36 protein-coding genes and 1 pseudogene are annotated in these 42,360 nt (G+C 51.2%); 28 read left to right on the forward strand and 9 right to left on the reverse strand.

Annotated features, from left to right (window positions below):
- Window positions 1-81: 81 nt before the first annotated feature.
- The 4 genes from ACQ4M4_RS25485 to ACQ4M4_RS25500 all read right to left on the reverse strand — a co-directional run bounded on the left by ACQ4M4_RS25485 (window position 82) and on the right by ACQ4M4_RS25500 (window position 2,303).
- Window positions 82-618, reverse strand: coding sequence for a hypothetical protein (locus ACQ4M4_RS25485; RefSeq protein ID WP_430687290.1), 537 nt, complete (start codon window positions 616-618; stop codon window positions 82-84).
- Window positions 608-1,117, reverse strand: coding sequence for a hypothetical protein (locus ACQ4M4_RS25490; RefSeq protein ID WP_430687291.1), 510 nt, complete (start codon window positions 1,115-1,117; stop codon window positions 608-610). The genes ACQ4M4_RS25485 and ACQ4M4_RS25490 overlap by 11 nt, the downstream gene beginning before the upstream one ends.
- Before the next feature lie 105 nt (window positions 1,118-1,222).
- Window positions 1,223-1,564 carry a hypothetical protein gene (locus ACQ4M4_RS25495; RefSeq protein ID WP_430687292.1) on the reverse strand — a complete coding sequence of 114 codons (342 nt, stop codon included), beginning with the start codon at window positions 1,562-1,564 and terminating at the stop codon, window positions 1,223-1,225.
- Window positions 1,565-2,111: 547 nt separating this feature from the next.
- Window positions 2,112-2,303 carry a hypothetical protein gene (locus ACQ4M4_RS25500; RefSeq protein WP_430687293.1) on the reverse strand — a complete coding sequence of 64 codons (192 nt, stop codon included), beginning with the start codon at window positions 2,301-2,303 and terminating at the stop codon, window positions 2,112-2,114.
- Window positions 2,304-2,469: 166 nt separating this feature from the next.
- On the opposite strand from ACQ4M4_RS25500, the gene ACQ4M4_RS25505 reads away from it, so the two are divergent.
- From ACQ4M4_RS25505 to ACQ4M4_RS25545, 9 genes and pseudogenes are all read left to right on the forward strand, one after another.
- The gene (locus ACQ4M4_RS25505; RefSeq protein WP_430687294.1) at window positions 2,470-3,237 is read left to right on the forward strand and encodes a hypothetical protein; all 768 of its coding nucleotides are present in this window, start codon (window positions 2,470-2,472) and stop codon (window positions 3,235-3,237) included.
- Window positions 3,238-3,465: 228 nt separating this feature from the next.
- Complete coding sequence (locus ACQ4M4_RS25510; RefSeq protein ID WP_430687295.1) at window positions 3,466-4,269, forward strand: hypothetical protein; 804 nt, start codon at window positions 3,466-3,468, stop codon at window positions 4,267-4,269.
- A complete protein-coding gene (locus ACQ4M4_RS25515) occupies window positions 4,266-4,745 on the forward strand; it encodes a hypothetical protein (protein WP_430687296.1) in 480 nt (159 codons plus the stop codon). The genes ACQ4M4_RS25510 and ACQ4M4_RS25515 overlap by 4 nt, the downstream gene beginning before the upstream one ends.
- A 190-nt stretch (window positions 4,746-4,935) precedes the next feature.
- Window positions 4,936-5,178: a hypothetical protein gene (locus tag ACQ4M4_RS25520; protein WP_430687297.1), complete on the forward strand. Its 243-nt coding sequence runs from the start codon at window positions 4,936-4,938 to the stop codon at window positions 5,176-5,178.
- 12 nt (window positions 5,179-5,190) lie between these two features.
- Window positions 5,191-7,404, forward strand: coding sequence for a hypothetical protein (locus ACQ4M4_RS25525; RefSeq protein ID WP_430687298.1), 2,214 nt, complete (start codon window positions 5,191-5,193; stop codon window positions 7,402-7,404).
- A 294-nt stretch (window positions 7,405-7,698) separates the two neighbouring features.
- Window positions 7,699-7,815: pseudogene (locus ACQ4M4_RS25530) on the forward strand (DUF4236 domain-containing protein); the annotation flags it as partial.
- Between the two features lie 345 nt (window positions 7,816-8,160).
- Window positions 8,161-8,937, forward strand: a complete 777-nt coding sequence (locus ACQ4M4_RS25535) for a hypothetical protein (protein ID WP_430687325.1) — start codon at window positions 8,161-8,163, stop codon at window positions 8,935-8,937.
- The gene (locus ACQ4M4_RS25540) at window positions 8,934-9,098 is read left to right on the forward strand and encodes a hypothetical protein (RefSeq protein ID WP_430687299.1); all 165 of its coding nucleotides are present in this window, start codon (window positions 8,934-8,936) and stop codon (window positions 9,096-9,098) included. Before ACQ4M4_RS25535 ends, ACQ4M4_RS25540 begins: the two co-directional genes overlap by 4 nt.
- A gap of 156 nt (window positions 9,099-9,254) precedes the next feature.
- On the forward strand, window positions 9,255-9,413 hold the full coding sequence (locus tag ACQ4M4_RS25545) for a hypothetical protein (RefSeq protein WP_430687300.1): 159 nt from the start codon (window positions 9,255-9,257) through the stop codon (window positions 9,411-9,413).
- Window positions 9,414-9,844: 431 nt separating this feature from the next.
- On the opposite strand, the gene ACQ4M4_RS25550 is transcribed toward ACQ4M4_RS25545, so the two are convergent.
- The 3 genes from ACQ4M4_RS25550 to ACQ4M4_RS25560 form a co-directional block, all read right to left on the reverse strand.
- The gene (locus tag ACQ4M4_RS25550) at window positions 9,845-10,498 is read right to left on the reverse strand and encodes a thermonuclease family protein (protein ID WP_430687301.1); all 654 of its coding nucleotides are present in this window, start codon (window positions 10,496-10,498) and stop codon (window positions 9,845-9,847) included.
- A 204-nt stretch (window positions 10,499-10,702) separates the two neighbouring features.
- Window positions 10,703-13,645, reverse strand: coding sequence for a CHAT domain-containing protein (locus ACQ4M4_RS25555; protein WP_430687302.1), 2,943 nt, complete (start codon window positions 13,643-13,645; stop codon window positions 10,703-10,705).
- A gap of 68 nt (window positions 13,646-13,713) precedes the next feature.
- A complete protein-coding gene (locus ACQ4M4_RS25560) occupies window positions 13,714-14,607 on the reverse strand; it encodes a hypothetical protein (RefSeq protein ID WP_430687303.1) in 894 nt (297 codons plus the stop codon).
- Between the two features lie 465 nt (window positions 14,608-15,072).
- Between ACQ4M4_RS25560 and ACQ4M4_RS25565 the strand changes: the two genes are divergently transcribed.
- The 15 genes from ACQ4M4_RS25565 to ACQ4M4_RS25635 all read left to right on the forward strand — a co-directional run bounded on the left by ACQ4M4_RS25565 (window position 15,073) and on the right by ACQ4M4_RS25635 (window position 36,670).
- Entirely contained in the window at window positions 15,073-15,636 is a 564-nt protein-coding gene (locus ACQ4M4_RS25565; RefSeq protein ID WP_430687304.1) for a hypothetical protein, read from the forward strand.
- Between the two features lie 376 nt (window positions 15,637-16,012).
- Complete coding sequence (locus tag ACQ4M4_RS25570) at window positions 16,013-18,874, forward strand: hypothetical protein (RefSeq protein ID WP_430687305.1); 2,862 nt, start codon at window positions 16,013-16,015, stop codon at window positions 18,872-18,874.
- Window positions 18,804-19,910: a hypothetical protein gene (locus ACQ4M4_RS25575; protein WP_430687306.1), complete on the forward strand. Its 1,107-nt coding sequence runs from the start codon at window positions 18,804-18,806 to the stop codon at window positions 19,908-19,910. The genes ACQ4M4_RS25570 and ACQ4M4_RS25575 overlap by 71 nt, the downstream gene beginning before the upstream one ends.
- A gap of 40 nt (window positions 19,911-19,950) precedes the next feature.
- Entirely contained in the window at window positions 19,951-20,988 is a 1,038-nt protein-coding gene (locus ACQ4M4_RS25580) for a hypothetical protein (RefSeq protein WP_430687307.1), read from the forward strand.
- 11 nt (window positions 20,989-20,999) lie between these two features.
- Complete coding sequence (locus ACQ4M4_RS25585) at window positions 21,000-21,782, forward strand: hypothetical protein (RefSeq protein WP_430687308.1); 783 nt, start codon at window positions 21,000-21,002, stop codon at window positions 21,780-21,782.
- On the forward strand, window positions 21,779-23,395 hold the full coding sequence (locus ACQ4M4_RS25590) for a hypothetical protein (protein ID WP_430687309.1): 1,617 nt from the start codon (window positions 21,779-21,781) through the stop codon (window positions 23,393-23,395). Before ACQ4M4_RS25585 ends, ACQ4M4_RS25590 begins: the two co-directional genes overlap by 4 nt.
- A complete protein-coding gene (locus ACQ4M4_RS25595) occupies window positions 23,392-24,141 on the forward strand; it encodes a hypothetical protein (RefSeq protein WP_430687310.1) in 750 nt (249 codons plus the stop codon). Before ACQ4M4_RS25590 ends, ACQ4M4_RS25595 begins: the two co-directional genes overlap by 4 nt.
- A 31-nt stretch (window positions 24,142-24,172) precedes the next feature.
- Complete coding sequence (locus tag ACQ4M4_RS25600) at window positions 24,173-26,095, forward strand: M23 family metallopeptidase (protein WP_430687311.1); 1,923 nt, start codon at window positions 24,173-24,175, stop codon at window positions 26,093-26,095.
- 10 nt (window positions 26,096-26,105) lie between these two features.
- Entirely contained in the window at window positions 26,106-26,744 is a 639-nt protein-coding gene (locus ACQ4M4_RS25605; RefSeq protein WP_430687312.1) for a hypothetical protein, read from the forward strand.
- Window positions 26,745-26,791: 47 nt separating this feature from the next.
- Window positions 26,792-26,953 (forward strand): hypothetical protein, encoded by a 162-nt coding sequence (locus ACQ4M4_RS25610; protein WP_430687313.1) that lies wholly within the window; start codon window positions 26,792-26,794, stop codon window positions 26,951-26,953.
- Window positions 26,954-26,984: 31 nt separating this feature from the next.
- The gene (locus tag ACQ4M4_RS25615) at window positions 26,985-28,895 is read left to right on the forward strand and encodes a type IV secretory system conjugative DNA transfer family protein (RefSeq protein ID WP_430687314.1); all 1,911 of its coding nucleotides are present in this window, start codon (window positions 26,985-26,987) and stop codon (window positions 28,893-28,895) included.
- Entirely contained in the window at window positions 28,895-30,268 is a 1,374-nt protein-coding gene (locus ACQ4M4_RS25620; RefSeq protein WP_430687315.1) for a hypothetical protein, read from the forward strand. The genes ACQ4M4_RS25615 and ACQ4M4_RS25620 overlap by 1 nt, the downstream gene beginning before the upstream one ends.
- Window positions 30,269-30,290: 22 nt before the next feature.
- Entirely contained in the window at window positions 30,291-30,881 is a 591-nt protein-coding gene (locus tag ACQ4M4_RS25625) for a hypothetical protein (RefSeq protein WP_430687316.1), read from the forward strand.
- Between the two features lie 70 nt (window positions 30,882-30,951).
- Complete coding sequence (locus ACQ4M4_RS25630) at window positions 30,952-31,311, forward strand: hypothetical protein (RefSeq protein WP_430687317.1); 360 nt, start codon at window positions 30,952-30,954, stop codon at window positions 31,309-31,311.
- The gene (locus ACQ4M4_RS25635) at window positions 31,283-36,670 is read left to right on the forward strand and encodes a DEAD/DEAH box helicase family protein (protein ID WP_430687318.1); all 5,388 of its coding nucleotides are present in this window, start codon (window positions 31,283-31,285) and stop codon (window positions 36,668-36,670) included. The genes ACQ4M4_RS25630 and ACQ4M4_RS25635 overlap by 29 nt, the downstream gene beginning before the upstream one ends.
- Window positions 36,671-36,746: 76 nt before the next feature.
- Here the strand turns inward: ACQ4M4_RS25635 and rnc are convergent, their stop codons facing one another.
- Complete coding sequence (gene rnc, locus ACQ4M4_RS25640) at window positions 36,747-37,943, reverse strand: ribonuclease III (protein ID WP_430687319.1); 1,197 nt, start codon at window positions 37,941-37,943, stop codon at window positions 36,747-36,749.
- 294 nt (window positions 37,944-38,237) lie between these two features.
- On the opposite strand from rnc, the gene ACQ4M4_RS25645 reads away from it, so the two are divergent.
- From ACQ4M4_RS25645 to recD2, 4 genes are all read left to right on the forward strand, one after another.
- On the forward strand, window positions 38,238-39,035 hold the full coding sequence (locus ACQ4M4_RS25645) for a DUF4058 family protein (RefSeq protein ID WP_430687320.1): 798 nt from the start codon (window positions 38,238-38,240) through the stop codon (window positions 39,033-39,035).
- A 111-nt stretch (window positions 39,036-39,146) separates the two neighbouring features.
- Complete coding sequence (locus ACQ4M4_RS25650; protein WP_430687321.1) at window positions 39,147-39,683, forward strand: 3'-5' exonuclease; 537 nt, start codon at window positions 39,147-39,149, stop codon at window positions 39,681-39,683.
- A 79-nt stretch (window positions 39,684-39,762) separates the two neighbouring features.
- Window positions 39,763-39,999 (forward strand): YrrC family ATP-dependent DNA helicase, encoded by a 237-nt coding sequence (locus ACQ4M4_RS25655; RefSeq protein WP_430687322.1) that lies wholly within the window; start codon window positions 39,763-39,765, stop codon window positions 39,997-39,999.
- The gene (recD2, locus tag ACQ4M4_RS25660; protein ID WP_430687323.1) at window positions 39,923-41,959 is read left to right on the forward strand and encodes an SF1B family DNA helicase RecD2; all 2,037 of its coding nucleotides are present in this window, start codon (window positions 39,923-39,925) and stop codon (window positions 41,957-41,959) included. Before ACQ4M4_RS25655 ends, recD2 begins: the two co-directional genes overlap by 77 nt.
- A 68-nt stretch (window positions 41,960-42,027) precedes the next feature.
- On the opposite strand, the gene ACQ4M4_RS25665 is transcribed toward recD2, so the two are convergent.
- On the reverse strand, window positions 42,028-42,360 hold a 333-nt coding region (locus ACQ4M4_RS25665; RefSeq protein ID WP_430687324.1), incomplete at its 5' end, for a hypothetical protein.

The following is a 42,360-nucleotide window of genomic DNA, read 5'->3' on the forward strand; positions in this document are numbered from 1 at the left end:
CAGCAACTGCTTAAGTTTAGTCGGTTTGAGCTATCCTCCGTTTGCCCCAACTTCATCTTGCAGGTGAGGCAATCTACCATGTCACCCAATCGAGCAGTCCGAGAACCAACTTAGTCCAAACTCGAGTGAAACAACACCCGTTTGTTGTTCTGGATCAGAAGTGTCTGAAGAAATCTCTGAATATGACGTGTGATGTGAGCCCACCTCGACGTGATCACTGTTCACACATCGAGATGCGAACTGATCGCACACGTCTCCCAGAAATATTTTCAACTGCTCATAGTCAATCCGGTAGAACATGACTCGTCTGTAGGAGGTGAGCCAATGCTGAGCCGTTTGAATCAACCCCAGCTTCTTGAGATTGGCGATCGCTTTTCTTAGCCCATACTCACTCATCCAGGGAAACTGGGCTTGCCAGGACTTGAGCGAGTTGTAGACCCACTTCACCCCATCAACGATCCATCCGGCTGTTTGTGAGTTGAGTGTCCAGTAGTGTAGTTGTTGCAAGAACGCTCCCTCATCAAACCCGGTACCAGAGCGACCCAGCCGTTGCTTCAGCAAGCCTGCCAGTTGTGGCGGGATGGGGATGGAGTTGACTTCTAAAGTTTTAGAACTCATGACTGCCTCCACCATTGCGTTGCAATCGTCGATCAGGTATTTGGGCTAAACGCTTGAGTCTAGATAGCTGAAGCTCTACCTGCTGCCGCTGCTGCTCTAGCACTTTCACCTGCTGCCCTCGTGCGATCGCTCCCCGCACTTCTCCGACTGCACGACGCGAGAGGTGCCTGGTCTTCACTTTGGGCTGGCCTGATGGTTTCCGCTCTCCTGTCAGCCACCGCAGTTGGTGATACTCGTACTGTTTTCCATTCTTCGTTTTGATATAGGTTTCAATCCAGCCATCTCGGTAGATGTCTCCTTCTGCCAGTAGCGCGTTGATAGATGTGGTTAGGCGATCGCACTCTTGAGTGAGAGCATGGAGCTGCATGAGGTAGGTGGAAATCCAAGCGAGTTCTGGGAACTCAGCGAGATCAATCATCAGCGATGTTCCCAGAACTAGAGGCGTGTGAGGTGGCTGCTCATCTGTGCATGTAGCCACCTCTAGAGTTGAAATTTGCATGAGAAATTGACCCACAACTGCGGTGGGCTCTAAGGGGAGGCAGCAAGCGCATGAGCCCCAAAGCTCAATGCGCTTGCGCTTAGCTACTAATGTTTGAAAGCAGTATTAAAAGGGCAGTGCTGCATCATGCAGGTCTTTCGATACCAGCACAATCCACTGAGCCTCGGCGTAACTCAACGAGACCGTGCCAAAACCGAAGCGTGTTTGATCCTGCTCCCAACAGTGAAGCGATTGGAGTGCAGTGTCCAAACTCTCGCTTTTACTAAACGCAATCAGGGTGGGTTCATCTGGTAGAGAACGACACCCTTCCGCGTACCCCTTGAGATAATGATGATTGTTCTGAAACTGAGGATGCGGTGCGCGACGATGCATGCCATCGCGATATCCGGCACTGAACAGCTGATCGGGCGCAAGATGGAACTTGCGTCGAGAATGTTTTGGTATCATGGTGAGTAACCTTCAAAAAGGGTTTACTTGAAAGCGATCGCTGACTTTCCACGGCAAGCGATCGCTTTTTCACGTACTATCCCTCTGCATTTTCCAACCTGGCTTGGGACAGGCTTAGGCTGCATTACGCTAGCGTCATTTTGGGATTACTAGAACACACAGAAGTCTCCCCAAAAGTTGATTGGGCCTGCTGGGGGCGTGCTGAATCATTTGAGAACACCAATTGGTATCCTAAAGTGCTTGTTTCAGTGCTTTGCAGAAAGCATGACTATACTTGCCGTTCCTATTTCCTCACAGCGACGGCAACTCTATGGCTTGGGGTACTCCAGAATCCGCTATCTGCAACAGTCGGATAATGTGAGGCGAAACTGGGCAAGAAATTGTAGCCGGATAAGAATTGGTTGATTTATCAAATACATCCGCTCGACCTCAGTTGTCACTTTGGAGAGCCTGTAACACTACAAACCCACTTCGGATGTATTTGGGCCAAACCTGTTATTTAGGGCTTGGTAGTTGGGCTTTGACTGCCATCTAGCAGTTCTGAAGACTAGCTGTCCTCTGGAGGCGCATAACCAGCCTGCTTTGCCAGGTCTTCCAAAATTTTCTCAATCAGGTTTGAGAGCGATCGCTTTTCAGAGTTCGCTTGCTTCTCCAGAAATTCCTTCAATTCAAGATCACAAACGAAGGTGATCCGCTCTCGTTTCGTAGGCACGTCTTGAAAAAATATTGAGCTGTCCATGCTTATGGTATCTCCTACGCTGATCTTCAATGCTCTTATTCAAAAAGGTTCAGAACCTTGCTGACTAAGTTCTGAACCTAAACTAGCATACTTCGTAAGAACTGGATACCAACTTCTTGCCACTTCGCCAGTTCTAGCTAAAACCCTTAAATACAGGCTTACGAACATGAGCGAATACCTTGATGTATCGGCATCTCAGCCGATGACAGACACGCTTACCCATTCGCAGGGAACCGGGGTGCAACCCCCATCAGATGCTCCCAGCGAACTCTCTGCCACTTCCCAAGAAGGTAGTACGAATGTCCACCCCACCCTTTGGTGCCCGACCGACCCCCAGTTCACCAAAGCGATCGCTCAGCACTATGGCGTCTCCCGTAAATCGGTGCAGCAGTGGTTCCAAAAGGTGAAAGATGCCTGCCCCTGGTTCACTGAGCGCGATCTCAAGCTCCCTGATGAGCGTTATACCTCGCTCTGCATCGAACTCATGGGCTCCTATCGCACCTCTGGCCTTCCCTTTGACGCCTGGAAAGCCCAACTCTGGGAGCAAAACCCGGATCTGGTCGCTGCTTACCAGACCGCGCAATCCCAACCTCCCGCTGCTGCTGTCACATCGGGTGCAATTACCCTTCAGCCCTCCAAAGTGCCCCTTCCAGTCCACGACATTGCTCCACTCAACCTCACGGTCCTGGACTCCACAGAGCGCTTAACCGAAGCCATTACCAGCCTCAATAGCACGCTGCAACAGTTTGTCAGCAATGATGAGACGCTTCAGGATGCCCTCAAGCAGCACGCGGCTCAAAAGGGTACTCGCCTGGGCACCGAGCTTGCCATTACTGAGATAGGCAGCATGGTACAGGCTACCGACTCCGCCCGAGTGGAACTGGCAAAAAAGCTGGGCCTCCTCAGCGACCCACCCCAGCCGCAATCGGCCTAATCATCGGGGCAATTACGGTACTGACCCTGGGAGTCCTGCTGTATCCCCACCTGCCCACTTCGCTACCGCTTAAAGCTCCAACCGACGAGCCTTTTAGCCCCTCTCCCCCAAAAACTTTGAGAATGACCGCGCTAATGGCTCTTCATGCCTGAACTGACGCGGCTTTAAGGCCCCTTTACCCACGCGATCGCGTCGTTGTTCTATCACCCGCTCAACGGGTTAAAACCGATGTCTAACCATCCCTATCTCCCTCACCTCATTTCAGATCCCACCTACGGCTACCTTTTCCCCCACCGACTGACCCTGGCGGCCTTTGGCGTCCCTAACGACTACCACCTGCGCAAGCATTACCCTCGCCTGGTAGAAGGCCAGCACTATCTCAAAATCCGTGGCTCAGACCATGTCGAGCGCATCTTCTACACTCTCATTGGCCTCTTAACCCTGGCCGATCTCGTCAATACGCCCGAGGCTAAAACCTTTCAGCAAGCGCTTATCGCCCATACCCAACCGGGAGGCGCACTGGTGCCGGTACACCCCGCACCCCTCTCTCCTCCACCTGCGCACGCCACTACTCTCGACTGGGTCACCCCTGCCGCATTCCCCATCCACGCCCCTATCCCCCAAAGCACTCCGGCTCGTTGGGTAGCTCAATCCCTTCCACCTGAGATTGACCGCGCCATTCAGCCTGCGCCTGCCTCCCCTCCTATCTCCCTGCCCACCCCCCAGGACACCGCCGCCCTCATCTTTGAAGCCCAACGCGTTGCTGCCCAGCACGCCCAACAAACCGCCCAAACCCTGCTCAACGCCCAACGCCTCATCCACGACCATCCCCCCTCTAACCTCCACCTTCACCTCAATATCTTCAAGCGTTGGGACACCTGGTTGGCTCAGCAAGACACCTGGGCCATGACGCTCGTCGCCACCGCCATCTTTGTCTTAGCCGGAACCAGCGCCTACCTCCTGGTCGGTGCCCTCCTGCCCCCTGCCCCACCCCCTCACCCGTCCACTTACCTCACGGAGATTGCCCCATGAGACGCGCGATTCGATACTCTCCCTCCCCAGACGAACTGCGGCCTTCAATCGCCCCCCACCTGATTACGCCCAAAACCCGAGAACTCAATGAAGTCGAATTTGCTGCCGCAACCGAGCGCATCAAACGCCAGCAGCGCGGCATTAAGCTTGCGATCGCAGAATCAGAACTCGAAAAAGAGCGCATCACCCTGACTCAAAAGCGCGTTGAGATCGGCATTGCCAAACTCAACCTCGACGCCACCAAATGTGACTTTCTGGCTGCGGCCCATAAGCTTGTGGAAAAACGGGCTCGTACCGCAATCGCGCACGACAATGCTCAATCCGCTATTAGCGAATGGAGCCTCAATCAAGACGCCATTCGAGAGAAGGTGCAAAGCATTCACCTCTCGGTGCAAGAGGCGTCCCATAAGAATCAGGACAAAGAAAATGACCTGCGCCTGCGCGGCATGGCTCCTCGTTTCTCCCTGCGCTGCTAACCCCCAACCCCTGAAAGCCCTCACCTCTAGCCTTTTAAGCCCTCCTCCCAGGAGCGATCGTATGGGGTTGCTCGCCCAGTCATTCAAGGCCAGCTGGCTTCCCCTTCAATCGCCTCCCCTCCCTACTCACTCCCTCTCTATGGGCCTTAAACCCGCTTCAGCCTGTAACCTGCACCCTCCTTAAAAAACAATGAACCGACTCGCGATTGCCCTTTCAACTCTGCTCTCCCTCAATCTCCTGACGCTGGCCCTCCGCTGGCTCATTGCCCAACAGCTGGTATCCCCTGCAACCCTATGGACTCTCATTCTGATTGGCGCAGGCATCGGCGTGCTGCTCTATCTCTCGACCCCACAGGCGATCGCATTCGATGAACGCCAGTGGCGTATCTACAGCGCTTGCGGCATCACAGGAGTGCTCCTTGGACTGTTGTAGGAGGCAATTGCTGTGCAGATTCGTACCCTCCAAACTAACCACCGCCTCACCCTCATTGCCCTCTTCTCGCTCTTCTCCTTTTTAGGCATCGGTGACCACGAGCACCAATGGCTCTGGCTCTCCTGCCGCATCCTCGGCTGCACCGCTGCCCTCTCAGCGGCCTATGGCTACTCCAAAGCCCACCGTCTCCCTCCCCAGGACCTCCAACCGCCCGACCCCGCTCACCTTGAGCAGATGCACACCCAACTGGCCGCCCACCTGGAGGAACTGGAAACTGAGCGCGATCGCTTGGCATTAGAAGGCGATCGCATCCGCCAGGTCCAGGAGTGCATAGCCCAAGAGCACGCCCTTCTTGAGGCCCACTACGACCGCCAGCAGCAGGCGCTTGAAGCGAGGGAACAGGCCCTCATCGAGCGAGAAGAGCAGTTCACTACTGAGCTGCAGGCGCAGATCGACGCTGAACGCACGCGCTTGCAGGAGCAAGAAGATGCCCTGATGGAGCGAGAACGCCTGATGCTCCAACGCTTTGAAACCGAATGGGCGGAGCGCGAGGAATTCTACGGGGCGATCGCCGATGCAGCGATTCGCGAATCCTATCACCTGAAAACCCCAGATCTGCCCCAGGGCACCAGCCATGAAGAGCTCCTATCGCGAGAAGCGATTCGCTGTCTCTATGAGCATGGCATTGTCGTCAAAAAGCCCTTTGTGCGCCCCCTGCCTGCCAGCCGATTTGAGCTGCACTTTGAAGTCTTGCCGGTGCTGGTCGACGGCAAACTCAGCACCCCCATCCGCTCCAGCGGGGAAGCACTGAAAAAAATCGATAAAGACCTCCTTAAACCATTACGCATTGCCGTTCCCGGCTGCTGCGCAGATCCCATCATTGAACCGGTTGATGGTGGCTTAAAGCTCATCTTTGATATCTCAGGCACTGATTGGGATGCTCTGGATCGAGAACGCAAAGCAAAAGCGGACACAATCCACGACCCCGATCCCAGTCATCTTGCAACCTTCATCCAGCAAAACCCTCAGATCTGCTTGATGGGGGACTCTGGTGAAGGAAAGACGACGTTGATCAACAATCTGATTGCCTTAATGGAGCAAGAGTTAGGCGAGGACGTCGGCTTAATCCTGACTAATCCCAAACCTAATGAAGAAACGGATTTAAGCAAGCTCAAGTATGCCGATTTTGATTCAAGCATCTTTGGCCTCCTGGAAGCCGCAACCGAGATTCTCTATCGGCTCGATCTCAATACCACGGCCCTGCTAGAGCGGCGATCCATTCCCGACAATCCCCTCCCGGTCTTTCCCCCCGTGATCTACTTCTTTGACGAATTCTCAGAAATTGCTGGAGTTTGGAACCGCTGCAAGCCAGAAGTCATGGAAGAGGTTCTCGATGAATTCACTGAACGCCTGCCCGCTGACAAGCTGCATGTAATGGACTTTATCCGCAAGCGCGTCTCCCCCAACTCCTTTGCAGGAGATCTACTCAAGTTCTGCTGGCGGGTAGGCCGCAGTGAAAAAGTGAAGCTTCTCATTGCAGGTCAAAACCTTAAAGCTTCAAGCCTGGGCGTTCTAATTACAGACCTCCACCAAACCGCCATCTTGTACCTGGGAGAAGCAATTCGAGAAGGCATTGATAAACGCGTTTCCTCCTGGCAAAAAGACGCACTCAATCAAGAATATGCTCACCGCAGCCAGAAGGTGGCCGAGAAAAAAGCTAGCCGCTTCTACGGTCTGTTTGTGCCCAAAGGTAGCAAAGCCTATTTCTCAACCTTGCCCCCGGAAACTGCCTTCCATTCCATTCATACCGCACCAGACCCGGTGCAGCCCCAAAACGATCCTGCACCACCTGCACCGCCCGCACCGGATCTGGTGCAAGAGTTAGAACGCTTGTGGCACTTACCCTTGAATCCACAAGACCCCGATGGCACCGGTGCAGACGGCACCCGCACCAACGCGGTGCAAGGGCCCTTTGACCCCCTTAGCCCAGAAATCACGCCTGAACTCACCGAAGCCGTGCTCAAAACGTTTGATGCCTACAAATCTCAAACCAAAGTCATCGAGCTGATCTGGCATGTCAGTAAATCTGGAACGAGCAACAAATATCGCGCGGCAAAGTGGATGCTGCGACGAATTCTAAAAAAACACAACCATCCCCTGCCCGGTAAACCCTGGGGAGATGATCCAGATGACGGAAAACCATTTCATGAAATTATTCGACCCTAAATCGAAGAATCCTCGGCCTCGAAGCTTGAGGTGACCTTCGGATGGGTTGCTACAGCCCCTCTAGACACTCCACTCAAATCAACATTGAGCCATCGTGCTTATCGTTCTCATGATGTTGTAGGCTCGCTTTGGGCTGGCCATCGACTTAGGCGCAGAAAAATTGTTGACTGCTGAATGAGAGGGAGTCAGGTCACAGTTGGAAATTAAAAGCTTCGTTGGTCCATTTATCGCGATCTCGGGAACTCTTGAAACAAGCTTTAATGCTGCAGCAGAATTAACCTGTGGAGGCTAAGGATGGGATGGAAGTTTGGCAAAAGTAGACGCAGCATCAAAGTTCTCCCAGGGGTAAGGCTCAACGTCGGTAAAAAAGGAATTAACAGCGTTTCAATCGGTGGCAGAGGAAAGGTTTTTGGTGCCACAACCAACATCAACCTCAAGACTGGTAAAACCAAGCATACCTACAGCATCAAAGGTGTTGGGTCTATCTCACATACACCCGACACACCCAAGAAAGCCGCCACTACGAAGCGATCGCCAAGCGTTTCAAAAGCACCATCTCCTCAGACTCAACAGTTAAGCCCAAAATTAAACAGTGTCACTTCTACGGCTAAGAAATGGCACCAGAAGAATTGGGTAATTATTTTATTTCTGGTCTTTTTCCCGATTGTCGGAGTTCCTTTGGCTTGGCTCAGCGGGTGGTCTAAGCGGCAAAAGTGGATAGCGACTGGGCTCTCAGTTGTCTGGTTTATCTATACCATGGCAACTAACCCGGAGCCACAGCCTACTCCTCAAAATGCTCCAGTTGCTGAAGCACCTTTAATTGAGCCTTCTCCTACTTCAACACCGCCGATTCCTACAGAGCAATCGATAGAACCTGTTGTGCAGCAGACGGCTTACCAAGAAGCATTCGATCTGACGACATCGGCACAAACCTTTGCAGAAAACGCAGTCTCTGCGGATGACTGGAATGTTGTTACGACTCAGTTTGAACAGGCCATCAAGCTGCTTGAAGGCGTTCCTGCTCAAGATGTAAACTATGCGGCAGCTCAAGACAGCCTTAAGCGATCGTCCTATGCTCTATCATTTGCACAGAAGCAAGAACTACCTCCATCTGACCCCTTTCCTGAAGCCATTAAGGCAGCGATGAATGCTGCGAACCTCACCCAAACGGCAAGCTTTACGTCCGAGTGGAGGCAGATAGTCGAGCAGTGGGAAGCTGCCATTCAGCACTTGGCCAATGTTCCTAAATCAAGTCCCAACTACGAGACAGCCCAAGCGAAGATTGCAGAGTACTCTAAAAATCAAACCTATGCTCAAGAACGGATCAAGGCTTTGACCGCTTCATCGACCACCACGACATCAACAGGTCAAAGCAAAGGCTCAATTGCTCCAGCGAGAAGCCCTCGATCTGGAAGCTGCCAGTGCCCGTATGACTATGATTCCAGGGGTAGAAGCTGTGGTGAGAGGTCTGCTTACTCGCGGCCTGGGGGCGATGCTCCAATGTGCTACATCAGAGTCGGAGTGAGCCAATGAGAGAGGTGTTGTTTGGTTTCGATATTAGGAAAGTGCTGCTGACGGTGCTGCCTATTGCCTTGCTGCTAGTGGGAGTCCCGTATGTGGGGAATCTGATTCTGGATTGGCTGGAGTTGCGGCTCGTGATTGAGTATCAGCAGAACCAACCTGAACAGCACTAGTCAGTCAAAATATTTTGACGGAATTGGGGGGACTGTCAGATGTCCCTGCTTGATGCCAGTGAGTGGCTTCAAATTAAGGATTACGGCGCTTTGATTTTTATTTAATGGTGGTTCAGCGCAAGTATTGCGGTCAATTGGTTAGATGGGTTCAGTGTGATGAGTGAATCCTTTCAGAAGTATCCAGAGTGCGATCGCTGTCTATTCTTCACTCGTAATCCTCATCTCTACTGTGCGGTTCATCCCCACGGTGGAGAGGGCAGTTGCTCCAGTTTTGTGTATGACCCAGCAGCAGCGCAGCAGCAACAGGCATTTTAGGAATGGGAGCAAGAATTGTGGGAGCCGTTGGGAGTCAGTTACTACAACGGCGAATTGGTGTTACAGCCGAGGGCAACGCTAACGCCTGATGAGCAGGTCGAGTTGCTGGATTGGCATCCACTTTTTACGGGTCGCTGTCCAGAATGCGAGATGCCGATTCCCACGCAGAATCCGCCACAGGTGCATTGGGACTGTGGGCAGTGTGGATGGAAAGATGACACAGTTTGAGTGGAATCGCCCCCAAACATTACTGCTGTTGTCGCCAGTTTGAGGAGCAACACGAGCATCCAGTTCAGCTTCAGCAGTGATCTGTTGACTGCTGAACTTTGGGTAGTTGAAAAGACATATGTGGTCAACGATGGGATTATGCTCCCTCCCAAACGGAGCGATCGCTAAAATTGGTTTTGATTGATATTGCCAACTTCAACGAGTTAGCGTTCACACCCGATGCCATCGCGGTTACCATCAAAGCGATGCGGGTCAGGTTGCCTGACGGTGAAGCGACGATGAGGAATGTCACCACAATCGAGGTCAGGGGGTGCAGGAGGAATGCAAACCGTGGGATAAGAGGGCTCGCAATTACGGGTTGCGCGGGGAGATGGCGTGACCGAAGCCGTAGGGCGAGGTGCTGTCGGGGATGAAGCGGGTCGTGGCGGTGTGCTGGATTGGGGAGATGGACGAGTTCCTTGCCTCCAGTCCCAGGGCATGACGGGATTGGGTTGTGCCCAAAACCCACGACGAGCAGCACGAGCCTCTGCTTCAGCGGCTAATAGGTCGTTGCTGGAGTTTGGGCAGTTGGAAAGGTACTGGTGATAAACGACAGCATGCCCCTCTCTCACCATTTGCAAATTGATTGAGCGGCTATTGGCAAAGGCGACCCCGACCGTACGACCATAGCGATCGGTATCGACTGGAATTAGCTGAATGGCTTGGCCGCGAGGCAGGAGCTGACGCAAACGCTCAGATGCAGCTGATCCTCCGGGTTGGTCGGATTCAGGGCTATCGATACAGGCCAAACGAACCGTAACGGTCTGCCCATTTTGATTGACGCGCAGGGTGTCTCCGTCGCCTTGTTGAAACGACACTGACTGAGGAGAGTTGAGCGGCAACGGGAATGGGGAGCAGGGCAATGAGCAAGGCCAAGGCAAGATTTTGAGGCATAGTAATATCAAACACGACTCCTGCTATATTTCCCAGCATAGAATCGCGATCACATGGCTAACTCACCATACTGCAACTTGGAGATGCTCAAGATGCGATCGCCGAGGAATGGGAGGGTTGGGTTAATGTCAGAATCCATTGCCAATCAGGATAAAAGGCGCCCAGTAGTAAGGGTGAACTAGGTCACTACTATCGGATTGCGATTGTCCCGTGTGTAAATCGGCGATGTCTACGATGGTGCTCTGTGCTCCTCCTAAAACTGTTTCATCATTGGTAATGAGAGAAACCTGTGCCCGCCGTAGGGCTTCCGATGGGCTGTAACCATTGCTCAAAGACGCATAAAAGGCATCCATCAAGACCTGCGTGCCGCCATCATTGACGTACCAGAGGGAGGCGATTGCCCCCCGTGCTCCGGTTCGCTGCACCTGATATCCAAACCCTAGAATCTCTTCCCCAGTTCCCAACTCCTCGCTACTCACTCCAGTACGGCAGGCACTCAGAACAACCAGATCCATATTCGGCAAGTTCCACTGATCGAGGTCGAATAGTGTGATGCGATCTCCATCTCCTAAGAGGATGAAGGAATCAATCGGATGACCGGATTTAAATTCTGCATGAGTTGCTAAATGCAGAATCCGATGGGTATTCAACTCAGGTTCGAGGGCATTCCGGTTAAAGTTTTCACTGAAAAAGGCGGTAGTCTGAGGCAACAGATTGATAAGATTTTGTACCTCCACGTGGGCAAAGGGAAGGCCATTAAACCAGACCCGCTGTTGCCCCAACTCAATCTCCATTCCTTGCGCCGGGAATGCTCCTGCCAGAATGCTAATTTCTGCTTGTTCTCTTCGGGAGAAGTCCAACAGGGAAGCAGCCGTGATGTGGTTGATAGTGTAGCGTTGAGTCAACCACTGCTTGCCATCGTGCAGAGCCGCCAGGGGAATATAGCGCAACTGCCCATCAGCCGCGTAGAGGATAGTCGTTGTATCTGCGGCTTCAAGATCGGCTACCAGAGGGGTAATCAACCATCGGTAAAGTTCCTGAGCCTGGGGTTGAGGACTGCGGCGGCGATCGGTGATGGCGCGCCGGAAGTTGGCGATTGCTGCTTCTAAAGTGGGGCGATCCACTGGAACGGTATGACGGGTGAGTCCGGTAGCGGTAACAAGAACCAATTCGAGGCGATCGTCGAGGATTAAGGGATACAGGAGGGCAGCATTGCCAGCCTGTTGCAGGTTGCGCTGCAATCGCACGAGTTGTTCAGGGTTCAGGTTTTGCCCCCGTGCATCGCGGCGGAGTTGAGTGATGCGACCGCCAATATCCGGCTGAACGATAAAGTCGTTGATATTCGAATCGGGTTGAAGGATGAATTGGTCATAGCGTTCTAAAATCTCCCGCTCGGCTTGCCAGAACGAAAGTCCCTGCCGGGTTTCAGGGGTTCCTTCTACACCTTGAAGCTGAAATTCGTCCAATTCTTGTAGTTTCAGCAGGTCAATGACTTCCTGGGCTTCGAGGATGCGATCGGCAGAAAGCAAGAGATCGGCAAGATTACGATACGTTTGAGCTACCGTATCAGCATAGGATTGCTGTAATTCCTTAGGCAACTCTCGAACTCCATCCCGAATGGATTCCCGCACATTGACTGATTTCTTTAGAAACGTGATGGCAAGTTCTGGTTGTTCCTGATTGTAAAGTAAGAGTCCAATGTTACTTAACCATAATCCTTCTCTTTCTCGATCGCCGATCTCCTGAGCAATCGCTAACGCTTGCTGATATCTCTTAAATGCCTGCTGATGCTGACCTAGTTTGGCGTAAGCATTACCCAAATTCCCTAAGGCAATTCCTTCTCCAGCCCGCTCACCAATCTCACGAGTAATCTCAAGACGTTGCTCATAGAAATGAATCGCTTGCTGATGGTGTCCTACATAAAAATAAGCGCTACCTAAATTGCTAAGTACGATTCCTTCTTCAGCCCGATCACCAATCTCACGAGCAATGGCAAGGCTTTGCTCATAAAAGTCAATCGCTTGCTGATACTGATTCAGACCGCTATAAGCATTACCCAAATTGCCTAAAGCAGTTCCTTCTCCAGCCCGATCACCAATTTCACGGGCAATGGCGAGGTCTTGCTCATAAAAGTTAATTGCTTGCTGATATTGAGCTAAATAAAAGTAAGCATTCCCTAAATTACCGAAAGCTTTTCCTATCCCAGTACGATTACCAATCTCACGGGATATTGTCAGGGATTGTTCAAAAAGGTCAATGGCTTTTTGGTATTGGGCTAAGCTGATATAAACAGTTCCTAAGTTACCAAGAGCATTTCCTTCTCCTAAGCGATCGCCAATTTCGCGAGCAACGGCTAAACTCTGCTGATAGAAGCTAATCGCTTGTTGATATTGGCCTAAACTCGTATGAACATTGCCCAAGTTGCCCAAGGCTTTCCCTTCACCCCGACGATCACCAATTTCGCGGCTAACAATTAGACTTTGCTCATAGAAATTTATCGCTTGTTGATATTGGCCTAAATTGGCATAAGCAATACCCAGATTGTTCAGAACAGCATTTTCTGACTGGCGATCCCCTATTTCCCGAATCATGGCGAGGCTTTGCTCGTAGAAGTGAATCACTTGCTGATATTGTCCTAGGTTTTCATAAATACTCCCCAGATTACCTAATACACCTGCTCTCAATTGGCGATCGCCAGTTTCATGAGCGATTGAAAGGCTTTGTTCATAAAAATCAATGGCTTGTTGATATTGCCCTAAATCTGCGTAAACGTTGCCTAAATTATTCAGAGTACGGCCTTCTCCCATCCGACTCTGCGGAAAGATAGCTTGTACCGCTGGGTTGCGATAGATTTCCAGGGCTTGTTCCCAAGACTGTAAGGCTTCTTGAAACTGACTAACCTGGTATTGCTGAGTCGCTCGTTGATAGAGGTGATTGCCCTCCGCCCATAGTGCTGCTGCATCCATATTCATGGCTTGAGCAACCACCCTTTCCGGCACCGTCACAGCAGCAGACCCCACAAATAGAAATAAAAACGGAGTGAGGGCTTTCAGGAGGAAGAGAAGCTTCATGAGATTTTGAGCCTACCTAAGGAATACAAAGATGCTTCTAGCATTCGCCGTAGGAGAGCGATCACTCCCTACTCTCCAGTCACCACAGGATGTTTACCCCTGGCAATCAGCGCAATCCGATGCGTTTCGAGATGCAGTAGACAAATTTGATCCTGCCCCAGTTGAAACACCAGCACATCTCCAGCCAAGTGCGCAGCATGGCTAATTGCCCAAACAGCGAAGGGGGTTTCCAGAGAGACCTGGATGCGTTCCTGGGTGGTGCGGTTGTATCCAGAAAGGCCACCCCCGGCGAACACATTGGTATAGAAATCCCATTCTGTTGCCTCAGTCAGCTTGGGGACAGGACCAAAGCTCGATTTCAGCTCACTGGCTAGTGCATTAAATTCTTCCCGATTCATGGCCTCAGGGTTTGCTCCGCCCAAGTCTGAGCGAAATGCCTGGGTTTCGTCAAGGGAGAGATAGTGCAGAGTATAGTCGCGACTGAGTTGCAACTGGTCACCAGGAACTTGGGTGAGTTGCGTGAGCAGGCTGGTCTGACTATTGAGGCCGTACCAGCCAAACAGCAAGAGATAGCTAATCCCGTGGATTAAGAGTGTCGCTTTAAGAGCGGTTAGAATTGCCTGTTTACGTTGCCGCAGCAAAATCCAAAAGAAGGGGTACTCGATTAGCAGGGTGAGTACAAAGGCCAGGATGACAAAAATACCTAACCAAAGCTGCACATTTTCAAGCGTGATGCCAGAGTAATGAGATAAGCGATTGACCAGCAACAAGGCACCTGCCCAGGCAGAGGCGTAATTCGCCAGAATCAGCACAACGAGCGATCGCCCTCTAGAAACTCCAAACAGCCGCGATAGCAATCCCGCTTCGACATACCCCAGAATCAAGTTCCCAAGAAACAAATGAAGTAGACCCGTCCACAGCAGGGGAGTGCCAGCGTTAGCGAGGGATGGAGAAGGCCACATCGCCAGGGCGAATCCGACGCTTATCCAAAGGAACCACCTAAATTTGGTCATGGACGCGATCGCCACGTTCAACGGTTTCAAGGCCCAAGGCATAGCATGGTTGGGGTGTCATAGGGATACAAGGAAATACATTTCAGACGGTGCGATCGCGATGAGATGAAACTCTTCATCCACTAAGTGTTGCACCTTGATGCAATCTGAAGGGTGCCATCATCGGCTATCTTACATTTTTTGGCATAAGGATTAAATATTTTTTGACTGTAATCTTAAATAAAAATAAAAAGAAACCTTGGATATCTCATCTTCTTTTTCTCAACTTTAATGATGGAAAAAATGGAAGAGTCTAGTTATCAAAATCTTGGACTTCCTCATCATTAAAGTTGGGAAAACATCTGATTTTAGGGACGTTGTATTACTTATCTCAGTTCTGTTTCAACTGAGTTTATCCCTACTTCAGAGGTTTCTATGGCAATCTCCCATTACTACAGCCGTCCCACCTGGCTTGATTCCGTCTTGAGCCGTTCGGCTGCTGCGAGCTATTTAGTGGGCGGAATCCTATGCCTGTTCATGCATCAAGCGTTTGTTGGCTTTTCCCTCTGCCTTGCAGCAGGTTATGCCCATCCCAAAGGCTACCTAAAGCTCCAGTCACTCTGGTCAGGAATGTTTCGGCAGATGGGGCTGAATCCGGCTCATGCGACAGGCTTAGTGTTTGGAATTTTGGCCGGAGGATTCATTACGCTTGCCTGGGTTGAACCTGCTCATGCCCAGTTCTTCGGCAATGCTGAAACCTTCTTCACCGATATGCTGGCGGGTTCTGCGATGGGCGCGGGTGGTACTGCCATTGTAGGCATTGTGATGAATACGATTCGAGCCTTGTTCATCATCTACTTAATTTTTGGATTGGTCTCCGTCATTAACGCTGCACGACAGGGTGAGGAATGGAAGGATCTGGCAAAGACCCCATTTATGGTTCTGGTTTGTGGTGTCGTTGGCGATGTTTTAGTCGGCGCAATTTCGGGAACAGCCTGATCATCCGTCCCATTCAACAATCGTTGTCAAAAACGTGACCTACTGAATCCACAATGTCCACCGAAAAGCGTGATCCTGGTTTTCGCACCGTCAATCCTCTGCTGGGAGTTCGGCCCAGTTTCGGGCCAATCCCAGCAGATTTATTAATCCCTTGGGGTGTGATTTCGATGTCCTTGTTTGTGTTCTCTCACTCCGTGTTGGGGCTTGAGTGGCATTGGACGATCGCGCTGATGGTTTGGGGGGACATGACGTATTGGATGCTGGCAGGTTCAAAACCCTATCGTTTCCTCTCAAGATTTATGCCCCCTCCAAAAACGTGGACGAAAGGGTATGTTCGCTACGCTCCTTGCAAACCTCAAAAGCGTGTACGGCACTGATGAAATCCACTGCACGAGTCGGTTCAAAACAGAGTAGTGCGCCGGGGAAAGCTCGGCGTACCCTCAAACCATTTGAAAATGAGATTCCATGTGAATCGATTGTGAGCTTTGATCTCAAGGGGCGTTCAGCAGGAGGACTGCTGCTCTCCAAGGGGAAAGAACCCAATAAGGTTTATCGCCTCATCTTCGGCTTTGAAACCAAGGGAATTCACCCAACGATGGGTGACTATTCTGAAAATATTTTTGATTCAGTGGAAGACGGCATCAAAGAGTTGATGCCGGGAGAGCATCTCACGTTTCACTTTTCATCCTTTAGTTCAGACATGGAGCGACAAAACCAACTGTCGCGCCTCTGCCTTGATCCTGAAACGACTGAACCTTGCAAAATATTATTGCTGGGGGCAAAGAAGCGGATTCGTGAGCTGAAAGAAAGTGGTTTGAGAAAGCCCAAAAAACTGCGGATCTACGCCTCTTTCACCATCAATCCGGCTACAGCCGAAGCCTCAGACACGATTGAAAAGATTTTGGGTCAATTAGAAGGAGCCTGGAATCAGGTTTCTGGCTGGAATAGCCGAGTGAAAGAAGCCAAGTATGCCGACATCTTAGAACAGGCGTTTGTCGATGGCTTCATTCGCTGGGAGCAGATTCTTGCCATCAAAATGAATCTGATTCTCCAGCCGATGGATGCTCAATCGCTGTGGGACGCGCTGTGGGATCGCTTCAATGATTCAGAAGCCCCTCCAGTGCCGCAGCAGCTCACCTTCACGGAGCAGGGCATTGCAGAAGAAACCTTAAGCGACTGGCATCTAACCTCTGCTCTTTTTCCTCAACCGTCTGATGTTCCCCAAGCCCACTCAGATCACGTGACGGTGCGCGGCAAGGAAGTCGGGGTCTTAGTCTTTGCCGATAAGCCGGGGGGGTGGGCTTCTAAAGCCCATCAACTGCGATATCTCTGGGATGTGTTTGCGCGGGAAGCGGTCTTTGATACAGAGGTGTTCTGCCAGATTACCAAGGCCAGTGAAGCGATCGTTAAGGAGCAAATTTCTCGTATCACGCGCCAATCGATTGCGGCTCAATCGAATAGCCAGCAAAATGCCAACGTGGATGTGGTCGCTGAAATCAAGCAGCGAAAGGCCATGCAGGCTACGGAGGAATTGTACGAAGGGGCAACGCCTGTCCAGACAGCAACGGTCTTCTTGATCCACCGCAAAACGTTGAATGAGCTGCAAGCCGCCTCTCGATATTTTTGCAGTTGCTTCCAGCGTCCAGCCGCACTTGAAATTGAGCTGAATTATGCCTGGAGAATCTGGCTGCAAACCCTGCCGACAACCTGGGATCGGTTGTTGGCGACTCCCTTTGATCGCAGATTGACGTATCTCTCCAAAGAAGTTCCAGCCTTCCTCTCTCTGGTTCAACCTCGGCCTGTGTCAAAGTCCGGCTTGGAACTCATCAGTGATGAAGGTGGCGTCCCCATTCACATCGACTTCTTCAAAGAACACCGCAACGTGGCCTACTTTGCAACGACTCGGGCCGGGAAATCCGTGATGATTTCTGAGGTATTGCAGATGGGATTGGCTCATAACCTGCCAATCATCGTGATGGACTTTCCCCCGTCCGATGCAGCCAGTACCTTTAAGGACTGGACGCACTACAACGGGGGAGCGTATTTCGACATTGGCCGTGAATCAGCCAACTTGCTCGAAATCCCAGACCTATCCAGTTTCAGCGAAAAAGAGCAAGCTGAACGCCTGACCGACTTCAAAGAGTTTGTTTGCTCTGCCCTAATGTTGATGGTGTTTGGCTCTGGGGAACCCCAAACCACCCAGGACCGCATGTTGAAGCAGGGTATTCGCTCTATCCTGGTTCCTGCGGTGGATGCCTTCTATGACCACCCCGACATTAAGCGCAGATTTGCGGAAGCCTATGCAGGGGGTATGAGTTCTCCAGCATGGCAGGATAGCCCTACCCTCACTGATTTTCTGGCTCTACTCGATACGGCCTTGAAAATGTTGCCGGAAGCGGTGGCAACGGATCCAACAACTGCTGCTGGCATCAGTCAAATTAAGCGACAGCTTGCCTTTTGGGTGAAGTCTCGCGTGGGTCGAGCCATTGCCCGACCCACCACCTGTAAGGCCGATGTCAATTTGATGGTCTATGCCTTAAGAGGTTTAAGCGACTCGGAAGATGCCGCTGTGCTGGCGCTTTCCGCATATTCGCGAGTGCTGAATGCAACGCTCTCTCATCCAGCCTCAATCTGCTTTATCGATGAATTCTCAGTGCTGCTGGAATGGCCTGCCATCGGTCGCCTCATTGCTCGACTGACTGCCAACGGTGCCAAGTCTGGAATTCGCGTATTCCTTGCCGCCCAAGATCCCAACACGCTTGATAAGAGCGATGCAGGCCCGATGATTTTGCAGAACATGAGCACCCGACTCATTGGGCGAATTCAGCCCGTTGCTCAAGAATCGTTCGTCAAAATCCTGAAGATTCCACCTCAAATCATTGCTCGAAATGCCAGTGAGAGTTTCTATCCAGCCAAGCATGAACTGTATTCCCAGTGGTTGCTGGATGAAGGGGGAACCTATACCTACGTTCGCTACTATGTGCCGCCGCTGCTGCTGGCTGTGGTTGCCAACAACCCCAAAGAAACCCAGGCACGGCAAGCCTTTTTCCACGCCTATTTAGATCGCACTCAAGCCCTGGTCGCATTCACCAACGAGTATGTGTCTGCCATCCGAGAAGGGCGCGAGATTCGTGTTCCTCATCCACAAAATATTTTGGAGGCTGACCATGAAGTACCACCTGCTCCGCCAATGGATCATCCTGACGCTATCTCACCGACCGCTACGGCAGCGTCGTAAATTGGCAGTTTCCTCTGCAATAGCGATGTTGCTGCTTTCCACAACAGCATGGCCCAGCTTGGCAGGGACGGTTGGGGGTGAGTGGTTGCCTGAATTGCCATCGCTAGAAGATCTGTTGCCCGACGACATCGTGGATCTCATTGGGCAGGGGCAACGAGCGCTGGAATTATCCAAGCAGGTTGAGGAGATGATTGGCCGCATTGGAGATCTCGTTAGCGGCAATGTATTAGACCAATACATGCAGGAATTGATGGGGATTTTCCGCCCGGATGGAAATAACGCCAGTATCGTTCGCAATGGTGGACATCCTGACCCGACTGAGATGCGGGAACGATTACGGGCTGATGCCGCAGCGGGGAATATCCAGCACCCCTATCTGCCCTCTGCTGTAGCCATTCAGGGACTAGAAGCACTCGTCACAGGCCGCAGTTTGTATGAGTCTGTGTTGGGTGAGGATGGGCAAAAGCTGAGTGCTGATGGCTTAGAATCTGCAACTCGATTAGCGCTTGGCTCGAACCAGTTAGTGACGGCCATGCGTGAAGCCTATGCGGCTGAATCTGGATGGATTACCGAGAGCCTGGACTATGGGCATCAAGCAATCACAGCAGGCGAGCAAGGATTTGAGCATCAGTCTCAACTGGATGAACTGGCCATAGAAGCCCAGACGCAAACCAGCAGTCAGGACATCTTAAAAATCCTGGCAGATCAGCACGCAGCAGGTGGGCAACTGAGTCTTGCCACAGTGAACCAATTAGCAATTTTGGCAGAACAAAATTCAATTCAAGCCCAGCAGATGGGCAACCAGACGGGCCAGATTGTTCAGCTTGGTTCTCTCCTCGATGCTCAGACCCAATTACAGAATCGGCAATACGCAACCCTCGAATCCATCAACAATCAACTGGCTGGGGCCAACTTAGAGTTGACGGCATTGATTGAAGCGCAGAAGGGGGAGCGGGAGCATCAATTGATTAACGACCAGGCTGCATCCAATTACCTGAACCGGATGAATGCAGCAGGTCATCGCCTCATGCGGTAGCAGGCTAAACATTCCCGATTCATCAACTATTTTGCTGACAATGCAACCCTTCATTGCTCAATTCGTTTTCAATCAATCAGGCACCGTCGTTGATTTGATTTCCGGTGCGTGGGATGAAGTCTGGACCATGGTCATCGGTGGTGCCTTATGGCTTGCTCTGTGCAACCTGGGTGTTGCCTTTGGGGTGTTTGGCTTAGTGGTCTGGACGGTTCAGCTATTCCAAAGTCTTCTAGATGATGCGACGGCAAAGCCCTTTAGCCGATTGATTGTCCCCATTATCCTGTGCATGTTGCTGGTGAATGGGGGAGCGCTGCTGGGAGATGTGGTGTTTACGTTTCGAGGCGTGATCAATGACCTCAATGCTCAGATTCTAGAGGTTGCTGCGGCTGGCAATAATGCAGAACAGGCATTGCGAGATCTCGGTAGCTATCCTGCCGCAGAAAGCGCAATCTATGACCTGCGTAGACGGTGTGATGCCATCACCGATAACGAAGCGTTGGTCATTTGCCTGGATGAAACTCGTGCCCAGGCAGAAGCCTTAATTGATCAATTTGAGGAGCAAAACCAAACGTTGGGAGGAGATTGGATGGAGACATTACGACAAATTGCTCTGTCTGCGTTTAATGTTGTCAATCCCGCCGCAGGGATGGCGTTTCGCTTCATGCCGTCCATCATTACTTTACAGGTTGAGTCCTTTCTGATGGGGATGCAAGCCGCTTTTCAAGCGTTGATTGAAGTGTCGTTTTTGTTGACGGGGTTACTGGCTCCTTTATCGGTGGGGCTGAGCTTTTTCCCGATGGGGTCAAAGCCGATCTTCTTGTGGGTGACTGCCTTTTGGAGTCTTGGATTTTGCAAAATCTGTCTGAATATTGTTTCTGCCCTGGTAGCCGAACAGATTGCCCGAGTGGGGCCAAGCGAAACCCTCGCCTTCTCAATATTTGTCGGACTATTAGCCCCAATTTTGGCCTTTGCGCTATCGGCTGGAGGTGGCCTCGCGATTTTCAATGGCATCAATAGAGCCGCGATTGGTGTCACAACGACCGTTGCTCGGGCTGCTGTTTTTAAATCATTGCATTGAGGGTATTGGGAATGGTTTTAACGAAAAAATCTGCATCTATCACCCTACAGGAAGAGAAGAAAACGCGTGATTTTCTATCGTTTCTCTCCCTGACTGGAATTGCAGTGCAGACCATGAATTTACTCATTGCCTGTGGCTTATTCCTGCAACTGTCTAAAGTTGCCAATAAACCCATGCCTCAACTGATTCAGATGATGGATGGGTCTGTCTCTGAGGTGGCTGTTTTGGGCAATCAAGATAGAGCGCCTATAGTCATTCAGAAGTTCGTATCAGATGCCTTGCAGGGGTTGATGTCCTGGCACAATCAAATCCCTGCGGGGGAACAAGATGGAGAATCTCGATTTATTGAAGACCCTGGCCAACCGATAACCTTACCAGGGGGAAAGAAAGGAAAGGTGACCTCGGTAGCATGGCAATCCAGCTTTGCATTTTCAGAGGAGATGGCAGCAGAAATGATGATTATGGTGGCTGAAATGACACCGCCTGAAGTGTTTCGAGGCACTGCTCAAACCGTGCTGCAAATTGATTCTTTGACCTTTCCCAAACGGATTTCTGATGTGGAAGGGATATGGACCGTGGGGGTGGTTGCTCGAATGATTGTTGTTGCTCAATCCGGCACTCGTCGCTCGATTCCATTCCGCAAAATTGTCACGGTAAAAGCAGTGGATACACCTCGATTACCTCAAGAAGGGCAATATGCCTCTGCTCTGGCGCGGATTGTGCAGTCAGCTCGCCGCGCACAGCTAGAAATCATTTCTCTAAAAGATTTTGAAAGCTTGGATGAGGAAGTATGACGGATATCGCAAATTTAGCAGACCGAATCGGGGTTATTGTCGATTCAACTGACCCAATGGCTTCCGTATTGCCCACGCCTGATGTAACTGCTCCTGAAGAGATGACCCCGGACGAGGTGGACTCAGCCGCAGTACCGCCTGAGCAACCAGAAGACTTCGAGATAGAAGAAACCGTTCCCATTCCACTCAGCAAGCGAATTGGGGTGAAAGTGGGCTTTGTTTCCATTGCCACGCTGCTCGTTACCGTAAGCGTGTTTGGCTTTTATTCCAACACGTTTTCCAGGTTTGGCAAAGGAGAAAAAATTCCAAGCCCAGAAGAACTTGCCGCTTCAGCAGAAGCGGCAAGAGATACAGAATTAGAAATCGCCAAACAAGAAGCCGCTCGTGCCCAGGCAGAATTAGCGCTATTGCGGCAGCAGGAAGAAATGGCAGCAGGAAATATGGAATCTGCCCCGGCCCAGGAGGTCTTGCAACTGATTGAGCAAGAGCCGACCGCTGAGGCTGCGAACCAACCTGAAGCCCCCAAGGAAACCACAGCAACTTCTGCATCTGCATCTGCCTCTTCTCAACCCCCTGCCCCTGCTCCAATGGCACAATCTCCTGGCCCAAATCGCACGGCGGCAGCCCCTCGCGCTGCTCGTCTGCAAGCATCCATTGATCCATTTGAGGAGTGGTCGCGGATTGCTAGTTCAGGCCGTTTTGGGGTTGTGCAGTCGGTGGGCGCAGCGAACGCTACGACACCACGGGCAAGCCCCCCAACTGTGAACCCTGCAACCCGGGCTGCCTCTCAAACGAGCATCGCGCCCAACCGGATGCTCGGTAGCGTCCAACCTGTTTCTGCTCCCCCAAGGTCAGCACCCGCTAGAGGTGTTTCGATTCCTGCTTACACCCAGGCTCAGGTGTCAGGGCCGTCAACCTGGGCTATGACTCCCGCCTCTGCTACTCCAGCACAGTCCTTACCCCGGCAAATCCTAGTTGGTACGAATGTTCAAGCTAGAACGGCAACGCCTGTCTCCTGGACAGAGGGCAATAGCCGGAACTCAGCCGCGCAGATTTCGGGAGGAAATCGGTTCTTCTTGGAATTGATGGAACCTGTTAAGGACAGTGCCAATGAGGTTGTGTTGCCCGAAGACACTCAGCTTGTGGTAACGGCTGCACCGGGAGGGAATGGAGTCGTTGAGCTAACAGTTGTTTCCGTCGTTGTCGGAGGGCAAGAGTTTCCCCCACCATCGAACGCACTATCGGTGCGAGGGGCTGATGGTGGTTTCCTCATCGGTCGTAGTACCTCTCGTCGCAGCACCTTCGGACACGACACGATCCGCATCCTGACGGGTGCTGCTCAGGGAACCAGCCGATTGCAAAACCGTTCTCGTAGCAGTACCCGAGTGACCAACAACGGAACGGTGGTTGAATCCTCAGAAAATCCCGCCCCTGATTATCTGGCAGGAGCCATTGAAGGAGGGGTGGATCGGCTGATTGAAACGATGGATGAGCGCAACGATCGCGCTACTGATGAAATCCTTGCCGATGCGCGGCAGTGGCAAATTCGTAGCGGCACACGGGTACGGGTTTTTTTCAACCAGTCGGTACAGTTACCAAGGAGAGCCATGTGAACCCATTGCAAAAATATTTTGGGGCGCTGGCGCTGGCCTCAGTATTATCCCTTTCAACTGCACCAGAAGCCGCTCATGCACTGTCCGTTACCCGGCTTCCCTATACTCTCAATTCGGGAGCCGTACCCCGACTCGACGTATCGCCTCACTGGGGACTTGCCCTCAGCTTTTTGCAAACGGGTGAGCGGATTCAACAGTGGCACGTCGGAGACATCTCCCGAATTGTCATCGCGACAGATGCTCCGTTGCCAGAGGCCAGCGGTGGGCAAAAAGATGAGGGACTGGGTGCACATATTTTGTTTTTGCGCATGCTCTCTCATCGGCTGGAGATGGATCTAAGGTTGCCCGCCTCTGCCCGCCAGTCGAATCGAATGCCATTAACCATTAACACGGTTGATGCGGCAGGGCGGCAACGCACCTACCTGTTTGAGCTAGTGCTGGGGGCTGCAACCGATGTCGGCATGATTGAAATTGTGCATCCCCAGCCTGCCGCTCCATCCCGTCAGTTCTCAGCTCGTCCGGCTCCAACGACTAACGTTTCTGAAGCCAACCATACGCCGATTTCTCCAGAACTCAGCGCAGCGATGGAACGGGCCGTCAGCAATGGCTTACTGGTTCGAGATGGCGAAGCCTGGACGAGAACCCATCAGGCTGCTCAATACATCAGCGCAGGCTACTCCATCGAAGAAGCCGCAACCCAAGCTGGAATCGCCCCTCTGTTGGTGCAACGCATTTTTGGACATTAATTTTGCCTGTAGGCAGCGAGGAGCCTATGTTATGAAGATCTTAAAATGGTGCGCGATCGCACTTCTATCGTTCATGCTGGTGGTGTCGTGGGCAAACTTGGCAGCGGCGCAAAAGGCTCACCTAAACCCCGCCAAGCCGCTCCCAACCTTAACAGGGTTAACCACTGGCATCATCACCGACTTAACTCAGATCCCGAATATTCCGTTCAAGGATTACCCATCCGTTGAAGTCACCGAGTCGGTGGTCGATAACCTGTTGGCCGTTTCGAGTGAGGAGTATTCCACCCATGCTTTGTCGCTCCCAATTGGGCAACAAGTACCCGTGCTGGAGTTACTGGAGTTCGGTAACTTTCAGCAGCTTGGACTGACCGACTTGAACCTGACCCAACTTGGATCGTTGGTTCAATCTCCAATGGCAGATTGGAGCTTTTTGCAGCTCTCTCCGGTGTATGGTGGCCTGACGCTAAGAGAGATCTCTGAAATTGGAGAATTGTTGCCTGGGGAGACGCTCGTTGGAGATGTCCCCGCATTGAAAGCATTAGTGGAATGGGCTGGTGGGCGAACGGATAGCCCTCTCGCATCCACGATTGAGCTATCCACCTCGGTTGAGGAAATCCTTGGAAGTTCTATCACCAATGCAATCAGCATTGCCCCGGAATTGAAAGATGTCCCCATTGCTCAGGTTGGGGAAACGGTGCTTTCAACGATGACTCTTGCGGAGGGGTTTCCTGGCCTGGAAACGTTGGAATTGAACAAAATTCCAAACGTAACCAGTGTGCCGATGTCGGTACTCAACGACACGGCCTTTTCCAATCTGTCATTAGCCGATATGCCCATTCCGCTGAGCCTTGCAGCCAACATCGGATTTGGAGAAGCCGACTTTAGTTTGGGCGATCCATCCGATGATGCTCACGCCAATGAACAAGAGCGGATTCGAGTCGTCACAGGAGGCATTACTAGCAGTGACTTTATTTTGCAAGCTGGAACCTGCCCACAACAGAGTTGCCCTCACTTTGAGGTTAGCTCGGTAACGCATCCCAATGTGCATGGTGCAGCATGGATGGACTCAACCGGACAAACCGTACCGGATGGGTTTGGAATTCTCTGCCGTCCGTGGGCTTGTAAGGGGCCTCCGGGTAGCCATCCCTTCGGTGCGCCTGTCCGGGTGATTTTGAAAAATATTGATCAGGCAACGGGAACTGCTGACCTGGCAATTACCTTCCCCTGGTGTTCCAAGATTCCATTCTTGGGCCTCTCCTGCACCCCCTGGATTTTGCCGTCTCCTGATGGTATTCCCCTCGGAAAGATTCAGGAAAAAACGTTGTTAGCCTACAGCATTCCTGGGGAGAAGGTCCAGGGTGAAGTCCTGAATAACCCATTCCCAAATCCTCATGTGGCGGAGGTGCCCACGATTGACGGGGGAACGGCACCGTCCGGGCCTGTTCCTCCACCCGTGCCCTGTGAGCCGGGGGAGCAATGCGACTTGCACCATCCTCTGCCTCAAAACAGCGGTGTTCCCTTGAATGGTGTGGGGCATTGTCGCGGTGGCTGTAGTCGTCGCCATGCCGGGGTCGATACGCAAAGTGTCAAGGGCTACCAGGCTCGGCGGAGTCATGGGCGATGTGTCCCATCCAACCGATTACCCTGTGGGGAAAACGTGGTGGCGGCAGCAGATGGCACGGTTGGGTCTGTGACATCTGTGGGTGGCACCTGTGGCGGCATCGTCCATGTGAATCATCCTCAACTGGGGCTGCAGACGCGATACCTGCACATGGCCCAGGTGAACGTCTCCAACAATCAAGCGGTGCTGCGAGGGCAGGTGTTAGGGATTGAGGGGGATGAAATCTCGGATCGATGTAGTTTTGGAACGCATTTGCATTACGAGATTCATACGGGCGGCAGAGCGGTGAACCCCATGAATTACCGTCACACTCCGCGAATGGTCGCTAATTAGGAGGTCAATCATGGTTCGCAAACTATTTTGGAGCTTTCTGACAGCCGTATGCGTTTCGCTGGTGCTGCTCTCGAGAGCGCTTGCTACTCCTGCGGTTGTTGATGTGCTCAATCCTGAGAATACGCCTTTAATTGCGTCACTCGCGCAATGTTTGCCTCCAACTCCCAGCCATCAATCGCAGCAGCAGTTTAGCTTGCTGGCATCGGTTGAGGATGCGTCTGCACTGATGGATCACAACCCAGAGCGGCCTCTGACCTACCACTACATCAATGTGTTTTCTGATGGGCACCCGTATGAACCCTGGCAAACGCTCATCGGTGTTCGGGCTGATGGCGCATGCGAGAACTTTATTGGGCAAGATTCAGCACCACGCTTGACGGACTTTGCTCCATCCTATGTGGCCGTTGAACTGGCAAGACAGTGGTATCTATTCAACAACAAAATCTATCCAGATCCCGCATTTCCTACTGTCATCAAACACGCACTAGAAAACCCTTTGGACTTTGAGCCAGAGCCATTCACAGACATCACAGACATCTGCGCTCTCCCCTGGGAAAAAGCAGAAGCTGTGAAAACCTTTGGTATTAGACCAGATCCGATCAACTGCGTGATTGAGCCACCTGCCTCACATCCATTTTGGGATATCTGAGCTGTCAGCTTGATTCTGCTATCCGTTCTTTTGCCCTGGTGAAACTTGTGAAACGACGCTTGTTTTTACATTCTTCTGGTGTCCTGGTTGGCTCGTCCCTAGTGCCACTGACGTTCTACTGCCAGAAGTGCGGTGGCGTTCATCCCTTAGCGGTCTGCGAGGTGCGATCGCTACCGGAACAGCCACCGCCTCAACCACCTGAAGCCTAAATAGTTTGCTGCCCTTTCACCTTCTGCCACCATGAAACGCTTACTTCTGGTTTTGCTACTGGTGCTCTTGTCTTCTGCTCCGGCTGAGGGGCGAGAAGCCCTAAAGTCGCTTGGGGATCAGATTCCGACCCCTCCTGCCCTTCAGGAGCTAAAGACAAAAATATTTACCCCTGAAGGGTTGTTGATGACGGTAGGGGGCATCATTTTTTTGGTGTGGATGAATCAGGATGGCAGTTCTCAAAAAGGTCGCTTGGCGACATCGCAATGGGCTGGAGCAAAAGAGAAGGCATCGGCCCGGAAAACAGCGCTTCAGCAAATTCGTGAGCGTCAGCGCAATTCGGTTGCGGCATGGATTAATCGCCCGAAGCTGAAGCAGCGAAAAGATGGAGCAATTGTTGCCAAACCGACGACTCAAACGGTGTTTGTTCCAGATGTGCAAAAGGGAACGGCTGTGATGGGTGCCCCTGGTGTGGGAAAGTCGCGCTTCGTAATTGACCCGATGATTCGCTCGTTTCTAGAGCAAGGCAATCCGGTTGTCCTGTACGATTTCAAGTTTCCTCATGGTCAGGCTGAGGTTCATGCGGCCTATGCAGAGTCCTTGGGCTATGAGGTGAAATATTTTGCTCCAGGCTTTGCGGGAAGTGAAACCTGCAACCTGCTGGATTTTTTGAGGGATGCAGATGACGGGGAGACGGCTGGGCAGATTGCCAAAACCTTAAATCAGAATTTCTCAAGCGCACCAGGCCGCACCAATGATCCGTTTTTCCAGATGTCGGGCGACCAGCTCATCAAGGCCACGCTGCAACTGGCGAAGCTCACGACCTTGCCGGATGTGTTGACCTGTCAATCCATTCTGGCAATCGACTCAACCGAACTCATTAAGCGAGTGATTGAAGCCCCAAACCTCTCCCCGTGGGTCAAGGTGAGTTGGGATCAGTTCTTGTCGATGAAAAGCAGTGAGAAAACCGCCTCTTCGGTGGCGGCGACGGCGGCCCTGATGTTCTCCAACTTCGCATCGCCTGACTTGCTCGGCGCATTGTGCGGTCCCACCACCATCCCGCTCGATTTGAATGGCAAGCAACTGCTGATCTTTGGGATGGATCAAAATCGCCGCGACATCATTTCTCCGATTGTGGCCGCCGTGATGGAGATGGTCATTACCCGCAACGTGGCCCGAAAGCGCAATGACCCGTTGGGCGTGTTTTTAGATGAGGTGGCAACCATTCAGCTTCCCAAACTCCCCAACTGGCTCAACGAATCACGCTCAGCCGGATTCTGTGGAGTATTGGGCTTTCAAAATATGTCCCAACTCGATAAAGCCTATACTCGTGAAACAACCCGAGCCATCCTCACCGGGTGCGGCACCAAAATTGTATTCAACCCAGGTGAGTATGAAACGGCTGAATATTTTGCCAAGTTCATCGGAGAAGAAGAGATCCGCTACGAGCAGAAAAGCCGCTCGGTGGGGAAGAGCGGCAATAGTCGTAGCTATTCCCCTCAAGAACGGACGAAAAAACTCATCTCACCCGAAGAACTCTTGAAGCTGCGGCAACCCACGCCAAGCTTCCCCATTGCGGATTTTGTGTTAATCAATCCTGCCTATGCTTCAGCGAAAGAGAGCAGTGTTCCCGCTCGCTTACGAGTCAAGCTCTCGAAGCATGAACTCACCAGCATTGCGCTTGGGGAAGCGGGCTTTCCTGCATTCATTGATCGGTCTCGTTCGATGGGGCGGCAAGACTCCTTTGGGGCGGCGGATTTGGCAGTGCGACAGGTAGCGATCGCGCAGGTGATTCCTCCGCTAAGCGGTGGGAATCAGTCTAAGCAGAAGCAACCCGCCGTTGTTGGGAAACCCGCAGAAGTCCCGAAGACGTTTGCTGATGTGCTGAAAGATAGTGCCGCTCAGTTTGATGCCCTTGTTGCAACGGAGGAGCCTGGATTCTAATGGTTAGCGATCTCACACGGGCCGAAGGCGCACAACAAGGGGCTGACATTACCGAGCGGGAGTTGGAGGAAGGGGCAACCGCCCTGGTGCATCTGATCAAGATGCTGATGAAGCTACAAGCCACTCAGGAGAAAGAATCATCAGGGTTTGCTGAGAAGTACCTTGAAGACGCGAGGCGGCAGTCGATGGCCGCCACTGCGGCGTATCTTGCCAAAGAGTACGGAGAGGATGGTCAGTACCAGGCAGAAGACTATCGCATCAGCTCAAAGACAAATGAAGACGGCAAAGAGGAGTTTGAAGTTGTAGACCCTGAAGGGAAGATGATTCTCAAGTTTGAGCTTGAGGAGAATTCAATCAAACTCCTTGATTACGATGCAAAAAAAGAGCAGCAGCAAGCCTTTTTGCATGCAGCGAGAGTTATTGAGAAGGGCGATCTGGATCAAATCAAGCAAGATCCAAGGCCGTTGAGGAGCTTAGCCCCTGCTGGGACTCAAGCCCTTTATGTTGCCCAAACCTTAGCGGCACTCTCTCCGGGGGGAGCCTACCGCAGCACCGATCCAGAGCTTGAGCGCTACTCGTTTCACCGCACCGACGATGGTGCCATCGAGATTCATGACCATCAATGCTCAGAATCCGATCTCACCGTTTTGCGGTGGAAAGACGGCAAGTTTGAACACAATGAACTGGATAGAGGGGCTCAAAAATATTTTGCAACGCTTTCTGAAAAGTTCTATGCAACGCCAAGTGTGCCGTCTGTTGGTGCAACCCGGAATCAGGAACCAAAAGCACAACCCCCTGAACCCGAATCCATCTTCTATGGGGAGCCAGATTACGACCCTGATCAGGAATGGCAACCCCCTGAACCCGATGTTTATTCTGCTGAACCAGCTCGAGAGATGGAAGACACAGGCTCAGTTGGAAGTGCTGCCCCGGATACGGGGTATCGCCCCACGATAGAGGAAATCAACCAGTGGCACGCAACGGCAACTGTGCTGGGGTATCCCGCCGATCAGCTAAACGAGATTCGTCGGCTGGGAAATCAGATCGCCTCCAGCGCTGGGCACGGTTCTTTTCAAAGTGCATTAAGGGCTGATCCAGAGTTCTCTCCCCCAGATGTGACAATGCCGCCTGGAGAATTCGCCCGGATGCGTCGAGATCTAGAGTTTTTAGGGACGTTAGAGCAGCAGTTGGGCGATGGCGCGATCGTCGAACTCTACAACAAGCAATCTGCGACGACGATTGCTACCCCGATTACAAGTGTTCAGGCCGCAAGAGCATTCCTCAATGAGAATGCTGAGCAGCTTGATTTCGAGAGGCTCCAACCTGCATTTGATGCAGGAGTGGATGAGCCAGAAGACGAGTTAGAACGTTAACCCTTACCAAGAGGTTGTTCCCATGACGACATCCCATCGCTCTTATGTCCGTCGCCACTCTGTCCAGTTGGTGCCACCCGCCGAGGCAGCGGTGCAGACGCACGGACTCTACACCTATGCTGAAGCTGTCTACGAGGCAATTCTGGAGGGGCGATCTCGCACGAATAAAATTGCCCCCTCTGCCACCAGGCATCACTTTGCGGTTGAAGGCACAGCGCTAGAAGCTTACGTCGTGCTGATGCTGCACAACCTGCTGATTGACCACGCTACCCCAACAGCTCGACAGCAGCTTCAGCACACAATCCATCTGGACAGCATTCCAAAATACGAGGTTCTGGTTCATGAAAATGCTCTCCGACTTCGCTCTGTTGTCGGTCTCTCACGCTGTTTGCTACATGCAAACTACATCCCAAATAACCGGAAACTAAGAGTCGTTCATCTTGATCTAACCAACCAGGATATCTTGCTCCTTAGGCAGTCAATTCAGCAGCATTTTGACTGGCTCTATGAAAACTCAATCCCGGTAACTGCACTACCAAACACAACGTCTATTCCGAAGGTTTCTCCCTCATCCCAGGTCGGTTTGGATCGCCGGCTTCGGGATTGGGCGTAGGCTATATTTTTTTCTGGATGCTTGCGTACAAACATCCAGAAAATATTTTGCAGCGTGAGGATGTGTGTCAATGCCCGAAGAGAATGAAGAAAATCTTGAATTTGATGCCTCCTCACCTGATGTCCAAATCGCGATCGCGCATTGGCGGCAGTTTCGGCCCACGATGGTTGCCGAACTGGAGGCGAATGGGGAACTAGAAGAAGCGGCAATTGCAGCGGCCACTTCAGCCTTTGAATTGGAGCAATCGCTGAGTATCGATTTGGTTCGTCGAGGCTACGATTCTCCAACCGCGTTTGTGCTAGCTCATCAAATTGCACAAGAGCGATTTGTTTTGCTGCCCTCAGAAGAAGATATGCCCGATTTATTTGCCTATCAGCAGGCTGTGATGGAGCAAGATTTCAATGATGAACTACCGGATTCAGCCGGATAACTTACCCCCTTCAGGCCCGAAGCTCAGAGCAAGGCGAAATATTCAGGCCATCTCAACCCTTAAAGCATTAGAGGAAACTGGAAAACGAGCAACACCAGCACAGCAAGACATCCTGGCTCGATTTTCAGGTTGGGGTTCACTCCCAGATATTTTTACCACTAAAGAGGATTGGAGAAGCCTACAGACCGAACTGCGATCGCTCCTAAGTGAAGACGAATACGATTCCGCACGGGCCGCGATTCTCAATGCCCATTACACCTCTCCAGACGTAATTCAGGGCATCTATACAGGTTTACAATCGTTGGGCTTTAAGGGTGGCCGTATTTTAGATCCTTCAATGGGCGCGACGGGCAATTTTGAGGGATTGATGCCGCGACGAATGGCGGAAGCCTCTAAGATTGTTGGCATTGAGCTAGATGCAATTTCCGGCAAAATAGCCAAGCAGCTATATCCAGAAGCAGCCATTCATGTTGCTGGGTTTGAGAAGGTTCCTACCCCCGAAAAATATTTTGACCTAACAATTTCCAACGTGCCCTTTTGCGAGGTAGGCGTTGCCGATCCCAAATACAAAGCGGCAAATACGCTCCACGACTTTTTCTTTCTCAAAGGATTGGATTCCGTTCGCCCTGGTGGACTGTTAGCCTTTATCACCTCAACAGGCACAATGCAATCACGGCGAGGTCAGGCTGTGCGGGAACAGTTGGCGCAACAGGCGAATCTGGTTGGGGCGCTGCGGTTGCCAGGAGACGCTTTCAAAAAGTTTGCGGGAACCGAGGTGACGACCGATTTAATTATTTTGCAGCGCCTGGGGGATGGGGTTGAGCCGAATGGGGTTCGATGGACTGATCTCACTGACTCTTCGGTGTTGGGGCAGGATGGAAAACCGCTACGCACTAACGAGTATTATGCCGAGCGGCCTCATTTGATGCTGGGGGAACTGGCTGACGACAAGCTCCATCCTGGGCGATTAGCGCTGCTAGGAGATGGGCGCGATCTGCGGATTGCGATTCACCAATGTTTTGAGCAAGGATTTCCCAAAAATATTTATCGAAAAGCAACCCAAGTTGCTTTAGAAGAGAGTGCCTTTCAACTGCAAGCCATTCCGATTCCCCCGGAGTTAAATGAGGTAAAACCTCAAGCCTATACTAAAGTGCCACTTGGATTAGATGTCGTGCTGATGCAGCGACGTGGGGATCTGTTGCATCCAACGGGGTATGAGGGCAAAAGGCTTGAGCGTTGCCTGAAACTAATGGAGTTGCGGGATGTGGCTCAGCAAGTACTGGATGTGCAACTGAAAACAGATTCTGATATTCAACTGCAAGAAGCTCAGGCGGAACTGAATCGCGTTTACGATGCGTTCACAAAAAAATACGGCTATGCGCATGATCGCGCCAATGCTCTTGTCTTCCATAGTGACCCGGACTATGCCCTACTACGTGCTCTAGAAAACTACGACTCAGATCTCAAAACAGCGACAAAAACGCCCATCTTCACCCAGAGAACCGTTTCCCGCTCCGCTACTCAAGAATCAGCCGAAACACCGAAAGAGGCACTGTTGTATTGCCTCAACGAGAAGGGATCTGTGGATTTGGCCTATATCTGGGAACTGGTGGATTTGCCAGAAAACGAGGCCACTAAAGCATTACAATCTGAAGGATTGATTTTTCGCGATCCGAAATCTGAGCAGTGGCAAACCGAGGATGAATACCTCAGCGGCAATGTTCGGTTAAAGCTGCAAGCGGCAAAGCTTGCAGCAGAAGCAGATCCCCAATATCAGGTGAATGTCGAAGCCCTAGCCGCAGTCCAGCCGCAGCCATTACTCCCTGGTGATATTGAGGTACGCCTTGGCTCAACCTGGATTCCACCCGAAGATATCCGAGACTTTTTGCTGGAAACTCTGGAACGCAAAAGCCGCAGCGAAATCACAGTTCAATACTCCAAAATTGCTGGCGGTTGGGGAGCTTATTCGGAATACTCTGCTAGAAACTCAGCTATCAATAACTCGATTTTGGGTACTTCTCGCTGCTCTGCCCTACGCCTGGTCGAGCTGGCCCTCAACCTCAAAAATCCAGTGGTGTACGACACCATTGATGATCGGCAGGTGATTAACCGGGATGAAACCGCAGCCGCTCGTCTCAAGCAGGAAGAGTTAAAGGTTCGCTTTAAGGATTGGATTTGGCAATTGCCTGAGCGTACTGAGCGACTAACTGAACTTTACAACCAACGATTCAATACCTTTCGGCCCCGTACCTATAATGGGGCACACCTTACCCTGCCTGGAGCAAACCCGATAATCCAGTTTCGACCTCATCAGAAAAATGCAATCTGGCGATCGCTGCAAGAAGGGAATACCCTCTTGGCTCATTGTGTTGGGGCTGGAAAAACTTTTGCGATGATTGCGTCTGCGATGGAATCCCGACGATTGGGGTTGGCTCACAAACCGATGATAATTGTGCCCAACCACTTGCTCGAACAATGGGCAAAAGATTGGAAACTCCTCTACCCCAATGCAAATATTTTGGCAGCAGACAAAACAGACTCGTCTGCCCAAAATCGAGCCGAACTGACTGCCCGGATTGCGACAGGGGATTGGGATGCGGTTATTGTGACCCACTCATCGTTTGGCAAGTTGCGCCTCAACTCTGATACCCAAAAAGCATTTTATAAAGAGCAAATTGCGCTCATTAAAGATGCGATCGCAGAAACCGGGCAAAGCGAAGAATCTAGAGCCGTTGTAAAACAGCTTGAACGGCAACGCAAGCGCTTACAAAAAAGCGTTGATGCTTTAAACAATCCAAACCGTAAAGACAATGGACTAACTTTTGAACAACTTGGCGTCGATCTGCTGATGGTGGACGAAGCACATATGTTCAAGAATTTGGGCTACACGTCTCAGATGAACAATGTTGCTGGACTGCCCAATACCAATAGCGATCGCGCAATGGATCTGTATATGAAAGCGCGATACCTGGCTCAGCAACAGGGAGAAGGAAAAGGGCTTGTATTTGCAACTGCAACACCGATTGCAAATACAATGGCCGAGTTGTATACCATGCAACGCTACTTGCAGCCTCAACTTCTTGAAGATCTGGGCCTTTCAGGGTTTGATGCGTGGGCTTCCACTTTTGGGGAAACAGTTACGGCTCCTGAAATTAGTCCTGCTGGAAGCTATCGTGTCAAAACTCGGTTTGCCAGATTTGTCAATGTGCCGGAACTGATGAGCGCGTTCCGCCAGATTGCTGATATTCAAACTAAAGAAATGTTGAATTTGCCGACTCCAAGTATTGTTGGTGGGAAGCCTGAAGTGATTGCTACCTCATCATCAGATTTGCAGCTTGCATTCACTGAAAGTTTGGCAAAGCGGGCTGAAAATATTTCAAAAGTCGATCCACACTCCGATAATATGCTCCTCATCACAACAGAGGGACGCAAATCTACGTTAGATATGCGGTTAATCAATCCCCACCTGCCTCACGAGCGTAATAAAGTTGATGCGTTTATCGAAGATGCCTTTGCTGCATGGCAAGAGAGTCGAGGCGAGAAATTAACCCATCTAGCCTTTTGCTATCTAGGCACCCCTAAAACCACCAAATCCAGGTTTGAGGATGCGGTCAAGCATTTTTCCGTCTACGAATATATCAAGGCCCGCTTGGTTGAGATGGGGATGCCAGCGGATCAGATCGCTTTTGCTCAAGATGCTAAGAGTGATGCTCAAAAGCTTAAGCTACAGCAAAAATTTAACAATGGTGATGTGTATCTCATCATCTCTGGGCAGCAGTTGGAGACAGGGTTTAACGGGCAAAAACGACTCAAATATCTATCCACCCTGACCCCACCATGGCGACCAGATCAGATTGAGCAAGCTGAGGGACGCGCACTCAGGCAAGGCAACCAGAATGAGTCGGTTGTAATTTGTCGCTACGTGACTCAGGGGCGAAACAGCCGACCTTCTTTCGATGGGTATAACTGGCAGACCTTGGAAACCAAGAAGAAAAGTATTGATCAGGTCATGGCTGGGAATAGCGAGTTGCGCTCAGTTGAGGATTGCTCCGAAGCGGCCCTGACCTTCGCTGAGGTGAAAGCGATCGCCACAGGCAACCCCCTGATTCTAGAAAAAGCCGAAATCGACAATCAGGTGAGCCAACTCGCATCACTGAAGCGATCGCACCTCAATACGGCTTATCGGATGCAGCAACAGCTTTCGTTCCTGCCAGCTCGAATTCAGGATTGTGAGCAAGCAATTTCAAGGCTTGAGCAAGATGTCGCAAGAATCCCGATCGGCTTCTCATTTGAAAATTTCAGTGGTGAACTGGATGGCTTGTCCTATCGCGATCCTCGCGAATTTGCCAAAGCGCTGCTCAATCGGGAGTTTCCGGTACGTTTGGACTACAAGAAGGTTGGGTCAGTTGCTGGCTTTGAGATTGGCATTAGAGCTAAAGCTGAAGATGACAGAACAGCTAAACTCTTGTGCCTCCGAGGAGCAGGTACTTACTACCCTTCGATCTCAAACTCCTATAGCCAAACAACTGAAAATATTGTGGTCGAAATTCAGTATCTATCGACTCGATTGGCGAATACCCGCGCTCACCTAGATACTGCGATTGCAAATCTAAAGACGCTATCCGATAACCAAAATATGGCTTTCCCCAAGGAAGCAGAGTTACAAGCAGCCCTCACCCGGCAGCACCAAATCAATTTTGAGCTGGGTTTGTATCAGGACAATGCGGTTGAGGTCGTGGTGGAAGAAGCCGAACAGCCATCCAACCAAAGTGAGGATGAAGCTGATGATGAACTGGATCTTGATGCCGTTTCCGCTCAAGCCTGGATGCCTCCAGAACCCAATTCTCAAAATATTTTGGATGCTCCTACGCCCGAATTGTTAGAGCCGAAAGTTTCCCCAATAGATCGCTATGTTCCGACCTTGCAGGAGATGCGGGATTGGGCGATGGACGCGCTTGTGCTGGAGCAACCCCCTGCTTATTTAGAGCGAGTGAGAGTGCTTGCGGCTGCAATGTTGGAAGGCACTGACCAAGCTGCATTGCCTCCAGACCAAAGAGACCCGAACTTCACCAATCCACATTTCACATTGAGTAAAGAAGCTGTTGATGCGATGCACACCGCATCAACAGCTTCTATTGCTCTGCGATCGCCCTCTATTGATGATTTAAGGCAGTGGTACGTTCGAGCGGCTGAACAAGGACAAGCCGATCTGCTCCCAGCGATTGCTGCATTAGGCAAACAAATGAAGAAGGCAGATGCAGAACAGATGGTTTTGCCCTATGCCCAGTGGCACCAGATGCAGGCTTCACTTTCAAGAAGTCTAGAGCTAGCTTCAGATCCTCAAGAGGTTTGCCGCTAGAAGCATACGGAGTTCACAATGTAATAGGCAAACCCATTGCTTTATTACATCTGGCCACGGGAAGGAGGGCAGGGAGCTAAAGTAGCCCCAACTTTGATAAGGCATCGATCGCTGCCCGTTTTTCAGCTTCTTTGCATTTGCCGCGTGCTGTCCCCACACCATAAACTTTTCCTGCAATTTGGGCCTCTACTGTCCGCGTGCGATCATGATCTGGGCCAGATTCGTTAATCACAACATACTGGGGACATACACTATGCTCTGCTAGAGCATAGTGTTGCAGCCTGCCTTTAGGGTCTACTAGATGGGTCGGACTAGGAGCAGAGGTTTTCGTTGGGGAACGTCCAGCTATTTGGTCAAATAAGGGTTCTACCAATTCACGAACCGATTCAATATCTGAATCCAAATAGTAAGCACCAATGACAGCTTCAAAGATATTGCTCAGCAGAGATGGTTTGGTCCGTCCTCCAGTGAGTTCTTCGCCATTTCCTAACAGTATCCATTGGCCCAAATTCAATTCCTTTGAGAATTCTGCCAGCTGTGCGTTATCGACCAAGCTTGAACGCCGTAATGTGAGTTCTTGCTCAGAACGACCTGGAAAACGACGGCAGAGATAATCTCCTGCTAAAAAGCCTAAAACTGAGTCTCCTAGAAATTCTAGTTGCTCGTTATCTCCTTCTGTTTCGGTCGGGTGCTCAAATATGTAGGAGCGGTGGGTTAAGGCACGAGACAGCAGCAGCGCATTGCGAAAAGGAAGGCGCTTTAGCAATTCAGCTAACCGCTCTCTAGCTTGAGTTTCACGTTCGGAAGAGACTGGATTGGATGTCTCAGGGCGGGACTGCTCCTTTAAGAGCGATCGCAACATCTCATGTTTGAGTCCCTCAGCATCGGATGCTTCTGGTGCGCCAATCGCAGCGAGAAGGCGAACAACACTATCCGTTGCTCGGTAAGCATCCTCTGAGGTAAACGTAGATTGATGTGCCCATCGGTTTCGAACATCAATCAATTCGCTCACGAGCCCATGCTCAGCCCGTGAGAGCGTCGCCTTGAAAACCTCATCCCATTGTCGAAGCACAATAGATAGAGCTACAGCAACATCTTCCCGTAATGCATCTTGAACTGGACGCTTTCGCAGAATATCTTTGAGGCAATCTCTTACCTTTGTTATCCAAGTTCCCGGATACGCAGCTTGCATTTTTTGCTCTACGTAGCGATGAAGCCCCTGCCTAAGAAACTGTAGAGCTTTGCCAACTTGTTCGTGATTATAGGTTGTCATGAATTCAGGTGTTGTCCCACTCGTTTAGGAAACGACATAAAGTAGGGGCAAAAGAGCAAGTGGGGTCTTGCACGGTGATAGAAGGATCTACATCCGCAGCAATTACTATTTCGCAAACCAGACGTTTTAACGCTGCCAAAAAGTGGGAAGCATAGCTTGATTTCGTTGGCCGTTCAGGTTTAGCAACAGCGATTGCACGACTACTAAGATTGGTTACTAGCCGTGCGATTACAGAAAGCTTGAACGATCGCCTTTTTCCAGCCATGATCAAGATAGTGTCGCTGAGCAGGAACTATGCGATCGCCCTTTCCTGGAATGAACCCTTATCTGGAGAATTCAGAGCTATGGTCGGAAGTCCATAGCCGCTTAATTGTGGCGATTGCTGATGAAATTGCCTTACCGTTGCGCCCCAATTACTACGTTGCGGTAGAGAAACGCACTTATATGGCGGAGCCCGATGATAGTGTTTTAGTCGGGATTCCAGATGTTTCAGTTTTTTCAAAGCCAACCGCCAATCGCCAGGGGGATGAATCCCAAGCTGCAACGGCTGTTTTGCCGTCTGCATCAGAGCCATTGACGGTCACGGTTCCGTTGATGGAGGAGATACAAGAGCGATATTTAGAGATCCGGGAAGTAAAGACTGGTGCGGTCATTACGACGCTTGAGGTGCTGTCTCCCAAGAACAAACGGGCTGGAGAAGGGCGGGATGCTTATTTGCGAAAGCGCCAGCAGGTTTTAACGAGTTTGACGCATTTGGTGGAAATTGACCTGCTGCGAGCCGGAAAACCAATGCCAATTCAAGGAAATCCGCCTAATGCGGACTATCGGATTTTGGTCAGTCGAGGCGATCGCCGCCCAACTGCTCAGCTTTACGCATTTAGCCTGCGCGATTCGATTCCTAGTTTTCCATTGCCCTTGAAGGCTGGAGCCGTGGAACTGTTGGTTAATCTAAATGAGATATTAAATGGTGTCTATGAGCGGGCGGGCTTCGATCTGCGAATTGACTACACTCAACTCTTACAACCGCCTCTTGCAGAAGAGGGAATGGCTTGGATCGCTGAGCTATTGCAAGAGGCTGGGTTAAGGCCGTAGGAATGATGCAAACTCTGTGGTTTGCCTATGTAACCTCTTTGTATTTGTTTGGGCATGCTCAGTTTGAGGGATGTGAGTTATCTGCTTGAAACCCTGTGTTAAGTGATTGCCATGACTACCTTTGTCGCTCTGGATTTTGAAACCGCTGATAACGGAAGAGATAGCGCCTGTGCGATCGGATTAGTACGAGTTGAGGATTGGCAGATCACTCAGCGGTCTCACTATCTAATCCGCCCTCCTCGACCCCAGATGCGGTTCACTCACATCCACGGCATTCGGTGGCAGGATGTAGCTGGACAGCCCTCCTTTGGTGATCTGTGGGAAACTATTGCGCCGATTCTAGAGGGATCAGATTTCCTGGCAGCTCATAACGCCTCTTTTGATAAAGGTGTTCTACATGCCTGTTGTGATGCTTTTGAGATTTCCCGTCCCCCGCAATCGTTTGTTTGCACGGTTCAGCTTGCCCGAAAAACTTGGAACCTTCGTCCGACCAAATTGCCCGATGTTTGCCAATTCCTGGGAATTTCTCTGGAGCACCACCAAGCGCTATCGGATGCAGAAGCATGCGCCAGAATTGTGATTGCCGCAAATCCAGATCAGCCAGGAAAAAAGTCAGTGAACTTTAAGGATTCTCTAAACATTTGCTGAATGGTAGCTGCTGTCGCTGTGAGTTTGAGCGATCGCCCAATGAAGCAGGAGCGACCGTTTCCCGTGCTAGATTTGCAGTATGCAGCAGCCCTCGAAAACGCCATTCCAGCCACAAGTTGAGCCTCTTCAAGGGGTGTTAGAGCGTATTACCTATCATTCTGGGGAGTCCGGCTATACGGTCGCACGGCTAAAAGCTCCACGAACTAGCGAACTGATTACGATTGTTGGTAGTTTTGCTAATGTGCAAGCCGGACAAACGCTTCAGTTGGAGGGAATCTGGCGGGAGCATCCAAAGTACGGACCTCACAGGTATTGAGAAATATCTGGGTAGCGGGCTGATCAAAGGGGTTGGCCCTATAACAGCCAAACGCATTGTGACCCACTTTAAACTCGATACCTTAGACATTATTGAGAATGATATTGGCCGCTTGATTGAAGTTCCTGGCATTGCCAAGAAACGAGTCAAGATGATCCAGACAGCCTGGGAAACTCAAAAGGCGATTAAAGACGTCATGCTGTTTCTTCAGGGGCATGGCGTTTCAACGACCTACGCTGTCAAAATCTACAAACAGTACGATAACGAATCGATTGAGACCGTCACTCAAAACCCGTATCGCCTTGCCACCGATGTTTATGGCATTGGTTTTGTCACTGCTGATGCGATCGCCCGGAATCTGGGGATTGGCCCTAACTCGGAATTTCGCTACCGAGCTGGTATTTTGCATGTGCTGAGTGAAGCAGCAGAAAATGGGCATTGCTTCCTGCCCCAACCGGAACTGATAGAAAAGGTTGTGAGCCGTCTGGCTCTACCTGATCATCGGATTGAGCCTGAAGACATTTTGGCTCTAACAACGGATATGGCCTTGGATGAGCAACTGATGATGCAAGGAGGCCCTGCCCAATTTGAACGGCAGTTCCTGTGCTATGCGCCTCCCTTTTTCCATGCCGAACAGGGGCTGGCCAATCGCATGAATCGCCTCCTTAGCAACCCTACCTCTGTAGAGCTGGAGCGGGTGAATCGGTGGCTCGATCGCTTTACTGAGAAAACGGGCCTTCAGCTATCGGAGCAACAACGACAGGCAGTGGTGATGGCTGCTGCACATCGAGTCCTGAGCCTTACAGGTGGCCCTGGGGTTGGGAAATCCTTTACCTGTCGCACTATCGTTGCGTTATGGAAAGCGATGGGCAAGACAATTGCCCTTGGTTCTCCAACAGGCCGTGCGGCCCAGCGCTTATCGGAAATGACAGGGCAAGAAGCAAAGACGATTCACCGGCTGTTGGAATTTGATCCCAAGCACATGAAGTTCAAACGAGATAGCGAAACCCCTATCCCAGCCGATGCGGTTGTCGTTGATGAAGCTTCCATGCTGGATCTGTTTCTAGCAAATTCTTTGGCAAAAGCCGTTTCGCCTGATGCTCATCTCCTCTTTGTTGGGGATACCGATCAATTGCCTAGCGTAGGACCAGGAGCTGTACTGCATGATCTCATTGCCTCTGGTTTAATCCCAGTCGTCCGGCTGAGCGGAGTGTTTCGCCAAGCTCAAGCATCCGCGATTGTCAGTAATGCTCACCGAATCAATAGCGGTCAATTTCCGAAACTGGAACCTGTGTCCAATACTCCTCGCACGGACTGCTTATGGTTCAATGTTGCAGAACCCGAGCAGGGTGTGCAGGCGATTCGAGATCTGATTACCCATCTGATTCCACGACTGGGGTTTGATCCGGCGTGTGATGTGCAAGTGCTTTGCCCCATGAGCCGGGGAGATGTGGGAACCCGTAAACTCAACCAGACCTTGCAGGAACTCATCAATCCCCCTGCCATCGGCAAGGCTGAACTGGTACGCGGGGGGATGACGCTGCGAGTGGGCGATCGCATTCTCCAGTTAAAGAATGACTACAACCGCGAGGTCTTCAATGGCGACCTGGGCGTGATTACGGCGATCGATGTCGAAGAACAGGAAGTCAGCGCTCAGTTTGCGGGTCGTGAGGTGATTTATGATTACGCCGACCTGAATGAAATTACCCTGGCCTTTGCCACCACAATCCATAAGTCTCAGGGAAGCGAGTATCGCGTTGTAATCCTGCCTGTGTTTATGCAGCACTATATGATGCTGTCGCGAAACTTGATTTACACCGGATTGACCCGCGCACGAGAGTTAGTCGTCCTGGTGGGTGATCAAAAAGCGATTGGTCTGGCTATCCAGCAAGTCAAAGACCAGGAGCGGTACACATTGCTTGCTCACCGTTTGGCAAACCTGCTAGCGATCGCCGTGTAACTGTCCACCATCAACATAGAATTGGATCATTATGGGCGAGGGAGGATGTCAACATCGCAGGATGTTCATCACAACCTGGGTTTCGGTTGTTCCCATTCCCGCCGAGAGTCAGACCAGAACATGACGGCTCCACACTGACAGCCCAGAAAATATTTTTTCTTGAGAGTTAGCTTGGGGATCTTGGCCATTTTTTGCTGACAGTGAGGGCAAGAGGTGCGGGAAAGCGATCGCCCTTCTGATTTAGAAGATGCTGTTTTCGGTTTCCTGCTAGACAGCGATCGCCCTTCTGGTTTGGAGGCTGCTGTTTTCGGTTTCCTGCTAGACAGCCTGGGCTTCTTTTCAGTTGGGAAACTGGCAACTGGTACCGCACTGCGATAGCGTGGGATCACCTTCTGAGCGGT

It is taken from the genome of Leptolyngbya sp. AN02str (assembly GCF_050565595.1).
Classification (GTDB): Bacteria; Cyanobacteriota; Cyanobacteriia; order Elainellales; family Elainellaceae; genus Kaiparowitsia.

What these genes read in the sequence shown, in the direction of transcription:
- ACQ4M4_RS25605 (WP_430687312.1), top strand. Translation starts at nt 26,106, where the DNA reads ATGGTTCGCAAACTATTTTGGAGCTTTCTGACAGCCGTATGCGTTTCG.
- ACQ4M4_RS25510 (WP_430687295.1), top strand. Translation starts at nt 3,466, where the DNA reads ATGTCTAACCATCCCTATCTCCCTCACCTCATTTCAGATCCCACCTAC.
- ACQ4M4_RS25545 (WP_430687300.1), top strand. Translation starts at nt 9,255, where the DNA reads ATGAGTGAATCCTTTCAGAAGTATCCAGAGTGCGATCGCTGTCTATTC.
- ACQ4M4_RS25500 (WP_430687293.1), bottom strand. Translation starts at nt 2,303, where the DNA reads ATGGACAGCTCAATATTTTTTCAAGACGTGCCTACGAAACGAGAGCGG.
- ACQ4M4_RS25655 (WP_430687322.1), top strand. Translation starts at nt 39,763, where the DNA reads ATGCAGCAGCCCTCGAAAACGCCATTCCAGCCACAAGTTGAGCCTCTT.
- ACQ4M4_RS25650 (WP_430687321.1), top strand. Translation starts at nt 39,147, where the DNA reads ATGACTACCTTTGTCGCTCTGGATTTTGAAACCGCTGATAACGGAAGA.
- rnc (WP_430687319.1), bottom strand. Translation starts at nt 37,943, where the DNA reads ATGACAACCTATAATCACGAACAAGTTGGCAAAGCTCTACAGTTTCTT.
- ACQ4M4_RS25490 (WP_430687291.1), bottom strand. Translation starts at nt 1,117, where the DNA reads ATGCAAATTTCAACTCTAGAGGTGGCTACATGCACAGATGAGCAGCCA.
- recD2 (WP_430687323.1), top strand. Translation starts at nt 39,923, where the DNA reads ATGTGCAAGCCGGACAAACGCTTCAGTTGGAGGGAATCTGGCGGGAGC.
- ACQ4M4_RS25585 (WP_430687308.1), top strand. Translation starts at nt 21,000, where the DNA reads ATGGTTTTAACGAAAAAATCTGCATCTATCACCCTACAGGAAGAGAAG.
- ACQ4M4_RS25485 (WP_430687290.1), bottom strand. Translation starts at nt 618, where the DNA reads ATGAGTTCTAAAACTTTAGAAGTCAACTCCATCCCCATCCCGCCACAA.
- ACQ4M4_RS25645 (WP_430687320.1), top strand. Translation starts at nt 38,238, where the DNA reads ATGCGATCGCCCTTTCCTGGAATGAACCCTTATCTGGAGAATTCAGAG.
- ACQ4M4_RS25555 (WP_430687302.1), bottom strand. Translation starts at nt 13,645, where the DNA reads ATGAAGCTTCTCTTCCTCCTGAAAGCCCTCACTCCGTTTTTATTTCTA.
- ACQ4M4_RS25560 (WP_430687303.1), bottom strand. Translation starts at nt 14,607, where the DNA reads ATGTGGCCTTCTCCATCCCTCGCTAACGCTGGCACTCCCCTGCTGTGG.
- ACQ4M4_RS25505 (WP_430687294.1), top strand. Translation starts at nt 2,470, where the DNA reads ATGAGCGAATACCTTGATGTATCGGCATCTCAGCCGATGACAGACACG.
- ACQ4M4_RS25630 (WP_430687317.1), top strand. Translation starts at nt 30,952, where the DNA reads ATGCCCGAAGAGAATGAAGAAAATCTTGAATTTGATGCCTCCTCACCT.
- ACQ4M4_RS25520 (WP_430687297.1), top strand. Translation starts at nt 4,936, where the DNA reads ATGAACCGACTCGCGATTGCCCTTTCAACTCTGCTCTCCCTCAATCTC.
- ACQ4M4_RS25565 (WP_430687304.1), top strand. Translation starts at nt 15,073, where the DNA reads ATGGCAATCTCCCATTACTACAGCCGTCCCACCTGGCTTGATTCCGTC.
- ACQ4M4_RS25515 (WP_430687296.1), top strand. Translation starts at nt 4,266, where the DNA reads ATGAGACGCGCGATTCGATACTCTCCCTCCCCAGACGAACTGCGGCCT.
- ACQ4M4_RS25590 (WP_430687309.1), top strand. Translation starts at nt 21,779, where the DNA reads ATGACGGATATCGCAAATTTAGCAGACCGAATCGGGGTTATTGTCGAT.
- ACQ4M4_RS25540 (WP_430687299.1), top strand. Translation starts at nt 8,934, where the DNA reads ATGAGAGAGGTGTTGTTTGGTTTCGATATTAGGAAAGTGCTGCTGACG.
- ACQ4M4_RS25580 (WP_430687307.1), top strand. Translation starts at nt 19,951, where the DNA reads ATGCAACCCTTCATTGCTCAATTCGTTTTCAATCAATCAGGCACCGTC.
- ACQ4M4_RS25620 (WP_430687315.1), top strand. Translation starts at nt 28,895, where the DNA reads ATGGTTAGCGATCTCACACGGGCCGAAGGCGCACAACAAGGGGCTGAC.
- ACQ4M4_RS25600 (WP_430687311.1), top strand. Translation starts at nt 24,173, where the DNA reads ATGAAGATCTTAAAATGGTGCGCGATCGCACTTCTATCGTTCATGCTG.
- ACQ4M4_RS25535 (WP_430687325.1), top strand. Translation starts at nt 8,161, where the DNA reads ATGGCAACTAACCCGGAGCCACAGCCTACTCCTCAAAATGCTCCAGTT.
- ACQ4M4_RS25570 (WP_430687305.1), top strand. Translation starts at nt 16,013, where the DNA reads ATGAAATCCACTGCACGAGTCGGTTCAAAACAGAGTAGTGCGCCGGGG.
- ACQ4M4_RS25625 (WP_430687316.1), top strand. Translation starts at nt 30,291, where the DNA reads ATGACGACATCCCATCGCTCTTATGTCCGTCGCCACTCTGTCCAGTTG.
- ACQ4M4_RS25615 (WP_430687314.1), top strand. Translation starts at nt 26,985, where the DNA reads ATGAAACGCTTACTTCTGGTTTTGCTACTGGTGCTCTTGTCTTCTGCT.
- ACQ4M4_RS25635 (WP_430687318.1), top strand. Translation starts at nt 31,283, where the DNA reads ATGATGAACTACCGGATTCAGCCGGATAACTTACCCCCTTCAGGCCCG.
- ACQ4M4_RS25495 (WP_430687292.1), bottom strand. Translation starts at nt 1,564, where the DNA reads ATGATACCAAAACATTCTCGACGCAAGTTCCATCTTGCGCCCGATCAG.
- ACQ4M4_RS25575 (WP_430687306.1), top strand. Translation starts at nt 18,804, where the DNA reads ATGAAGTACCACCTGCTCCGCCAATGGATCATCCTGACGCTATCTCAC.